58 protein-coding genes and 2 riboswitches are annotated in these 55,562 nt (G+C 61.7%); of the genes, 32 read left to right on the forward strand and 26 right to left on the reverse strand.

Going from position 1 to position 55,562, the window contains the following annotated elements; translation table 11 throughout:
* From HJB89_RS28360 to sugE, 4 genes are all read left to right on the forward strand, one after another.
* On the forward strand, window positions 1–594 hold a 594-nt coding region (locus HJB89_RS28360; RefSeq protein ID WP_221150836.1), incomplete at its 5' end, for a zinc-binding dehydrogenase.
* Window positions 594–1,079, forward strand: a complete 486-nt coding sequence (locus HJB89_RS28365) for a GNAT family N-acetyltransferase (protein WP_207580577.1) — start codon at window positions 594–596, stop codon at window positions 1,077–1,079. The genes HJB89_RS28360 and HJB89_RS28365, both read left to right, overlap by 1 nt.
* Window positions 1,076–1,543, forward strand: coding sequence for a YaiI/YqxD family protein (locus HJB89_RS28370; RefSeq protein WP_207580578.1), 468 nt, complete (start codon window positions 1,076–1,078; stop codon window positions 1,541–1,543). Before HJB89_RS28365 ends, HJB89_RS28370 begins: the two co-directional genes overlap by 4 nt.
* Before the next feature lie 158 nt (window positions 1,544–1,701).
* Window positions 1,702–2,016: a quaternary ammonium compound efflux SMR transporter SugE gene (sugE, locus tag HJB89_RS28375; protein ID WP_007629198.1), complete on the forward strand. Its 315-nt coding sequence runs from the start codon at window positions 1,702–1,704 to the stop codon at window positions 2,014–2,016.
* Window positions 2,017–2,064: 48 nt separating this feature from the next.
* Here the strand turns inward: sugE and HJB89_RS28380 are convergent, their stop codons facing one another.
* The 7 genes from HJB89_RS28380 to crcB all read right to left on the reverse strand — a co-directional run bounded on the left by HJB89_RS28380 (window position 2,065) and on the right by crcB (window position 7,584).
* Entirely contained in the window at window positions 2,065–2,457 is a 393-nt protein-coding gene (locus HJB89_RS28380) for a DoxX family protein (protein WP_207580579.1), read from the reverse strand.
* A 139-nt stretch (window positions 2,458–2,596) separates the two neighbouring features.
* A complete protein-coding gene (locus tag HJB89_RS28385; protein WP_207580580.1) occupies window positions 2,597–4,129 on the reverse strand; it encodes an acyl-CoA carboxylase subunit beta in 1,533 nt (510 codons plus the stop codon).
* Between the two features lie 22 nt (window positions 4,130–4,151).
* Window positions 4,152–4,610: a hypothetical protein gene (locus HJB89_RS28390; RefSeq protein WP_207580581.1), complete on the reverse strand. Its 459-nt coding sequence runs from the start codon at window positions 4,608–4,610 to the stop codon at window positions 4,152–4,154.
* 67 nt (window positions 4,611–4,677) lie between these two features.
* Window positions 4,678–5,463: an ATP12 family chaperone protein gene (locus tag HJB89_RS28395; protein WP_207580582.1), complete on the reverse strand. Its 786-nt coding sequence runs from the start codon at window positions 5,461–5,463 to the stop codon at window positions 4,678–4,680.
* A 9-nt stretch (window positions 5,464–5,472) separates the two neighbouring features.
* Complete coding sequence (locus HJB89_RS28400) at window positions 5,473–6,126, reverse strand: HAD-IA family hydrolase (RefSeq protein WP_207580583.1); 654 nt, start codon at window positions 6,124–6,126, stop codon at window positions 5,473–5,475.
* On the reverse strand, window positions 6,123–7,112 hold the full coding sequence (locus HJB89_RS28405; RefSeq protein WP_207580584.1) for an RluA family pseudouridine synthase: 990 nt from the start codon (window positions 7,110–7,112) through the stop codon (window positions 6,123–6,125). Before HJB89_RS28405 ends, HJB89_RS28400 begins: the two co-directional genes overlap by 4 nt.
* Window positions 7,113–7,206: 94 nt before the next feature.
* The gene (gene crcB / locus HJB89_RS28410; protein WP_207580585.1) at window positions 7,207–7,584 is read right to left on the reverse strand and encodes a fluoride efflux transporter CrcB; all 378 of its coding nucleotides are present in this window, start codon (window positions 7,582–7,584) and stop codon (window positions 7,207–7,209) included.
* Between the two features lie 121 nt (window positions 7,585–7,705).
* Here crcB and HJB89_RS28415 point away from each other — a divergent pair, with 121 nt between their 5' ends.
* Window positions 7,706–7,972 (forward strand): hypothetical protein, encoded by a 267-nt coding sequence (locus HJB89_RS28415; protein ID WP_207580586.1) that lies wholly within the window; start codon window positions 7,706–7,708, stop codon window positions 7,970–7,972.
* A 72-nt stretch (window positions 7,973–8,044) separates the two neighbouring features.
* Here the strand turns inward: HJB89_RS28415 and HJB89_RS28420 are convergent, their stop codons facing one another.
* A complete protein-coding gene (locus tag HJB89_RS28420) occupies window positions 8,045–9,046 on the reverse strand; it encodes a copper chaperone PCu(A)C (protein ID WP_207580587.1) in 1,002 nt (333 codons plus the stop codon).
* A gap of 73 nt (window positions 9,047–9,119) precedes the next feature.
* The gene (locus HJB89_RS28425; RefSeq protein WP_207580588.1) at window positions 9,120–9,500 is read right to left on the reverse strand and encodes a hypothetical protein; all 381 of its coding nucleotides are present in this window, start codon (window positions 9,498–9,500) and stop codon (window positions 9,120–9,122) included.
* 158 nt (window positions 9,501–9,658) lie between these two features.
* Window positions 9,659–9,747, forward strand: a riboswitch (glycine riboswitch).
* 3 nt (window positions 9,748–9,750) lie between these two features.
* A riboswitch (glycine riboswitch) is annotated at window positions 9,751–9,831 on the forward strand.
* Window positions 9,832–9,907: 76 nt separating this feature from the next.
* On the opposite strand from HJB89_RS28425, the gene gcvT reads away from it, so the two are divergent.
* The 4 genes from gcvT to HJB89_RS28445 all read left to right on the forward strand — a co-directional run bounded on the left by gcvT (window position 9,908) and on the right by HJB89_RS28445 (window position 15,547).
* Window positions 9,908–11,044 (forward strand): glycine cleavage system aminomethyltransferase GcvT, encoded by a 1,137-nt coding sequence (gene gcvT, locus HJB89_RS28430; protein ID WP_207580589.1) that lies wholly within the window; start codon window positions 9,908–9,910, stop codon window positions 11,042–11,044.
* 23 nt (window positions 11,045–11,067) lie between these two features.
* Entirely contained in the window at window positions 11,068–11,430 is a 363-nt protein-coding gene (gene gcvH / locus HJB89_RS28435) for a glycine cleavage system protein GcvH (RefSeq protein WP_221117110.1), read from the forward strand.
* The gene (gcvP, locus tag HJB89_RS28440) at window positions 11,430–14,294 is read left to right on the forward strand and encodes an aminomethyl-transferring glycine dehydrogenase (protein ID WP_221117109.1); all 2,865 of its coding nucleotides are present in this window, start codon (window positions 11,430–11,432) and stop codon (window positions 14,292–14,294) included. The genes gcvH and gcvP overlap by 1 nt, the downstream gene beginning before the upstream one ends.
* 215 nt (window positions 14,295–14,509) lie before the next feature.
* Window positions 14,510–15,547, forward strand: coding sequence for a GH25 family lysozyme (locus HJB89_RS28445; RefSeq protein ID WP_207580592.1), 1,038 nt, complete (start codon window positions 14,510–14,512; stop codon window positions 15,545–15,547).
* Window positions 15,548–15,678: 131 nt separating this feature from the next.
* Here HJB89_RS28445 and HJB89_RS28450 read toward each other — a convergent pair whose 3' ends face one another.
* Window positions 15,679–17,964, reverse strand: coding sequence for an FdhF/YdeP family oxidoreductase (locus tag HJB89_RS28450; protein ID WP_221150837.1), 2,286 nt, complete (start codon window positions 17,962–17,964; stop codon window positions 15,679–15,681).
* 270 nt (window positions 17,965–18,234) lie between these two features.
* On the opposite strand from HJB89_RS28450, the gene HJB89_RS28455 reads away from it, so the two are divergent.
* Together HJB89_RS28455 and HJB89_RS28460 are read left to right on the forward strand one after the other, a co-directional pair.
* A complete protein-coding gene (locus tag HJB89_RS28455; protein ID WP_221117107.1) occupies window positions 18,235–18,540 on the forward strand; it encodes a flagellar basal body rod C-terminal domain-containing protein in 306 nt (101 codons plus the stop codon).
* Between the two features lie 85 nt (window positions 18,541–18,625).
* Entirely contained in the window at window positions 18,626–19,252 is a 627-nt protein-coding gene (locus tag HJB89_RS28460) for an alpha/beta hydrolase (protein ID WP_221150838.1), read from the forward strand.
* Window positions 19,253–19,264: 12 nt separating this feature from the next.
* Here the strand turns inward: HJB89_RS28460 and sufA are convergent, their stop codons facing one another.
* The 8 genes from sufA to HJB89_RS28500 all read right to left on the reverse strand — a co-directional run bounded on the left by sufA (window position 19,265) and on the right by HJB89_RS28500 (window position 26,546).
* Window positions 19,265–19,657 carry a Fe-S cluster assembly scaffold SufA gene (sufA, locus tag HJB89_RS28465; RefSeq protein ID WP_221150839.1) on the reverse strand — a complete coding sequence of 131 codons (393 nt, stop codon included), beginning with the start codon at window positions 19,655–19,657 and terminating at the stop codon, window positions 19,265–19,267.
* Window positions 19,658–19,749: 92 nt separating this feature from the next.
* On the reverse strand, window positions 19,750–20,130 hold the full coding sequence (locus HJB89_RS28470) for an SUF system Fe-S cluster assembly protein (RefSeq protein WP_003559708.1): 381 nt from the start codon (window positions 20,128–20,130) through the stop codon (window positions 19,750–19,752).
* A 12-nt stretch (window positions 20,131–20,142) separates the two neighbouring features.
* The gene (locus HJB89_RS28475) at window positions 20,143–21,384 is read right to left on the reverse strand and encodes a cysteine desulfurase (protein WP_221141977.1); all 1,242 of its coding nucleotides are present in this window, start codon (window positions 21,382–21,384) and stop codon (window positions 20,143–20,145) included.
* 12 nt (window positions 21,385–21,396) lie between these two features.
* On the reverse strand, window positions 21,397–22,671 hold the full coding sequence (gene sufD, locus HJB89_RS28480; protein ID WP_221117105.1) for a Fe-S cluster assembly protein SufD: 1,275 nt from the start codon (window positions 22,669–22,671) through the stop codon (window positions 21,397–21,399).
* A 24-nt stretch (window positions 22,672–22,695) separates the two neighbouring features.
* Window positions 22,696–23,451 carry a Fe-S cluster assembly ATPase SufC gene (gene sufC, locus HJB89_RS28485; RefSeq protein ID WP_207580599.1) on the reverse strand — a complete coding sequence of 252 codons (756 nt, stop codon included), beginning with the start codon at window positions 23,449–23,451 and terminating at the stop codon, window positions 22,696–22,698.
* A gap of 80 nt (window positions 23,452–23,531) precedes the next feature.
* On the reverse strand, window positions 23,532–23,765 hold the full coding sequence (locus HJB89_RS28490; RefSeq protein WP_221117103.1) for a hypothetical protein: 234 nt from the start codon (window positions 23,763–23,765) through the stop codon (window positions 23,532–23,534).
* 1 nt (window position 23,766) lies between these two features.
* A complete protein-coding gene (gene sufB / locus HJB89_RS28495; protein ID WP_207580600.1) occupies window positions 23,767–25,236 on the reverse strand; it encodes a Fe-S cluster assembly protein SufB in 1,470 nt (489 codons plus the stop codon).
* A 143-nt stretch (window positions 25,237–25,379) separates the two neighbouring features.
* Window positions 25,380–26,546, reverse strand: coding sequence for a cysteine desulfurase family protein (locus tag HJB89_RS28500; protein ID WP_207580601.1), 1,167 nt, complete (start codon window positions 26,544–26,546; stop codon window positions 25,380–25,382).
* A 218-nt stretch (window positions 26,547–26,764) separates the two neighbouring features.
* On the opposite strand from HJB89_RS28500, the gene HJB89_RS28505 reads away from it, so the two are divergent.
* Both HJB89_RS28505 and HJB89_RS28510 read left to right on the forward strand, forming a co-directional pair.
* Complete coding sequence (locus HJB89_RS28505; RefSeq protein WP_007629230.1) at window positions 26,765–27,442, forward strand: alpha/beta hydrolase; 678 nt, start codon at window positions 26,765–26,767, stop codon at window positions 27,440–27,442.
* Window positions 27,443–27,588: 146 nt separating this feature from the next.
* Window positions 27,589–28,764: an acyltransferase gene (locus HJB89_RS28510; RefSeq protein WP_221150840.1), complete on the forward strand. Its 1,176-nt coding sequence runs from the start codon at window positions 27,589–27,591 to the stop codon at window positions 28,762–28,764.
* A gap of 86 nt (window positions 28,765–28,850) precedes the next feature.
* Here the strand turns inward: HJB89_RS28510 and HJB89_RS28515 are convergent, their stop codons facing one another.
* Entirely contained in the window at window positions 28,851–29,969 is a 1,119-nt protein-coding gene (locus tag HJB89_RS28515) for an anhydro-N-acetylmuramic acid kinase (RefSeq protein ID WP_207580603.1), read from the reverse strand.
* Between the two features lie 131 nt (window positions 29,970–30,100).
* Between HJB89_RS28515 and tyrS the strand changes: the two genes are divergently transcribed.
* On the forward strand, window positions 30,101–31,357 hold the full coding sequence (gene tyrS / locus HJB89_RS28520) for a tyrosine--tRNA ligase (RefSeq protein WP_207580604.1): 1,257 nt from the start codon (window positions 30,101–30,103) through the stop codon (window positions 31,355–31,357).
* An 81-nt stretch (window positions 31,358–31,438) separates the two neighbouring features.
* On the opposite strand, the gene HJB89_RS28525 is transcribed toward tyrS, so the two are convergent.
* On the reverse strand, window positions 31,439–31,723 hold the full coding sequence (locus tag HJB89_RS28525) for a hypothetical protein (protein WP_207580605.1): 285 nt from the start codon (window positions 31,721–31,723) through the stop codon (window positions 31,439–31,441).
* A gap of 199 nt (window positions 31,724–31,922) precedes the next feature.
* On the opposite strand from HJB89_RS28525, the gene HJB89_RS28530 reads away from it, so the two are divergent.
* Window positions 31,923–33,584 carry an alpha-amylase family protein gene (locus HJB89_RS28530; RefSeq protein ID WP_207580606.1) on the forward strand — a complete coding sequence of 554 codons (1,662 nt, stop codon included), beginning with the start codon at window positions 31,923–31,925 and terminating at the stop codon, window positions 33,582–33,584.
* Window positions 33,585–33,698: 114 nt separating this feature from the next.
* Here HJB89_RS28530 and HJB89_RS28535 read toward each other — a convergent pair whose 3' ends face one another.
* Window positions 33,699–37,100, reverse strand: coding sequence for an AsmA-like C-terminal domain-containing protein (locus tag HJB89_RS28535; RefSeq protein WP_221150841.1), 3,402 nt, complete (start codon window positions 37,098–37,100; stop codon window positions 33,699–33,701).
* Window positions 37,101–37,225: 125 nt separating this feature from the next.
* Between HJB89_RS28535 and HJB89_RS28540 the strand changes: the two genes are divergently transcribed.
* From HJB89_RS28540 to HJB89_RS28560, 5 genes are all read left to right on the forward strand, one after another.
* Window positions 37,226–37,699, forward strand: a complete 474-nt coding sequence (locus HJB89_RS28540; RefSeq protein WP_207580608.1) for a peroxiredoxin — start codon at window positions 37,226–37,228, stop codon at window positions 37,697–37,699.
* A complete protein-coding gene (locus HJB89_RS28545; protein ID WP_207580609.1) occupies window positions 37,696–38,523 on the forward strand; it encodes a ferritin-like domain-containing protein in 828 nt (275 codons plus the stop codon). The genes HJB89_RS28540 and HJB89_RS28545 overlap by 4 nt, the downstream gene beginning before the upstream one ends.
* Window positions 38,524–38,629: 106 nt before the next feature.
* Window positions 38,630–39,949: a peptidoglycan DD-metalloendopeptidase family protein gene (locus HJB89_RS28550; protein ID WP_207580610.1), complete on the forward strand. Its 1,320-nt coding sequence runs from the start codon at window positions 38,630–38,632 to the stop codon at window positions 39,947–39,949.
* Between the two features lie 157 nt (window positions 39,950–40,106).
* A complete protein-coding gene (locus HJB89_RS28555) occupies window positions 40,107–41,624 on the forward strand; it encodes a DEAD/DEAH box helicase (RefSeq protein ID WP_207580611.1) in 1,518 nt (505 codons plus the stop codon).
* Window positions 41,625–41,631: 7 nt separating this feature from the next.
* Entirely contained in the window at window positions 41,632–42,081 is a 450-nt protein-coding gene (locus HJB89_RS28560; protein ID WP_207580612.1) for an NUDIX domain-containing protein, read from the forward strand.
* Here the strand turns inward: HJB89_RS28560 and HJB89_RS28565 are convergent.
* Complete coding sequence (locus HJB89_RS28565) at window positions 42,051–42,371, reverse strand: TfoX/Sxy family protein (protein ID WP_164014291.1); 321 nt, start codon at window positions 42,369–42,371, stop codon at window positions 42,051–42,053. The two genes, HJB89_RS28560 and HJB89_RS28565, sit on opposite strands and share 31 nt — an antisense overlap.
* A gap of 24 nt (window positions 42,372–42,395) precedes the next feature.
* Entirely contained in the window at window positions 42,396–42,890 is a 495-nt protein-coding gene (locus HJB89_RS28570; protein WP_221150842.1) for a flavin reductase, read from the reverse strand.
* A gap of 179 nt (window positions 42,891–43,069) precedes the next feature.
* Here HJB89_RS28570 and HJB89_RS28575 point away from each other — a divergent pair, with 179 nt between their 5' ends.
* The 5 genes from HJB89_RS28575 to purB all read left to right on the forward strand — a co-directional run bounded on the left by HJB89_RS28575 (window position 43,070) and on the right by purB (window position 47,550).
* Window positions 43,070–44,152 carry an ABC transporter substrate-binding protein gene (locus HJB89_RS28575; RefSeq protein WP_221150843.1) on the forward strand — a complete coding sequence of 361 codons (1,083 nt, stop codon included), beginning with the start codon at window positions 43,070–43,072 and terminating at the stop codon, window positions 44,150–44,152.
* 67 nt (window positions 44,153–44,219) lie between these two features.
* Window positions 44,220–44,897 carry a ribulose-phosphate 3-epimerase gene (gene rpe, locus HJB89_RS28580; protein WP_207580615.1) on the forward strand — a complete coding sequence of 226 codons (678 nt, stop codon included), beginning with the start codon at window positions 44,220–44,222 and terminating at the stop codon, window positions 44,895–44,897.
* Window positions 44,894–45,619, forward strand: a complete 726-nt coding sequence (locus tag HJB89_RS28585; protein ID WP_221117098.1) for a DUF2259 domain-containing protein — start codon at window positions 44,894–44,896, stop codon at window positions 45,617–45,619. Before rpe ends, HJB89_RS28585 begins: the two co-directional genes overlap by 4 nt.
* Window positions 45,620–45,683: 64 nt before the next feature.
* The gene (locus HJB89_RS28590) at window positions 45,684–46,169 is read left to right on the forward strand and encodes a hypothetical protein (RefSeq protein WP_221117097.1); all 486 of its coding nucleotides are present in this window, start codon (window positions 45,684–45,686) and stop codon (window positions 46,167–46,169) included.
* A gap of 73 nt (window positions 46,170–46,242) precedes the next feature.
* Window positions 46,243–47,550 (forward strand): adenylosuccinate lyase, encoded by a 1,308-nt coding sequence (gene purB, locus HJB89_RS28595; RefSeq protein ID WP_207580618.1) that lies wholly within the window; start codon window positions 46,243–46,245, stop codon window positions 47,548–47,550.
* 77 nt (window positions 47,551–47,627) lie between these two features.
* Here the strand turns inward: purB and HJB89_RS28600 are convergent, their stop codons facing one another.
* Both HJB89_RS28600 and HJB89_RS28605 read right to left on the reverse strand, forming a co-directional pair.
* Window positions 47,628–48,107 carry a low affinity iron permease family protein gene (locus tag HJB89_RS28600; protein ID WP_221150844.1) on the reverse strand — a complete coding sequence of 160 codons (480 nt, stop codon included), beginning with the start codon at window positions 48,105–48,107 and terminating at the stop codon, window positions 47,628–47,630.
* Window positions 48,108–48,234: 127 nt separating this feature from the next.
* Window positions 48,235–49,038: a DUF2189 domain-containing protein gene (locus HJB89_RS28605; RefSeq protein ID WP_207580620.1), complete on the reverse strand. Its 804-nt coding sequence runs from the start codon at window positions 49,036–49,038 to the stop codon at window positions 48,235–48,237.
* 177 nt (window positions 49,039–49,215) lie between these two features.
* Between HJB89_RS28605 and HJB89_RS28610 the strand changes: the two genes are divergently transcribed.
* From HJB89_RS28610 to HJB89_RS28640, 7 genes are all read left to right on the forward strand, one after another.
* Entirely contained in the window at window positions 49,216–49,770 is a 555-nt protein-coding gene (locus tag HJB89_RS28610; RefSeq protein ID WP_207580621.1) for an alpha/beta hydrolase, read from the forward strand.
* Window positions 49,771–49,866: 96 nt separating this feature from the next.
* The gene (locus HJB89_RS28615) at window positions 49,867–52,164 is read left to right on the forward strand and encodes a bifunctional diguanylate cyclase/phosphodiesterase (RefSeq protein WP_221150845.1); all 2,298 of its coding nucleotides are present in this window, start codon (window positions 49,867–49,869) and stop codon (window positions 52,162–52,164) included.
* Window positions 52,165–52,436: 272 nt separating this feature from the next.
* Window positions 52,437–53,201, forward strand: a complete 765-nt coding sequence (gene purC, locus HJB89_RS28620; protein ID WP_003540062.1) for a phosphoribosylaminoimidazolesuccinocarboxamide synthase — start codon at window positions 52,437–52,439, stop codon at window positions 53,199–53,201.
* Between the two features lie 15 nt (window positions 53,202–53,216).
* Window positions 53,217–53,459, forward strand: coding sequence for a phosphoribosylformylglycinamidine synthase subunit PurS (purS, locus tag HJB89_RS28625; RefSeq protein ID WP_207580623.1), 243 nt, complete (start codon window positions 53,217–53,219; stop codon window positions 53,457–53,459).
* Between the two features lie 44 nt (window positions 53,460–53,503).
* Window positions 53,504–54,058, forward strand: coding sequence for an RNA 2'-phosphotransferase (locus HJB89_RS28630; protein WP_221117094.1), 555 nt, complete (start codon window positions 53,504–53,506; stop codon window positions 54,056–54,058).
* Window positions 54,055–54,726, forward strand: coding sequence for a phosphoribosylformylglycinamidine synthase subunit PurQ (gene purQ, locus HJB89_RS28635; RefSeq protein ID WP_207580625.1), 672 nt, complete (start codon window positions 54,055–54,057; stop codon window positions 54,724–54,726). The genes HJB89_RS28630 and purQ overlap by 4 nt, the downstream gene beginning before the upstream one ends.
* Window positions 54,727–54,816: 90 nt before the next feature.
* A complete protein-coding gene (locus tag HJB89_RS28640; RefSeq protein ID WP_207580626.1) occupies window positions 54,817–55,215 on the forward strand; it encodes a hypothetical protein in 399 nt (132 codons plus the stop codon).
* A 26-nt stretch (window positions 55,216–55,241) separates the two neighbouring features.
* Here the strand turns inward: HJB89_RS28640 and HJB89_RS28645 are convergent, their stop codons facing one another.
* Entirely contained in the window at window positions 55,242–55,499 is a 258-nt protein-coding gene (locus tag HJB89_RS28645) for a DUF1127 domain-containing protein (protein WP_207580627.1), read from the reverse strand.
* Window positions 55,500–55,562 lie beyond the last annotated feature (63 nt).

Consider the following 55,562-nt stretch of genomic DNA (forward strand, 5'->3'; position numbering starts at 1 on the left):
ATCAACACCGCCAAGGTCGAGATCGGCGCCACCGCCATCGTCTTCGGTCTCGGCGGCATCGGCCTCAACGTGCTGCAGGGCCTGCGGCTTGCCGGTGCCGACATGATCATCGGCGTCGACATCAACAGCGACCGCAAGGAATGGGGCGACAAGTTCGGCATGACGCATTTCGTCAATCCGAAAGAGGTCGGCGACGACATCGTGCCCTATCTGGTCAACCTGACGAAGCGCAATGGCGACCTGATCGGCGGCGCCGACTATACGTTCGACTGCACCGGCAACACCAAGGTGATGCGCCAGGCGCTCGAAGCCAGCCATCGCGGCTGGGGCAAATCGATCATCATCGGCGTTGCCGGCGCCGGCCAGGAGATCTCTACCCGCCCGTTCCAGCTGGTCACCGGCCGCAACTGGATGGGCACCGCCTTCGGCGGCGCGCGCGGGCGCACCGACGTGCCGAAGATCGTCGACTGGTACATGCAGGGCAAGATCCAGATCGACCCGATGATCACCCACACGATGCCGCTCGACGACATCAACAAAGGCTTCGAGCTGATGCATTCCGGCAAGAGCATCCGCGGCGTGGTGGTTTACTGATGGCTTCGACGACCTGCATGGCCGACATCAAGACCTTCGATGAGCTCCTCGCGCGGGAGCTCTACGACCTCTTGAAAATGCGCGTCGATGTCTTCGTCGTCGAGCAGAACTGTGCCTATCCGGAACTCGACGGCAAGGATATCGATGCCTTGCATCTAAGGCTGATGGAGAGCGGCGAACTCCTGGCTTCGGCGCGGATTCTGACACCGCACGAGCCGCATGATCCGTCAAAAATCGGCCGCGTCGTCGTCTCGCCCACCCATCGCGGCAAGCGCCTCGGCGATGCATTGATGCGCGAAGCGATCTCCGCTTGCGAGCGGCTTTATCCGGCACACCACATTGCCTTGTCGGCGCAGGCCCATTTGCGCCGCTTCTACGAATCCTTCGGCTTCATCGTGGCATCGGAGGAATATCTGGAAGACGGCATTCCCCATATCGATATGGTCCGCCAGCTGGCCATCCAGCCGGCAAGGATATTGTCATGATTTATGTCGATGCCGATGCCTGCCCGGTGAAGCCGGAAGTGCTGAAGGTCGCCGAACGCCACGGCCTCGAAGTCACCTTCGTCGCCAATTCCGGCCTACGCCCATCGCGCGATCCGATGATCCACAACGTCATCGTCTCCAACGCCTTCGACGCTGCCGACAACTGGATTGCCGAGCGCGCCGGCCCCGGTGATGTCGTCGTCACCGCCGATGTACCGCTCGCCGTGCGCTGTGTCGCCACCGGCGCCTTCGTCAGCGGCCCGACCGGGCGCGTCTTCGACGAGACCAATATCGGCATGGCGAGCGCCATGCGCGATCTCGGCGCGCATCTGCGTGAAACCGGTGAAAGCAAGGGCTACAACGCCGCCTTCAGCCCGAAGGACCGCTCGCGCTTCCTCGAAACCTTCGACCGCCTCTGCCGCCGCGCCAAGAGTTTTTCCGCGGAGGCTGGTGGGCAGCCCTGATCCCGACCGGCATGAAACGGGTGGCATAGCGGCCATGCGGATTCCTACCTTGAACGGAGCCGTTCCCTTACGCATATAGGGGTTATCGCAGACGACTGCGGCATCCTGAGGATGCAACCGTCGCGGGGACGGCCTCGCTCTTGAACAAGGAGAGTCGTATGGCCTGGTTTCTGCTTTTTCTCGCCGGTCTTTTCGAATGTGGCTGGGCGATCGGCCTTAAATATACCGATGGTTTCACACGGCCGCTGCCGACGGCGCTGACCGTCATATCCATGGTGGTCAGCATCGTGCTGCTCGGCCTGGCGGTGAAGCACCTGCCGATCGGCACCGCTTATGCGGTCTGGACCGGCATCGGCACGGTCGGCACCGTGCTCCTCGGCATCTGGCTGCTTGGCGATGAGGCAAGTGTCTCCCGTCTTGCCTGCATCGTGCTGATCGTCGGCGGCATCGCCGGTCTCAAGCTCACCGCTTGATCACCAAAACGCTGCGGGGCATCGTAACGCCCCGCAATCTATGTCGGCTCAGGCTGCCTTGCGGTTATCGACGGAAAATGCGCCGGGACCGGAGAAGAACATGTAGAGGAAGACGAAGCAGAACAGGATCGCGGCGTCGCCCTGATTGACGGCTGGGAAGAAGCTGTTCGGAGCATGCGCCATGAAATAGGCGACCGCCATTTCGCCGGCGAGCAGTAAGGCGACGGGACGCGTCAGCAGGCCGACGAGAATGAGGATGCCGCCGACAAGCTCAAGAAAGGCGGCGAAAAGCATCAGCGGCGGCAGCGAGCCCGACATCTGCGAGGCCGGGAAGCCGAAAAGCTTCATCGTGCCATGTTCGATGAACAGCAGTGCGGTGATGATCCTGAGAGCGGCCAGCCCATAGGGGCGGTAGGCAGAAAGACGCTCGAAAGTTGACATAAAATCTCTCCATTAAAAGAATACCGCCGAGCGTTAGCCTGTCGTCGGCAAGGATTGAACACACGGATCGCTGACAACCGTTCACATTTTCGACAGCAGCTAAACACCTGACCGGACGAATATATTCATCGGCCAAATCTCAAAGCGGGATGTTGTCGTGTTTCTTCCAGGGATTGGTGAGATCCTTGTTGCGCAGCATCTTCAGGCCGCGCGCCAGCCGCCGCCGGGTCGAATGCGGCATGATTACCTCGTCGACATAGCCGCGCTCGGCGGCGACGAAGGGTGAAAGGAACCGGTCCTCGTACATTTTCGTGTGGGCGGCGATCTTCTCGGGATCGGCGATATCCTTCCGGAAGATGATCTCGACCGCGCCCTTGGCACCCATCACCGCGATCTGCGCTGTTGGCCAGGCGTAGTTGAGATCTCCGCGCAGATGCTTCGACGCCATCACGTCATAGGCGCCGCCGAAGGCTTTGCGGGTGATGACCGTCAGCTTCGGCACCGTCGCCTCCGCATAGGCGAATAGCAGCTTGGCGCCGTGCTTGATGAGGCCGCCATACTCCTGCGCCGTCCCCGGCAGGAAACCCGGCACGTCGACGAAGGTGACGATCGGAATGTTGAAGCAGTCGCAGAAGCGAACGAAGCGCGCCGCCTTGCGCGACGCGTCGCTGTCGAGCACGCCGGCCAGCACCATCGGCTGGTTGGCGACAAAACCGACGGTGGAGCCTTCGACGCGGCCGAAGCCACAGACGATATTACCGGCGAATTTCGCCTGGATCTCGAAGAAATCCCCCTCGTCCGCCACCTTCCGGATCAGTTCCTTGATGTCATAGGGCTTGTTGGCGCTGGCCGGCACCAGCGTATCGAGCGACATATCGACCTCTGTCACCGACTGGTAACATTCGATTTCAGGCAGTGGCGCGGTGTTCGAAAGCGGCAGGAAATCGATCAGCCGGCGCACCTGCAGCAGCGTTTCGACATCATTCTCATAGGCGCCATCGGCAATCGAAGAGCGCACAGTGTGGACCACGGCGCCGCCGAGTTGTTCCGCCGTCACCGTCTCGTTGGTGACGGTTTTCACCACATCGGGGCCGGTGACGAACATGTAGGAGGTATCACGCACCATGAAGATGAAATCGGTCATCGCCGGCGAATAGACGTCGCCACCGGCACAGGGCCCCATGATGACGGAGATCTGCGGGATGACGCCGGAAGCGAGCACATTGCGCTGGAACACTTCGGCGTAACCGCCAAGTGCGGCCACGCCCTCCTGGATGCGGGCGCCGCCGGCATCATAGATGCCGACGATCGGCGCGCGGTTCTTCAGCGCCATGTCCTGCACCTTCATGATCTTCTCGGCATGCGCTTCCGAAAGCGAGCCGCCGAAGACGGTGAAGTCCTTGGCGAAGACGAACACCGTGCGGCCATTGACCGTGCCCCAGCCGGTGACGACCCCGTCGCCGGCAACACGGCTCTTGTCCATGCCGAAATCGGTGGAGCGATGTTCGACGAACATGTCGAATTCCTCGAAGGAGCCTTCATCGAGGAAGAGGTCGATACGCTCGCGCGCCGTCAACTTGCCACGCTTGTGCTGGGCGAGGATGCGCGTCTCACCGCCGCCGAGGCGGGCGACGCCGCGGCGCCGTTCCAGTTCTTCGAGAATTTCCTTCATGCGATCTCCCTCGCCGCTTGTGCTAGTGGCTTCGCCCGCTGAGTGAGAAAACCGAGCGTATCCTGGCTGCGACGTCCTCGGCCAAGATCTCGTCGGCAAGCTTGGGGTCGGCGGCGATGCTGGTCACGTCGAAGGCGCTGACCGCGATGACCGAGCCGTCCTCGACGGAAGCTGCGTCGATGCTGATCTTGGCGACGTTGCGGTCCTTCTGGAAGCCGAGGCCCTTCTCGATCGACACGACGCGGATCGTCAGCACCACCCGCGGCAGCACGGTGTCACGCACCGTGGCGTTGATCGCGGCATTGACGCGGTCGTTGATGCCGCCAAGCAGCTCGGCCGGCATGTTCGGCCCGGAGACAACGACGGCGCTGCGCACATCATAGACCGGTGCCTCCGGCTTTTTCGCCGAGAGGCTGCCGCAGGCTGCAAGCGCGACACAGACGAGTGCGGCCCGGCAAAAACACGACCTCAGCCAATTCATCGCAAAATCCCGCACGACCCCGTTGGAGTCGCAGATTTCGTCATAATGGCGGGGAAGGCAATATGTTTCAGGCGCTTAGGGCGAAAAAAACATCCGTCGCCGCCTTGAAGTCGGCAAAGCGCTTGGCCCGCCGCTCCTCGGCTTCTTCGTCGCTGCCCCAATGCTCGATCGTCCAGTCCTCGTCGAGATGGGCAAGCGACCAGGCTTCCTCCATCGTCACCCGGCCACAGGCGAAGGCGAGAGCCAGGATCGCCGAACCGGTGAGCGTGGTGACTGTGTGCAGTGCTGCGAGCGCGATCGGGTTGTCATATCTGGCGAGCGTGACGGCGAAGGCGGCGGTCGCCTCGCGCGGCTGCTCACGCGGCATCACGCCTTCGACGAGGATGAAACGGGCGCCGAGATCGTTTGCCGCCCAGTCGACCATCGGGTCCCAGCGCTCGGCCTGGCGTTCGACCAGCAGTTCCGGCCCATCGGCGCGATAGCAGATAAGGTCGCTCGAGGAAAAGCGCAGGATATCTTCAAGGATCGCCTGCGTGTTGCCGGTAATGCCGTCGAGCGCGGTGTTGACGAGCCGCGTCATGGGCATCGTCATGGGATCGATCTCTTCGCCCTGCGCCTGCCATTCGGCGGCGACAAGCTGCGCCAGCGCCTCGGTCGGAACCGCAAGAACCAGCCGTGCCGGCGTGCGCACCATCTTGCCGTCGAGCGTGATCGCAAAACCGCCCTCGTATTCGGCAACCGAGACGTCGGTATAGAAACGCTTCGGCAGCGGCTTCTTCATCTGGATCTGCGCCCGGCGGATCGGATCGGGATGGCTCAGGCCTTCGGAAAGATCGTTCAGCAGATCGCGCATAGGCTTACCTCAGGAAAAATGGCTTAGTATCTCGTTTGGATGATAGGCGATCGCATCGGCGCCGTTGGCGATCAGCTCATCCACGCTGGCATAGCCCCAGGCAACGCCGATCGCCTTGGCGCCGGCAGCCTTTGCCATCTGCATATCGAAAATGGCATCGCCGATGACAATGGCATCAGCGGCATTCATGCCGGTTTCGTCACAGCATTCCGTCACCATGGCCGGATGCGGCTTGGAAGGGCAATCGTCGGCGGTGCGCGCAACGGTGAAATATCGGTCGAAGCCGTGCGTCTCCATCACCAGGTTCAGCCCGCGCCTGGATTTCCCTGTCACTGCGCCGATCAGCAGATCCTCGCGCCCGGTGATCGCGTCGATCATCTCGCGGATGCCGGGAAACAGCGGCTCCCTGTAGTCGAGATCCTGGCGCACCACCGAAAACAGCGATTTGTAATGCGCCGTCATCTCGATATCGTCCTGCTCGACATGCGGCCTGCCCTGCATGCGGGCAATCGCGATATCCAGCGACAGGCCGATAATCGCCTTGGTGTCCTCAAATCGCGGTTCCGGCTTGCCGAATTTCTCGAAGGTCCGACGCATGGTTTCATGGATCAGGCCGGCGCTGTCGACCAGCGTGCCGTCGCAATCGAAAAGGGCGAGTTTCATTCGCTGTCCCTTTCAGCACCGGCAAGGTCGAGACCGAGCAGGTTCCATGTCTGCACCATATGCGACGGCAGTGGCGCGCTGACGCGCAGGCGGCCGCCGGAGGGGTGCGGGATGTCGATGCGGCGCGCATGCAGATGCAGCTTCTTCTGCACGCCGCCCGGAAAATCCCAATTCGGATCATCGTCGAAATATTTCGGATCGCCGATGATCGGATGGCCGATATGCAGGGCATGAACGCGCAATTGGTGGGTTCGGCCGGTATAGGGCTCCATCTCCAGCCATGCGAGGTTCTGCGCCGCCGTCTCCAGCACGCGGTAGAAGGAAATCGCATGGTCGGCACCGTCCTCGCCGTGTCTGGCGATGCGCATCCGGTCGCCATCGGCGGTCGGCTCCTTGACGAGCCAGGTCGAGATCTTGTCTTCGTGCTTGCGCGGAACGCCCTTGACCAGCGCCCAATAGGTCTTCTTGGTATCACGCTCGCGGAAGGCGGCCGTCAGCTTCTGTGCGGCGCCGCGGGTGCGGGCGATGACGAGAACCCCTGACGTATCGCGGTCGAGGCGGTGGACGAGCCGCGGCTTCTCGCCCTTCGGGCTGGTCCAGGCTTCGAGCATCTGGTCGATATGCCGGGCTACACCGGAGCCGCCCTGCACCGCAATACCGGGCGGCTTGTTGAGCACGATCACCTTATCGTCCTCATGCAGCACCATGCGCGACAGGAGTTCGAAATCGGACGAATGCTTGAGATCCTTGCCGGCGATCGGTCCGGACTTCTTCGCATCGACATCGAGCGGCGGCACCCGCACCGTCTGCCCGGGCTGCACGCGCGCATCCGATTTGACACGGCCGCCGTCGACACGCACCTGGCCGGAGCGCAAAAGCTTCTGCAGCGGACCGAAACCGAGCCCGGGAAAATGCACCTTGAACCAGCGATCGAGCCGCATGCCTGCTTCGTCGGGTTCAACCTTGATATGTTCTATGCCAGCCATAAAAAATCTTTCGGAAATTGCAGCGCGGGCCAAGCCGGCGTTCTTGCCGCAGCCTTTAGAGCATTTTCAAGCAAAACGGAAACCGGAAAAGAAATCAGGCCAAAGCGCGCATGACGGCAAGGCCTGCCATGACGGCGGCCATCGAAAGCCCGACGCTCGCCATGATGTAGATACCGCCCGCCGCCGCCTCGCCACGCTCGAACAGCGAGATCGCATCCAGCGAAAAGGCCGAGAAGGTGGTGAAGCCGCCGAGGAAGCCGGTGATCAGCAAAAGCCGCAGTTCCACCGAGGCGTTGAACCTCCGCGCGATCAGCTCGGCGAAGACGCCGATGACGAAGCAGCCGACGACATTGACCGCAAGCGTGCCCCAGGGAAAGGCCGGGCCCATGAGCCTCAGCGTCCACTGGCCGATATAATATCTGAGGAGGGAACCGATAGCGCCGCCGACGGCGACGAGAAGAGCCTGGATCATCCGCCGGATTTATCGCAACTCCGCAGAGATTCCAATCGTGACGGAATGAATTCTTACCATCCGGTAAAATGCCGATGATTTTGTTATGATGGCGCCAATATCATGCCGATACCGTGACGGCATGACCCAGCTCCTGTCCGTATCGGCCAACACCGCTGCCATTGCCTTCGAATCGCTGAGGATTCCCCAGCGTGTCGCGACCAGCACCGCCGCGCGCGATGCACGCCGCATCGCCGACCGGCAATTGAAGGCCGACAGCCCCGATCAGGCCGAGGAGCCCTCCAGCATCATCCAGTCGACGGAAGTGGCGCTCGACCTGATGGCCAAGGGCAACCGCCAGCCGCAGGCCGGCCTCAAGCAGGCTCTGCAATCCTACGAAGAGGTCTGAGGCAACCGCCTTTTGAAGGAAAGCCTGCGACTGGATCACAGTCGCAGGCTTTGCTGTTTCATCGGATCGCGCTTACTTGCCCTGCACCGACAGCACCTGCAGCACCAGGTCGATCTTTCCGGCCTTTTCGAAGGTCAGCGTCACCGGCACGCTATCGCCCTGCTTGAACGGCGTCTTCACCTTCTGGAACATCAGATGCAGGTTGCCGGGCTCGAGCTTGACCGTCTGGCCAGCGGCGATGGCGATGCCGTCCTTCAGCTGGCGCATCCGCATGACGTTGTCCTTGGTCACCATCTCGTGGATCTGAACCTCGCCTGCCGCAGGCGATGTCACGGATAGCAGCCGGTCGTCCGTCTGGCCGTTGTTCTTCACGGTGAAAAAGCCGCCGCCGACCGGCTGGCCGGGCAGCATCGCCTTGGCGAACCCGCCAGAGACTTCGAGATCGCCGGCCTTGACCGTTTCTCCAGCCGGTGCCGCAGCACCCATACCGGTCATACCGGACATGTCCATGCCGGCCATGTCGTCATGGTCATGGCCATGGTCTTCGCCGGCGACGACCTTCAGAAGCGGTGCCGGGCTTTTCATCCCATGCGCGTCGCCGCCATCCTTTGCCACCTGATCCCAGGCCTCGACCGTGTCACCGCACATCTGCGTCACCGGAAAGGCGAGCGAGGTGCCGGCATCGACGCCCGAAACCTTACCCTGGATGACGAAGGTGTCGTAGAAATCGTCGGAGAGATTGCCGTTCTTCCAGCGGATCTCGACCGCGCCTGTCTTCACCTTGTCGCCGTGATTGTCGTAGATCTTCTGGTAGTCGCCCTTGATCACCTCGAGCTCCCAGCCGGCCTTCGGCTGCGGCTTGGCGAAGACGAAGCCTTCCGGCAGCTTGACCCGCACTTCCGTGGTGGCCTTGCCGTCGCAGCCGTGCGGCAGCTGCAGCGTCGCGAGAATGGTGGTCTCCTCAGTCGCTTCCCTGTCGAGGAAGGTCACATGCGCTTCTGCGCCGGCGATGGCGGTCGCGGAAAGAAGGGCGGCAAGCGCGAATGTCTTGCCAAATGTCTTGCTAATCTTCATCGGATATCTCCTCGCCGGCCGCGAATTTCTCTCAGGCGGACCGGCATGCTGCATCATTAAGTGCGAAGGCAGATCAGCCGAGGATGGGAGGCGCGCGGGAATTTGCCCGGCTGACGGCGCGTGCACCGGTAACGGCGGCGGTTTCGATCGGCGAATTGACGAGCGAGGCGAGCTTGCGTTCGAGCCAGGAGCCGGCATCCGGTGCCGGTAGGATCACGGTGGCCGACAGCCGGCAGGCTTCGCAATTCGGCTTGAAGGAGGCGGTCTTGCCGTCTGCGTCCTTCACCGTGACGCAGAGCGAAGCGAAGCTGCCGTCGGGCAGCATATAGGCCGCCGCATGATAGCCTTCGGAGGCGACAGCCTGCGGCGGCTGATGGGCAAGACCGAGCAACGCGAAGCTCAATGCGCAAAGCATGCGCAAAAACAGCGTCGCTTTCAGTCCGGTCGGCCGCATGAGATCCCCTTCAACAGCAAGTCGCGATAGCCGGTTTACAGCCGAAATGCAAAAGCAGATTTGCTGCAGTTTAAGGCCGGATCGGTATAAGACGACAAAAATTTGCTCGGTGACGACATTTGCCGCTTGCCAAGAGCCACAACCGCCGGATAATTGCGCCAACCTTGTTGGGAGAATCCGGTGCTTTCGCCACCGGTGCCGAAGGAGCAACCGCCCCGGAAACTCTCAGGCAAAAGGACCAGCAAGGGGCAGACGGAACTCTGGAGAGAAGCGTTCTCGAAACGCTCGCCGAAGGGATAACAATCTCAGGCAAAGGGACAGAGGGGGCTCAGGAGAGAAGTGCGCAGCCGCGCCTTCAGATTTGAGCCCGTGCCTTCGCGAGAAGGCGCAAACCCCGGAGGCGTCTTTTGGACGATACTGCTGCCCTGAAGAAAACCCCGCTGCATGCCCTGCATCTCTCGCGCGGCGCCCGCATGGTGCCGTTCGCGGGTTACGACATGCCGGTGCAATATCCCGCCGGCGTCATGAAGGAGCACCTTCATACCCGCACCGAGGTCGGCCTCTTCGATGTCTCCCACATGGGCCAAGTCATCGTGAAGGCGAAATCCGGCAGCTACGAGGATGCCGCGCTGGCGCTCGAAAGCCTGGTTCCGGTCGATATCCTCGGTCTTGCCGAAGGCCGCCAGCGTTATGGCTTTTTCACCGACAACAGCGGCTGCATTCTCGACGACCTGATGATCGCCCATCTCGACGACCATCTTTTCGTCGTCGTCAACGCGTCCTGCAAGGAGGCCGATCTGGCCCATCTGCAGGCCCATATCGGCGACCGATGCGATATCACGCTGCTGAACCGCGCTTTGATCGCGCTGCAGGGACCGCGTGCGGTCGAGGTTCTCGCCGAACTCTGGGCCGACGTCGCAGCGATGAAATTCATGGATGTGCGCCACTGCCGCCTGCACGATGTTTCCTGTCTTGTCTCGCGCTCCGGCTATAGCGGCGAGGACGGTTTCGAAATCTCGATCCCGGCTGATAAGGCCGAGGATGTCACCATGCGGCTGCTCGAGCATCCCGATGTCCAGGCGATCGGCCTCGGCGCCCGTGACTCTCTGCGCCTTGAAGCCGGTCTCTGCCTCTATGGCAACGATATCGACACCACCACCTCGCCGGTCGAAGCAGCGCTGGAATGGGCGATGCAGAAGGCGCGGCGCACGGGCGGCGCACGCGCCGGCGGCTTCCCGGGCTCCGGCCGAATCCTTTCCGAACTCGAAAACGGCGCTGCCCGCCGCCGCGTCGGCCTGAAGCCGGAAGGCAAGGCGCCGGTGCGCGGCCATGCCAAGCTCTATGCCGATGCCGAGGGCAAGGTCGAAATCGGCGAAGTCACCTCGGGCGGCTTCGGCCCCAGCGTCGAAGGTCCCGTCGCCATGGGCTATGTTCCGGTCTCCCATGCAGCGGCCGGCACGCTCGTCTACGCCGAGGTGCGCGGCAAATATCTGCCGATCACCGTCAGCGCCCTGCCCTTCGTCACACCGACCTACAAACGCTAAAGCTTTTCCAGAGAGGACGAACAATGCTGAAATTTACCGAAGAACACGAATGGCTGCAGATCGAAGGCGGCGTTGCGACGGTTGGTATCACCAATTATGCCGTCGATCAGCTCGGCGACCTGGTTTTCGTCGAACTGCCGGAAGTCGGCGCGACCTTCTCCAAGAACGGCAATGCCGCGACAGTTGAATCCGTCAAGGCTGCCTCCGACGTCTATTGTCCGCTCGACGGAGAGATCACCGAGGTCAATCCGGCCATCGTTGCCGATCCGTCGCTGGTCAATTCCGATCCTAAGGGCGCCGGCTGGTTCTTCAAGCTGAAGCTTGCAAATGCCGCGGATGCCGACGGCTTGCTCGACGAGGCCGCCTATAAGGAGCTCACCGCGTAATGACGACGCCGACCGAATTCCAGTTCACCGATTATCAGCCCTACGATTTTGCCAATCGCCGTCACATCGGCCCCTCGCCGGCCGAGATGACCGACATGCTGAAGGTGATCGGCTATAACAGCCTCGACGGCTTGATCGACGCGACGTTGCCGCCCTCGATCCGCCAGAAGGCGCCACTCGTCTGGGGCGCGCCGATGACCGAGCGCGAGGCGCTCGACAAGCTGCGCGAGACCGCCAACAAGAACAAGGTGCTGGTGTCGCTGATCGGCCAGGGATACTACGGCACGATCACGCCGCCGGTCATCCAGCGCAACATCCTGGAAAATCCCGCCTGGTATACGGCCTATACGCCCTACCAGCCGGAGATCAGCCAGGGCCGCCTGGAAGCGCTTCTCAACTACCAGACGATGGTCTGCGACCTCACCGGCCTCGACGTCGCCAATGCCTCGCTGCTCGACGAGGCGACCGCCGCCGCCGAAGGCATGGCGATTGCCGAACGCGTCGCCAAGTCGAAGGCGAAGGCCTTCTTCGTCGATGCCGATTGCCATCCGCAAACCATCGCCCTGATCCGCACCCGCGCCGAGCCGCTCGGCTGGCAGGTGATTGTCGGCAATCCCTTCACCGATCTCGATCCGGTCGATGTCTTCGGCGCAATCTTCCAATATCCGGGCACGCATGGTCACGTCCATGATTTCACCGGCCTGATTGCCCGCCTGCACCAGGCCGGCGCCATATCGATCGTCGCCGCCGACATCCTGGCGCTGACGCTCTTGAAATCGCCCGGCGAAATGGGTGCCGATATCGCCGTCGGCTCCTCGCAGCGCTTCGGCGTCCCGGTCGGCTACGGCGGCCCGCATGCGGCCTATATGTCGGTCAAGGATGCCATCAAGCGCTCCATGCCCGGCCGTCTCGTCGGCGTTTCCGTCGATGCCCGCGGCAACCGCGCCTATCGCCTGTCGCTGCAGACCCGCGAGCAGCATATCCGCCGCGAGAAGGCGACGTCGAACATCTGCACCGCCCAGGTGCTGCTGGCCGTCATGGCCTCGATGTATGCGGTCTTCCATGGTCCCGAGGGTATCAAGGCGATCGCCCAGCAGGTTCACCAGAAGGCCGTGCTGATGGCCAAGGGCCTGGAAAAGCTCGGCTATAAGGTCGAGCCGGAAAGCTTCTTCGACACTATCACCGTCGATGTCGGCCACATGCAGGGGCTCATCCTGCGCGCCGCCGTTGCCGAAGGCGTCAATCTGCGCAAGGTCGGCGAAACTGGGATCGGCATGAGCCTCGACGAGCGCACGCGGCCGGCAACGCTCGAAGCCGTCTGGCGCGCCTTCGGTGGCAATTTCACCATCGCCGATTTCGAGCCTTCCTACCGGCTGCCGAGAGGCCTGCTCAGAACCAGCAATTACCTCACCCATCCGATCTTCCACATGAACCGCGCCGAAAGCGAGATGACGCGTTACATCCGCCGGCTCTCCGACCGGGATCTGGCCCTCGACCGCTCGATGATCCCGCTTGGTTCGTGCACGATGAAGCTCAATGCGACGGCGGAAATGCTGCCGATCACCTGGCCGGAATTTTCCGACATCCATCCCTTCGTGCCGGCCGATCAGGCGCTCGGCTACCGCGAGATGATCGACGACCTGATCGAAAAGCTCTGCGCCATCACCGGCTACGACGCCTTCTCCATGCAGCCGAATTCCGGCGCGCAAGGTGAATATGCCGGTCTGCTGACGATCCGCAACTTTCATATCGCCAACGGCGAGGGCCATCGCGACGTCTGCCTGATCCCGACCTCGGCGCACGGCACCAACCCGGCCTCGGCCCAGATGGTCGGTATGAAGGTGGTGGTCATCAAAGTGCGCGAGAATGGCGACATCGATCTCGACGACTTCCGCGCCAAGGCTGAGGAGCATGCGGCAAACCTCTCCTGCTGCATGATCACCTACCCTTCGACGCACGGCGTCTTCGAAGAGACCGTCAAGGAAATCTGCGATCTCGTGCATACCAATGGCGGCCAGGTCTATCTCGACGGCGCCAACATGAACGCCATGGTCGGCCTGTCCCGTCCCGGCGACATCGGCTCGGACGTTTCCCACCTCAACCTGCACAAGACCTTCTGCATCCCGCATGGCGGCGGCGGCCCCGGTATGGGTCCGATCGGCGTCAAAGCGCACCTGGCGCCGTACCTGCCAGGGCACCCGGAAACCGACGGCCGTTCCGGCGCGGTTTCGGCCGCCGCCTTCGGCTCGGCCTCGATCCTGCCGATCTCCTGGAGCTACTGCCTGATGATGGGCGGCGAAGGGCTGACGCAGGCGACCAAGGTGGCGATCCTCAACGCCAACTACATCGCCGCCCGCCTGAAGGGCGCCTATGACGTGCTTTACAAATCGGCCGCCGGCCGCGTCGCGCACGAATGCATCATCGACACCCGCCCTCTGGTCGACAGCGCAGGTGTCACCGTCGACGACGTCGCCAAGCGGCTGATCGACTGCGGCTTCCATGCGCCGACGATGAGCTGGCCGGTATCAGGCACGCTGATGATCGAGCCGACGGAAAGCGAGACCAAGGCCGAACTCGACCGCTTCTGCGAGGCGATGCTGGCGATCCGCGAGGAGGCTCGCGCGATTGAGGAAGGCCGCATGGACAAGGTCAACAACCCGCTGAAGAACGCTCCGCACACGGTGGAAGACCTCGTCGGCGAATGGGAGCGCCCCTATTCGCGCGAACAGGCCTGCTTCCCGCCCGGCGCCTTCCGCGTCGACAAATACTGGTCGCCGGTCAACCGCGTCGACAATGTCTATGGCGACCGCAACCTGCTCTGCACCTGCCCGCCGGTCGAAACTTATGCCGAGGCGGCGGAGTAGCAGCAATTCGGCCAGCCCCTCTCACAGGTTGGGAGGGGCTGCCTTCAAGATCAGCTTTCGATACGTGATACGGCGCCGAACCCGGCGATGCCCGTTTCGAGGCATTGGGTTCAAATTTAACCTTTCTTAGCAAGTCTCTGTTAGCAATTGAAAATGGGCGGTTTCCCTCCAGCAGGAATGTTGCCGTCGACCTTTTGTTTTGCGTGCAGGTTCTCATGCGTTCATCGGCTTTGCCAGCAATCCTCCTTGCCGCCCTGATCCTGTCGGGATGCGCCGCCAGTTCCGGCGCCGAAGATGTGCTGGGCAACGTGCCATCGCCGGAAACGACGAATGCGATCACCAAACCGAACGGCCCGATACCGGCTGCCACCGTCGGCGACACTACACAGGCAAACGCGCCGCAGGAAGCGTTGAGCTGGACCGGACCGGTTCCGGAGCCACAGGCGCTCGTGCCCCAGGACAGGCCGGTCGGCATGCCGATGCCGACGGAAAAGCCCGTCGCGATGCTCATGCCCACCAATCCGGGAATCGATCCCGATGTCGGCAGGAGATCGCCGGCACGCGGACAGATCTACGGCCACCGCTTCCGCGATGCCAAGCCGATCAACTTCGGCTCCACCTCGCCGAGAAAGCTTGCCGTGCATGGCGTCGACGTCTCGCGCTGGCAGGGCGAGATCGATTGGGAGACGTTGCGCGGGCAAGGCGCGAACTTCGTCTACATCAAGGCGACGGACGGCGGCGATCACCTCGATCCGATGTTCAAGAAAAACTGGCGCCGGGCCAAGGAAGCCGGCCTGAAACACGGCGCCTATCACTTCTTCTACTGGTGCCGGACGGCAGGCGAACAGGCCGACTGGTTCATCCGCAACGTGCCGAGGGAAGCAAACGCGCTTCCGCCGGTCATCGACGTCGAATGGAATGGCGAATCGAGCTGCAAGCGCCGCATATCCCCCGCCCGCGTCCGGGAAAAGATGCAGGTGTTCATGGACAAGCTGGAGCGTTATTACGGTCAGCGCCCGATCATCTACACGGCGCCGGATTTCTACCGCGACAATCTGAAGGGCCAGATGCTCGACTATCCCTTCTGGCTGCGCTCGGTTGCCGCTCACCCCTCCAAGGTCTACCCCGGCCGCAAGTGGCTCTTCTGGCAATACTCCGGCTCCGGCCTCTCCGAAGGCGTCGAAGGCAAGATCGACCTCAACGTGTTCAACGGCAACGAAAGCGATTGGCACGACTGGGTGGCGTCACGATAATGCATGTCGCCGGGAAGTGTGCAGCGGTTCCCGGATAACGACATGCATAAAAACAAAGAGCTAAAGCGCGTCAAGTGAATCAAGTTACATGCGAAGCGCTTTAGCTTGAGGCGGGCAAGCGCCTGCCCCGCTTACGCCGACTTCTGCACCTTCACAGGCACACCCTTATAGGCGGGGGTTCCCGATTTTCGGTCGTAATCGGCAAGCGCGATGACCCGGTTCATCTCGGGATAATATCCAGCCACGGAGCCGAGCGGGATGTCGTAAGCCACCGCGGTGAAGCCTTTGACCGACTTGCTGCCTGTTTCGCCAACCGATTCGATATCGACCCTGTCGCCATCGGCCAGGCCGCGAGCGGAGAGATCCTTGCTGTTCATGAAAATAATGTCACGGCGGCCGAAGACGCCCCGATAGCGGTCGTCGAGGCTGTAGATCGTCGTATTGTACTGGTCGTGACTGCGCAGTGTCGTCAGAACCAGCGTGTCCGCGTCGACAAGCCGGGGATCTTCTTCCAGTCCCGGCGCAGTGAGGAAATGCGCCTTGCCTGAAGGAGTGTGCCATTGCCGGTCAGCGGCGGCGACCGTCAGCCGGAAGCCGCCGGGTTTCCTGACCCTGGTGTTGAAGTCATGAAAATCGGGAAAGACTACCGCGATCTTTTCCCGAATTCGGCTGTAATCACCGACCATCCCGTCCCAATCGATATCGTATTTGCTGCCGAGCGTTGCCTTGGCGATACCGGCGATGATCGCAGGCTCGGAGCGAAGCTGGTCGCCGGGCGGTTTCAGGAAACCGCGCGAGGCATGCACCATCGACATGGAATCCTCGACGGTCACCGATTGCGGTCCGGTCCTCTGGATGTCCTGGTCGGTGCGGCCGAGAACGGGAAAAATGATCGAGGTCCGGGCGATCAACAGGTGCGAGCGATTGAGTTTCGTCGCGATGTGAACGGCAAGGTCGAGTTTGCGCATGCCTGTGAACGTCGCGTCCGGATCGGATATCGCCACGGCCAGATTGCCGCCGAGGCAGACCAGCGCCTTCGACCGGCCCTCGATGATCGCCTCGATTGCTTCGACGGCGTTGTGGCCCTTCTCCTCCGGAGGGCGGAAACCGAAGGCCTTTTCCATGCCGTCGAGAAGCGCCCTATTGGGGATTTCAGTGATACCGACCGTGCGGTCGCCCTGAACGTTCGAATGTCCCCGAAGCGGGCAGATGCCGGCGCCCTGGCGGCCGATATTCCCCCGCAGCATCAGGAAATTGGCCAGCTGCTGGACGTTGGCGGTGCCGTGGCTGTGCTGGGTGATGCCCATGCCGTAGCAGAGGATAACGTTGCGGGCATTGAGATAGACCTCGACAGCACTATCCAGCGCTTCGAACGTCAGGCCCGATTTCCTGAGGATCGACGCCCACTCCGTCTGTGCGACATCGGCCTTGAGAGCCTCCAGCCCGATCGTGTGTGCCTTGATGAACTCGCGATCGAGAAAGCCCTTGCCGCCTGCGGTGATATCGGCGTCGTCGCGTTCGAATATCCGCTTCATCATCCCCTTGAGGGCCGCAAGATCCCCGCCGGTGCGGACCTGGTGATAGGCCGATGCGATCGGCGTCGACGACATCATCGCCATTTCTACCGGGTTCTGCGGTGCTGCGAATTTTTCAAGCGCCCTTTCTTTCAAGGGATTGAAGACCACGATCGGAACGCCGCGCCTCGCGGCATCGTGCAGGGTGGTCATCATCCGAGGATGGTTGGTGCCCGGATTGTGACCGAAGCTGAAGATGGCATCGGCATGATCGAAATCCTCGAGCGTCACCGTGCCCTTGCCGACCCCGATCGAGTCGGGCAGGCCGACGCTGGTCGCCTCATGGCACATGTTCGAGCAGTCGGGAAAATTGTTGGTGCCGTAGGCCCTAACAAAAAGCTGGAACAGAAATGCCGCCTCGTTTGAGGCGCGTCCGGACGTATAGAATTCGGCCATGTCAGGGTCGGGCAGTTTGCGCAGTTCGTCGCCGATCAGCGCAAGGGCCTCGTCCCAGCCGATCGGCAGGTAATGGTCGCTGACATGGTCATAGATCAACGGGTGCGTCAGGCGGCCCTGGTCTTCCAGCTGGTGGTCGTTCCATTGCCAGAGTTCGGCAACGCCGTGCGTCGCGAAAAAGTCGGGTCCGGCGCGCTTTGCCGTCGATTCCCAGGTGATCGCCTTGGCACCGTTTTCGCAGAATTCGAATGAGCTCGTATGTTTGGGATCGGGCCATGCGCAGCCGGGGCAATCGAAACCCTCGGGCTGATTGGCTTTCAGCAGCGTCGCAGCACCCTGGGCGATGACCTGCTGGCGTGCAAGGGTTTCGGCAACGGCTTTGAGTGCACCCCAGCCGCCGGCCGGGGCCGTGTACGTCTCGATGCCTTTCGGCCGCTTCTTGGTCATCACCTGCTCCACAAATCACGCGAAGGCCAGAGCCTATCAGCCGGCAATGTAGGGGAATGCCATCCGTCGGGATAGGTGGGGGACTTGCCGATGTCGATTGGCACGTGCTGCCGGCTCTATCGCCACCGACCCCTGGCTATCATCCCGTTCCAATCCGGAACAGATACGGCCGCACGCGCCCGACCTGTAGGTCTTCGCTAACGCAATGCCTTCAGCATTCCCTAAACCCTTGCAGGTAAAAGACGATTATCCAGTTCTGGGGAAACGCTGATGAACATATCGGGCATTACGAACACTGCTCTTTCGGGAATGCGGGCGCAGACGACCCGGATCAGCGCGATCGCCAACAACGTCGCAAACAGCAGTACACCGGATTATACCAGGCTGAACACCAGCCTCACATCCGTTGTTTCAGGCGGTGTCCAGGCCGCCGTCAGGCCGACGACGTCGGATGTCGATCCGGCCACCGAACTGACCGACCTGATCGAAGCCGAGCAGAGCTACAAGGCAAACGCCGTGGTCTTCGAGACCGGCGCCGACATGTGGGAAATGCTGATGGGCATCAAGCGCGACTGAGCACGGCCCGTAAGTCGCGATGCTGTTATAATCCCATCTTGAATCAGACCTATGCCGATCCGCGCCAATGATGGGGATCGATGCCATGCCGGAATATCAGGATTTCATTTCGATCTCAGGAAGAACCGCACTCGATCCAGCACCCCTGGTGCTGCTGCATGGAAGCGGCATGCATGAACGCAATCTGATCGCGCTTGCCGACAAGGTTGGGGCGGATCGGCCCTATCTGTCGCTGAGGGGCGCGGTTAAATGGGATGAAGGCTTTGCTTTCTTTCGCCGAAACCCCGACCGGACGCTTGATGACGCCGACCTCTTCAACGAGACCCATCATCTCGCCGATTTTCTGGCGAAGGCCTCGACAACCGGGCTCCTGAAACGGCCGCCTGTGCTGGTCGGCTTTTCGAACGGCGCGATCATCGCCGCCTCGATCCTGCTGCATCGCCCGGAAACCATAGCCGGGGCCGTCCTGCTGCGGCCGCTATCACCCGCACCCGCCGCCGATTTTCCCGACCTCAGAAACCATCGCATCCTCATTCTGGCAGGCGAACGCGACGAGCGGCGCGCGCCTGAGGACGTTGTGCTCATCAGGGATCAGATTGAAAAAAGCGGTGCCGGCGCCACGACGAGACTGGTCCCGACCGGCCATGATCTCGGCGACGACGAGCCGGATTTCATCAGGGCTTGGCTGGCGGAGAATTTCCCACCAGCCTGAAGGGCACAGGTGTCAGGTGTGCACCGGCTCGTTTTGGCGCTGTGCGGCTAGGGCCGCGAGATCGGCGGGTTTCAGCTCGACGGATTCGCCGCAGCCGCAGGCCGATGTCTGGTTCGGATTGGTGAAGGTGAAGCCGGAGCGCAGCGTCGTCGCCTCGAAACCCATTTCGGTGCCGAGCAGGTAAAGAGCCGCCGATGGCTCGACCCAGACTTTGGCACCGTCGCGCTCGATCAGGTCGTCCTTGGCATTGGGTTCGGTCACCATGTCGATGGTATATTCCATCCCGGCGCAGCCGCCCTTCTTGATGCCGACGCGTACACCCTTGGCCTCCGGCCCCGAGTTCTCGACGATCGCTTTGACGCGGGCCGCAGCCCCGTCCGTCATGCTCATAATTGCAAAGCCCATGGGCCTCATCTCCTTCCGCAACCGGGGTCAAGATCCGGCGCTTCGTGATTCAAATGTAGTCGTCGCAAGTAAACGGATCAATACCGGCCTGCTTAATACCAACCGACCGCGACCTGCGCCTCTTCGGACATACGATCCGGCGTCCACGGCGGATCGAAGGTCATCGCCACTTCGACACCCGATACACCTTCGACGGCGCCGACGGCATTTTCGACCCAGCCCGGCATCTCGCCGGCAACCGGGCAGCCGGGGGCGGTCAGTGTCATCATGATTTTCACCATCCGGTCGTCCTCGATGTCGATCTTGTAGATCAGACCGAGTTCGAAGATGTCGGCCGGAATTTCCGGATCGTAGACGGTCTTCAGCGCGCTGATGACGTCGTCGCTGAGCCGCGCCAGCTCATCGGCCGGAATGCTGGAATGCACGATGCCTTCGCGCACATCGATCTTCTGTTCGCTTTCGTCCAGGCTCATCACGGACACTCCTCAAGCAAAGAACTTGCGCGCATATTCAAGCGCATCGGCCAGGGCATCGACCTCGGCGCGGGTATTGTACATGCCGAAAGATGCACGGCATGTGGAGGTGACGCCGAAGCGTTTCAAGAGCGGCATGGCGCAATGGGTGCCGGCCCGCACCGCAACGCCCTGCCGGTCGATCACCATCGAGACGTCATGGGCATGGATGCCGGCAAGCTCGAAGGAAAAGATACTGCCCTTGTCGGGCGCCGTTCCGAACACCCGCAGCGAATTGACCGATTTCAGCCGCTCGACGGCGTAAGCCGCAAGATCGGCCTCATGGCGGGCGATCGCCTCGCGGCCGACCTTCTCCATGTAGTCGAGCGCATAACCGAGCCCGATCGCCTGCACGATCGGTGGCGTGCCGGCCTCGAAGCGATGCGGCGGATCATTATAGGTGACAGCATCCTCGGCAACTTCGAAAATCATCTCGCCGCCGCCCTGGAACGGGCGCATCTGCGAAAGCCGCTCCTTCTTGCCGTAGAGCACGCCGATGCCGGATGGGCCGTAGAGCTTGTGGCCGGTCATCACGTACCAGTCGCAATCGATATCCTGCACATCCACGGGCAGATGCACCGCACCCTGGCTGCCGTCGATCAGCACCGGAATACCGCGCTCGTGCGCGATGCGGCAGACTTCCTTGACGGGAACGATGGTGCCGAGCGCATTCGACATATGGGTGATGGCGACGAGCTTGGTGCGCTCCGTCAGGCTCTTTTCGAAATCTTCGATATGGAAGGCGCCCTCGTCATCGACGGGAACCCAGACCAGCTTGGCGCCCTGCCGCTCACGGATGAAGTGCCAGGGCACGATGTTGGAATGATGCTCCATGATCGTCAGGACGATCTCGTCGCCTTCGCCGATCTCAGGCATGCCCCAGCCATAGGCGACGGTGTTGATTGCTTCCGTCGAATTCTTGGTGAAGACGATGTCGTTGACCGAAGGGGCATTGAGGAAGCGGCGCACCTTCTCGCGCGATGCCTCATAGGCATCCGTGGCGGCATTGGAGAGATAGTGCAGGCCGCGATGCACATTGGCATATTCGTGGCTATAGGCATGCGAGATGGCATCGATCACCACCTGCGGCTTCTGCGCCGAGGCGCCGTTGTCGAGATAGACCAGCGGCTTGCCGTGCACCTTCTCCGCCAGGATCGGAAAATCCCGGCGGATGGCTTCGACGTCGTATGGCGCGGCCGGTACGATCTTGTCCATTGCTATATCCGATCAGGCGTGCTTTTCGAGCCAGGCCGAAATCACGCCTTCCAGCGCCTCGACCAGAGCCTCGTCTTCCAGTTCCTCGATGATCTCGGCGACGAAGGCGTTGACCAGCATCGCCCGCGCCTTGTTCTCCGGAATGCCGCGCGCCATCATGTAATAGAGATGATTGGCGTCGATATCGGTCACCGTCGCCCCGTGGCCGCACTGGACATCGTCGGCAAAGATCTCGAGCTCTGGCTTGACCGAGAATTCGGCATCGTCGGACATCAGCAGCGTGTTGCAGGCCATCTTGGCGTCGGTCTTCTGCGCATCGGGCGCCACCCGGATCATGCCCTGGAAGACCCCCTTGGCGCGGTCGAAGACGACGTTGCGGATCACTTCGGTCGAGCCGGTGTGCGGCACGTCGTGGCCAAGCATCATCGTCACGTCGGTATGGCTCTCACCGCCGAGCAGGTTGATGCCGCGCACCGTCAGGTCGGCGCCCTCGCCCGTCACCTTGATATGCAGTTCCTGGCGCACCAGCCTGCCACCGGCATTGATGACGAACAGGCGAAGCCTGGCGTCCGTGCCGAGATCGATGCGGATCTGGCCGAGATGCGTATCGTCTGCCCCATGCTGCTGCAGGATGATCCAGGTTAGCTCGGCGCCCTCGCCGACAGTGATGTCACTGACATGGGACACGAGTGCCGCATCGCTGGTCACTGCAAGGTGACGTTCGATGACGGTTGCCTTGACACCGGCGCCGAAGGCAACGGGAAGGCGTGTATGTGCCTGCCCGCCGGCATGGACAAACTGGATTTCGAGCGGATCTTCAAGCTCGGTATCGGCAGGCACGTCGACGACATAGCCGTCGCGCACGAAGCTGCCGTTGATGCGGCCGACCGCGTCGTCGCTGCCAAGCGCATCGAGCCCGTCTGCGGCGGAACCGTCGAGCAGATGTTCGCTATAGGCTGAAACGCCAAGACCGTCGGCCGCAGCCTTCTGGTTGGCGTGGCCCTGGATCACCGCCAGCACCGTCGAGCCGGCAACCAGAGGCTCAAGCGCATCGGAGCCGGCATCACCGACCTGCGGCGGCAAGGCGCGCAGCAGGTTTTTCAGATCGGTATAGTGCCAGGCCTCGATGCGGCGCGTCGGCAGGCCGGCCTTCTTCAGGTCGTCGAGAAGCCGGTCGCGTAGCGCCGTCACCGCGCCGTTGCCCGGCAGATCGCCGATCTGATGGTTGAATGCCTCGATCAACGCCGTTTCGGCCACGGTCAGGCGGCTCGTCGTCTGCATATTCATGGACGTCGTCCTTTCCACCCGAACTCAGGCCGCCGCGCCGATGATGTCGGCATAGCCGTTGGCTTCCAGCTCATGCGCCAGCGTCTTGTCGCCCGACTTGATCACCTGGCCTTTGTAGAGCACGTGGACGGTATCCGGCACGATGTAGTCGAGCAGGCGCTGGTAATGGGTGATGACCACGACGGCGCGGTCCGGCGAACGCAGCGCGTTGACGCCGTCGGCGACGATCTTCAGCGCGTCTATGTCGAGGCCGGAATCGGTTTCGTCAAGCACGCAGAGCTTCGGCTCCAGCAGCGCCATCTGCAGGATCTCGGCCCGCTTCTTCTCACCGCCGGAGAAGCCGACGTTCAGCGGCCGCTTCAGCATCTCGGTATTGATCTGCAGTTTGCCGGCGGCATCCTTGACGCGACGCATGAAATCCGGCGTCGTCAGCTCGTCTTCGCCGCGCGCCTTGCGCTGCTCGTTCAACGCCACCTTCAGGAATTGCATGGTGGCGACACCCGGGATTTCGACCGGATACTGGAAGGCAAGAAAGATGCCCTTGGTGGCGCGTTCTGCCGGATCGAGCTCGAGAATGCTCTCGCCGTTATAGAGAATGTCGCCCTCGGTGACTTCGTAATCGCTGCGGCCGGACAGCACATAGGAGAGCGTCGACTTGCCGGAGCCGTTCGGCCCCATGATCGCGGCAACTTCGCCGGCCTTCACCGTCAGGTTCAGGCCACGAATGATCTCAGTGCCGTCTTCGGCGATGCGGGCATGAAGGTTTCTGATTTCAAGCATCTTTGGTTCCTGCGTTTTCTCTGCGTAGCTCATTAGAGCCTCGCGTAATTTCTAAGGGCGTCGACGTGTTATGCTCGGCGCTATCGCGCCAAAAAACGAATGACACGGAAAACCGTGAGCGTTACGAGCCAAAGCCATTCGAGAATCTGAATAAACTTTCCTGGTTTTTCCATACGCTGCTGGAGAAACACGTAAGGCTGCTCTGGCGGCTTTTCTGTCTCGTATCTGCTTTCGCGGGGGCGAATTTTCGCCAATATTTCCCCTCGCATATTTTCCAGACGTTCAAGAATGCGCTTCTTGTCCGTCTCGTTCATGTCAGCCTACAGAGCCTTCCAGCGAAATGCTGATCAGCTTCTGCGCCTCGATGGCAAACTCCATCGGCAGTTCCTGCAGCACTTCTTTGACGAAGCCGTTGACGATCAGGGCGATCGCCGCTTCTGTGGGGATGCCGCGCTGCAGGCAGTAGAACAGCTGGTCCTCGGAGATCTTCGAGGTCGTCGCTTCATGCTCGAACTGCGCCGTCGAATTCTTCGCCTCGATGTAAGGCACCGTATGGGCGCCGCACTTGTCGCCGATCAGCAGCGAATCGCACTGGGTGAAATTGCGCGCATTCGAAGCCTTGCGGTGGGCCGAGACCTGGCCGCGATAGGTGTTGTTGGAGACGCCTGCGGCGATGCCCTTGGAGACGATGCGGCTCGACGTGTTCTTGCCGAGATGGATCATCTTGGTGCCGCTGTCGATCTGCTGATGGCCATTGGAGACGGCGATCGAATAGAACTCGCCGCGACTGTCATCGCCGCGCAGGATGCAGGACGGATATTTCCAGGTGATCGCCGATCCGGTTTCGACCTGCGTCCAGGAGATCTTCGAGCGGTCGCCGCGGCAATCGCCACGCTTGGTGACGAAGTTGTAGATGCCGCCTTTGCCGTTCTTGTCGCCGGGATACCAGTTCTGCACCGTCGAATATTTGATCTCGGCATCGTCGAGCGCCACGAGCTCGACCACCGCGGCATGCAGCTGGTTTTCGTCGCGCTGCGGCGCCGTGCAGCCTTCGAGATAGGAGACGTAGGCGCCCTCTTCCGCGATGATCAGCGTGCGCTCGAACTGGCCGGTGCCCTTCTCGTTGATGCGGAAATAGGTGGAAAGCTCCATCGGGCAGCGAACGCCCTTCGGTACGAAGACGAACGAACCGTCGGTGAAGACCGCCGAATTCAGCGTCGCGTAATAATTGTCCGTCGTCGGCACGACCGAGCCGAGATATTTCCGGACGAGATCGGGATATTCGCGGATCGCTTCCGAGATCGACATGAAGATCACGCCGGCCTTCTTCAGCTCTGCCTTGAAGGTGGTGACGACCGAGACGCTGTCGAAAACCGCGTCGACGGCGATCTTCGGCTTCTCGACGCCAGCCAGGATCTCCTGCTCACGCAGCGGGATGCCGAGCTTCTCATAAACCTTCAGCAGCTCCGGATCGACCTCGTCCAGCGACTTCGGACCCGGCGTGCTTTTCGGCGCCGCGTAATAATAAATGTCGTTGAAATCGATCTTCGGATAATCGACGCGCGCCCAGGTCGGCTCTTCCAGCGTCAGCCAGCGGCGATAGGCCTCGAGACGCCATTCCAGCATCCACTCCGGCTCCTGCTTCTTGGCCGAAATGAAGCGGATGATATCCTCGGACAGGCCTTTCGGCGCCTTATCCATTTCGATGACGGTTTCGAAACCGTATTTGTACTGGTCGACATCGATCAGGCGGACCTGGTCGATCGTTTCCTGGACGGCAGCCATTTCGTTCTCCAATCTCGCCGGATACAAGGTCCGGCAGCTTGTAGCGCATGGGCAATTCTCTTGCCCTGATGTAGGTGGCCAAAAGGGACTTTTCAGCCCGATTGGCAAGCGAAAATTTGCGTTTCCGCAAGTTTATGACGCGGTCAAGCCGCCTCGCCGGCCGACCTTCGCCGGCAGGCGATCTTCGCAAAAGCCGCAATCGCCCGGTCGATATCCTCTTCCGTCGTCGCAAAACCGAGCGAGATGCGCAGCGCTCCGAGCTTGGCGTCACGGCCCATCGCCGTCAGCACATGGCTTTCGCCGAGCCGACCGGATGAGCAGGCCGAGCCTGCCGAAAGCGCCACACCTTCGAGATCGAAGGCGATCTGTCCGGTCTCGGCCTTCAGCCCCGGCAGGGTGAAGAAGATCGTATTGACGACACGCTCGCCACCCTCGCCGTGGATCATCACATCGGCAGCCGCCTCACGCATGCCGGCTTCCAGCCGCTCGCGCAGCGCGCCGATTTCCACATTACGCGCCTCGAGTTCGTCGGCCGCGGCTTCTGCCGCCGCACCGAAGCCGATCAGCGCCAGTGAGTTCTGTGTGCCGGAGCGGTGACCCCGCTCCTGTCCGCCGCCCTGGATCAGCGGCCGCGGCATCAGCGCCTCGCCGCGGGCAATTAGCGCGCCGGCGCCCTTCGGCCCGCCGATCTTGTGCGAGGAAATGATCATGAAATCGGCACCGATCTTGCCGATATCGAGCCCGATGCGGCCAGCCGCCTGAACGGCGTCGACGACAAAGAGCCCGCCATGGGCGTGGACGATCTTTGCCGCCGCCTCGACCGGCTGGACGATGCCGGTCTCGTTGTTGACGAGCATGATGGCGACCATCGGCAGGCCGGCGGCCTTGTCATGTGCAGCAAGCAGCAGGCCCAGCGCATCGAGATCGACGATGCCGGCCTCCGTCACCGGGACCTCGGTCATCTTCTCCCTGGCAAAGCGGCCGCCTTCGCGCACAGCCGGATGCTCGATTGCCGAAAAGTAGAGGCGGCCGAGCTGAAGCGGCGTGCGGCCCATGCGGAAATCCGGGGTCAGCACCAGATTGGCGGCCTCGGTGGCGCCGCTGGTAAAGACCACATTGCCGGCGTCGGTGCCGACCAGTGCCGCCACTTTGCGCCGCGCGCCTTCGATTGCAGCGCGGGCGGCACGGCCTTCGCCGTGAACGGAATTTGGATTGCCGAAAATGTCGATGGCGCGCATGATCGCCGCGCGTGCCGCGGGGTGCAGCGGCGCTGTGGCATTCCAGTCGAGATAAAGGCGTGGCGGCGCCATGATCTTCAGTCCTGCGCTTAACGAGCTTGCTTCAGCACCCGCGGTTCATTTTTCTTGAAATTTCCGCCGGGCTTGCCTTATGACACATTCCACGATGCGTGGATCGCCATGCAAGTTTCGAATTGTTCTAAACTGCGTTTTAGAAAACCTGACAACACTAGTCAAGTCATGTTGTCGTCCAAACGCAGCGCGAACGCGAAATAAAACCCGGAGTACCAATGCCCGAAGTCATTTTCAACGGCCCAGCCGGCCGTCTTGAAGGCCGCTATCAGCCCTCCAAGGAAAAAAGTGCGCCCATCGCCCTGATTCTGCATCCGCATCCGCAATTCGGCGGCACGATGAACAATCAGATCGTTTACCAGCTCTTCTATATGTTCCAGAAGCGTGGGTTCACGACGCTGCGCTTCAATTTCCGGGGCATCGGCCGCAGCCAGGGCGAATTCGACCACGGCGCCGGCGAACTTTCGGATGCCGCCTCGGCGCTCGACTGGGTGCAAAGCCTTCATCCCGATTCGAAGACCTGTTGGGTCGCCGGTTATTCCTTCGGCTCCTGGATCGGCATGCAGCTGCTGATGCGTCGGCCGGAGATCGAAGGCTTCATGTCGATTTCCCCACAGCCGAATACCTACGACTTCTCCTTCCTGGCGCCCTGCCCCTCCTCCGGCCTGATCATCAACGGCGAGGCCGACAAGGTGGCGCCGGAAAAGGACGTCAACGGCCTTGTCGAGAAGCTGAAAACCCAGAAGGGCATTCTCATTACCCATCGCACCGTTTCCAACGCCAACCATTTCTTCAACGGCCAGGTGGAAACGCTGATGGGCGAATGCGAGGACTATCTCGACCGCCGCCTCAACGGCGAACTGGTGCCGGAGCCGGCGGCCAAGCGGATCCGCTAACGCCATAGCCAGAGCCGGTCATCCCCAAGCGGAGCCGGTCCGGGACGCCACCGGCCCCTTTGTGCCGGAACAGATCACCTACCGTGTTGCAATCTATATTGCAGTGCGGTAGGTTCCTCGCGATCCTAACTAAAGCGAGGTCCGCAATGACCAAGTCGTTCGGGGAAGTCCTGGATAAGTATAGGGGTATCGGTCCGGGGTTCGATTTTCTTCGAATTGGGCTCGCCTTTTCTATCGTATTGACCCATTCCTTTTTGCTGACAAGGAATGATGCCTTCATCAGGGGGTCGGTATTCTGGTTTGCTGAATACGCTCTTGTTCCGATGTTTTTCGCGTTGAGCGGATTTCTGATCGCCGGCAGCGCCCAGCGACTGAGCCTCCGGAACTTCCTGATCAATCGTGGCTTGCGCATCGTCCCGGCACTTGCCGTCGATATCGTCGTTTGTTCGCTGATCATCGGGCCGATCATAACAATCGTCTATCACTCCGAATATTTTACCGATCCGCGATTTTTCAAATACTTCCTGAATATCGTCGGCTGGATCCATTACGAGTTGCCTGGCGTTTTCCAGGATAATCCGAGCCAACGTGTCAACGGCGCGCTCTGGACGGTTCCCTGGGAGATATTCTGCTACATCATCATGTCGTTCCTGATGGTCACCGCCATCGTGAAGACCCGCTACAAGCTGCTTGCCGTGACGGCCGCCTATATCGTCATCGGCCTCATCGTGCAGAAGATGCCCTATCTGTTCCCGGGCTCGATCAAGCCGATCGCGCGCTTCCTGTTCATGAGCCGGGGCTCCCAGCTGATTACGGCGTTCATGATGGGCATCGCCGTCTTTCAGTTTAAAGCGGTCATTCCGTATTCCCGATGGCTATTCGCCGCCGCCTGCCTGGTTTGCATCGTCGCCATTCTCACCCTCGACAGCCGGGCTGTGGAGTCAGTGATCAACCGGCCGATCGTCATCACCTCGCTGGTTTACATCACCGTCTTCATCGGCCTGTCGGAGGTGCCCATTCCGGCCTTTTTCAGGAAAGGCGACTATTCCTACGGCGTCTACCTCTACCATGACCCGTTCTTGCAGATCTGGATCAGCTCGTTCCCCACGGTCTTTCTCTACCCGAAATACGGTGCGCTGGCGCTCTATCTCGTCGGCTTGCCCTCGGCTCTCGCCGTCGCGGTGCTGTCCTGGCATTTCATCGAGAAACCGATCCTCGGCCTTCGCAAGAAGTTTTCGTTCATCGCCCAGGTCAGGGGCGTCGAGGATGGCAATCAGGCGGGGCGCAAATCCAATGTCCGGCCGATTGCCGTAAAGAGTTAGATCTTTGCCGGCCGCGTGTCAGCGGTGAGTTAGAAAGCCGTGCATGACGACACTGAGCCGCGGCGTCGTGAGGATGATCCTCACGCTCATGGCCTTGCCAGCACCCCGCCGCTGACGGGAGCGGCGACCCCCGTCGTGCCTGGAAATGTCAATGGCAGCCCATCCAGCGAGCGCACGGCGAGATAGGCCCAGGCCTCGGCCTCCATCGCGTCGCCGTCGAAGCCGGCCTCTTCGGCGGTCAATACCTTCGACCCCAGCGCTTCGGCCATGGCCGAAAGTTCCGCCATCAAGGTGCCGTTCAGCCGCCCGCCGCCGCAGACGATATAGGTCGACGGGGTCTCCGGCAGGAAACCGGCGGATTTGACAATCGACGCGGCGGCGACGTGCGCCAGCGTCCGGGCGCCGTCCTCAAGGCTCGCCTCCCCAACCCGAAGCGGTGCGAAATCGCCGCGATCGAGCGAACGCCGGATATTGCCGCGAAAAAACGGGCTTTCCAGATATCGCTCCGCGAGAGCGGCCACCACCTTGCCGCGTCCGCCGATCTCGCCGCCGGGATCAAAGGTTTTGCCGGTCTGCATCTCCACCCACTGGTCGATCAGCGTATTGCCCGGGCCGCTATCGAAGGCCGATATCCGCCCGTCCGTGCCGATGAAGGTCAGATTGGAGATCCCGCCGATATTGACGAAACAGACAGCCTGCCCGGCCTGCTGGAATTTTCCCGCGAGCGCTGCGTGATAGGCAGGCACCAGCGGTGCGCCCTGGCCGCCGTGAACCATATCGTTGGCCCGCATGTCATAGACCAACGATATGCCGGTTCGGCGCGCCAGTTCCTGGCCGTCGCCGATCTGGATCGTCAGCCCCTCGTCGGGTCGATGAAGCACCGTCTGCCCATGGAAGCCGAGAACATCGATATCACCGGCAGCGAACCCGAAACGCGCCAGGAATGCCGTCACGGCAATTGCATGCCGTTGGGTCAACTCGCGCTCGATGTCGCCAAGCTCAGTGGGCCGCTCGTTCCTGTCGGTCAGCGGCCGCGCCAGTTCCAGCGCCCGTTTCAGCCGCTCGCGAAAATCGGCGTCATAGGGTACCCCCATGAACGGGCCACGCTCGATGAAGCCGCGGCCGTCGGTCCTGAGCAGCGCCACATCGATTCCATCCATCGACGTGCCGCTCATCAGGCCGATCGCGGTTCTGATGACATCCATGCGGCTTGCCTCCCATGCGATTCCCGGATGCACTTTTATAAAAACAGTGCTAAACGCGCCGCGATAGATCAACAACAACGAACTTGCGTGAAGCCATATGGGTCAAACGCAGACACCAAGAGACGAAAGCCATGTCCGAGTTCAAGTCCGATTTCCTCCGCACGCTGAAAGAGCGCGGCTTCATTCATCAGGTCTCCGATGAACGCGGCCTCGACGACCTGTTCGCCAAGGAAACCGTGACGGCTTATATTGGCTTCGATCCGACGGCGCCCAGCCTGCACGCCGGCTCGCTGATCCAGATCATGATGCTGCATTGGATGCAGAAGACCGGTCATCGGGCCATTTCGCTAATGGGCGGCGGCACCGGTATGGTCGGCGACCCCTCCTTCAAGGAAGAGGCGCGCCAGCTCATGACCGTGGATACGATCGAAGGCAACATCGCCTCGATCAAGCGCGCCTTCTCCAATTATCTGAATTACGGCGACGGTCCGAAGGACGCGCTGATGATCAACAATGCCGAATGGCTGCGCTCGCTGAACTACCTCGAATTCCTGCGCGATGTCGGCAAGCACTTCTCCGTCAATCGCATGCTGTCCTTCGACAGCGTGAAGACGCGCCTTGACCGCGAACAGTCGCTGTCCTTCCTGGAATTCAACTACATGATCCTCCAGGCCTACGACTTCGTCGAGATCGCCAAGCGCTATGGCTGCCGTCTGCAGATGGGCGGTTCGGATCAGTGGGGTAATATCGTCAACGGTATCGATCTCGGTCACCGCATGGGGACACCGCAGCTTTATGCACTGACATCGCCGCTGCTGACGACGTCGTCGGGCGCCAAGATGGGCAAGTCGGCGACGGGCGCTATCTGGCTGAACGCCGACATGCTCTCGGCCTACGATTTCTGGCAGTACTGGCGCAACACCGAGGACGCCGACGTCTCGCGCTTCCTGAAGCTCTACACGACGCTGCCGATGGATGAAATCGCCCGTCTCTCGGCGCTCGGCGGTTCGGAGATCAACGAGGTCAAGAAGATCCTCGCGACTGAGGTAACGGCGATCCTGCACGGCCGAGAATTCGCCGATCAGGCCGCCGAAACGGCGCGCAAGACCTTCGAGGAAGGCCGCGTCGCCGAAAACCTGCCTTCGGTCGACATCCCTGGCACCGAACTCGACGGCGGCATCGGCCTGCTGTCGCTGATGGTCCGCGCTGGTCTTGCCGGCTCGAATGGCGAGGCTCGCCGTCACATCCAGGGCGGCGCGGTGCGCATCAACGACGAGGCCGTCAGCGACGAGCGCCGGCTGATCGGCAGCAACGAAATCACCGCCGACGGCGTCATCAAGCTCTCGCTCGGCAAAAAGAAGCACATCCTGATCCGCCGCGCGGCGTAAGCGGCTTCAATTGCGAACAAATCAAAGCCGGCGCTCGCGCCGGCTTTTTCTTTGCCCAACTCATGCGTTGGCGCGCACCCCTCACTCAACTCCGGGCCGAGATGCCGCGTCCGTTCGTTCGGCCTCCCGGAAGACATAGGGTGGTGGATTGACGTCTGGCGCGTGCGTCACGCGGGACCACCAGCTGATCGAGAAGATCGGCGGTGTCACCGTCGCATCGAGAGGAACCGCCAGTACATGGGCGGAACGGATGAGCTCCGGCGGTTTCAGCCGCTCGCTCTTCTCTGCAGAGTATGACGCATGGTGGCCGGCTGCAGCAGCGGCCACCGCGACCGATAGGAACGAGACTGTCCGAGCGCACTGCATGGCATCCTCCGACATTGCGCCGACCGTTTTGCGGGCCGGGATTCACATTACATCAGAGTTACCTAAAATAGGCAAAGCATCAATGTCGGACTTGTCAGTATAAGTCGGAATTAGCGAACAAGCCGCACGACAATCAGCGCTTTATCGGAACCTTTTCCGCCCGCCGGGATTTGCGACCAGATTGGATTGGAGCGCCGGCATGATCAACGACCTCTGGTATAAAAACGCCGTCATCTACTGCCTGTCGGTCGAGACCTTCATGGATGCAAACGGTGACGGCGTCGGCGATTTTCAGGGGCTGATGCGGCGCCTCGACTATCTCTCCGGCCTCGGCGTGACGGCAATCTGGCTGATGCCCTTCCAGGCTTCACCCGGTCGCGACGACGGTTACGACGTCTCGGATTATTACAATGTCGACCCACGCTACGGCACGCTCGGCGACTTCGTCGAATTCACCCACGGCGCCAAGCAGCGCGGTATCCGCGTGTTGATCGATCTGGTGATCAATCACACATCCAAGGATCATCCCTGGTTCCAGGAGGCCAGGAGCGATCCGCAGTCACGCTATCGCGATTGGTACGTCTGGTCTGAGAAAAAGCCGGCGAATGCCGATCAGGGCATGGTCTTCCCCGGCGTCCAGAAGACCACATGGACCCATGACGAGAAGGCCAAGGCCTATTATTTCCACCGTTTCTACGATCATCAGCCCGATCTCAACACGTCCAATCCCGAGGTGCAGGCCGAAATCCTCAAGATCATGGGCTTCTGGATCCAGCTCGGCGTCTCCGGCTTTCGGATGGATGCCGCCCCCTTCATCATCGCTAGGAAAGGCGCCGATGTCAGCAAGCCGGTCGAGCAGTTCGACATGTTGAGAAAATTTCGCGAATTCCTGCAGTGGCGGCTCGGCGATTCCATCATCCTCGCCGAAGCCAACATCCTGCCGAAGGACAATTTCGAATATTTCGGCGACGATGGCGACCGCATGCAGATGATGTTCAATTTCCAGGTCAATCAGGCGCTGTTTTATGCTCTTGCCAGCGCCGATACTCGACCGCTAAAGAAGGCGATGGAGACGACGAAACCGCGCCCGGCAACCGCGCAATGGGGCCTGTTTCTCCGCAACCACGACGAACTGGATCTCGGCCGGCTGTCGGAAAAGCAGCGCGACGCCGTCTTTGCCGCCTTCGGGCCTGAAAAGGACATGCAGCTCTATAACAGGGGCATTCGCCGTCGCCTGGCGCCGATGCTCGGCGGCGACCGCCACAGGATCGAGATGGCCTACAGCCTGCTGTTTTCGCTGCCCGGAACGCCGGTCATCCGTTACGGCGACGAGATCGGCATGGGCGACGATCTCGCTCTGCCAGAACGCAATTGCGCCCGCACGCCGATGCAGTGGTCGACCGAACCGGAAGGCGGTTTCACCAAAAGTCGAAAGCCTGTCTCGCCTGTCATCAAGGACGGCCCCTACGGCTTCCAGCATGTCAACGTCGCCGAGCAGCGGCGCGATGCCAATTCATTGCTGAACTGGACCGAACGAATGATCCGGATGCGCAAGGAAGCTCCTGAGATCGGCTGGGGCGATTTCGCTGTGGTCGACACCGGAAACGACGGCGTGCTAGCGCTTCGTTACGACTGGCGCGGCAATTCCGTGTTGATCCTGCACAATCTGCATGCGCAGCCGGCAGAAGTCACCTTCGATCCGGACAGAGGCAAAGACGGGCGACAGTTGATCGATATCGCCGACGGCGCGAGCAGCGAAGCGGACGAGAAAGGCTGCCACACCGTCGTGCTCGACGCCTATGGCTATCGCTGGTACCGCGTCGGTGGCCTCGACTATCTCCTCAGGCGCAAGGAAATTTAATGCATGTCGACCGGAAGTGTGCAGCGGTTCCGGGAAAACGACATGCATAAAAACAAAGAACTAAAGCGCGCCGCATGATTCAAATTTGATGCGACGCGCTTTAGGTTCCGCGCCCTACTGGAATTCGAAGATCTGCCGGAAGACACCCGGTGCGATGATCGACAGCGGGTTGATCTGCAGGTTTGGCTGGTCGAACTTGCCGGTGAGCTTGAAGGTGATGCCGATCAGGCCGCGGTCGCTGCCGTTGCCGAGGATGACGCCGATCAGCGGCAGTTCGGCAAACAGCCGGTTTAGGCCGTAGGCCGGCATGAAGGTGCCGGTCATGTCCATATTGCCCTTGCGGTCGCGCACCACGCCCTGGAAGGTCGCGCCGATCTGGTCGCCGCGCAGCACGCCATTCTCGATGCCGACCATGCCATCGCGCGAGACGACGCGGGCAAAGCCGCGCTGAAAGCGTTGCGACGAGGTATCGATCTCGCGCTTGACGGCTTCGTTGAGGCTGCGCTGCTCGTTGCCGACAGGCGTCGAGACGATCGAGCGCAGCCGTTGTTCGTTGACGATCGAGAACCGGCGCACGTCGAGCGAACCGTCCCAGCCGCCCTGTGCCGAAAGCCTGATTGCCAGATTGAGCAGGCCGCCCTGCATGTGCTTGTAGAGATCGGCAAAACGCGAGACCGCGCCGGCATCGCCGCTGGTGATGTTGATGACGCCACCGTCCTTCATCTGGCTGACCACGGCTTCACCGCTGTCGGTAACGGCGGAAAAGTTCAGCGCTTGCAGCTTGTCGCCGCGAAGTGACACCTGCGCCTGGAAATTGCCGATCTTCTCATCGTTGAAGCCGATGACGTTTTTCAGCCTGGCGCGCACCGATACGCCGGTGTCGCCGGCATCCCCGTCACCATCGCCATCGCCCGAGCCCGATTTCAGCCGCGCGATAACTGGCCGCGCATCGGCGCTGTCGCCGGAGACCGAGACGTCGAAATTGCCCTTGCTGCGCTTCACCGACAGGGCGAAATCGTCCAGCGAGGAGAGTTTGACGCTGTCGAAATCGGCTGAGATCAGCCCATTTTTGCCGACGTTCATCGATCCGTTGGCGCCGAAACCGTCGCCCTTCAGCCGGAAGTTCTTGATCTGGGTATTGTCGGCCGGGCCGGAGGTTTCGAATTCGGCCGAAGCTGCAATGCCGCTGCCCTTCGACCAGCCGATCCACGGCAGGTCGAGTTGCGACCGGGTAAGCTCGAGCTGAACGTCCTGCCGGTCGTCGTCGATCCGCGTCAGCACCATCTTCACGCTGCCGCCGACGATTCCGGAAAGGCCGGGGATCAGCTTGTTGCGCTGCTCCTCGGAAAGCGTCGCGGTGATCACCCGCTGCCGCTTCGCACTGTCGGATGCCTCGACCGGTTCGGTAAGATCGATATCGGCGGGGACGCCATCGATCTGGGCCTTGGCGTCGAGCGTGATCTGTTTCGGATTGCCGTTCAGCGTACCGTTGAGATTGCTGATCGTGCGGCCGGAAAACGGCTTGCCAAGATCGACATCGGTGAGCTTCATGGCCGCCGTCCATTCGGCCGGAGGCGGGTTCTGCGAGGCGAGCAGGCCGAAATGCGCCTTCACGTTCGCCTCGATCCGCCCCTTGAAATCGTCGGGCGTAAAGCCGGCGCGCTGCAGCACCCGGATCGGTCTGTAGGTCAGAAGCTCGCCGACGGCATCCGCTGCCCCGGAGACCGTAAGATCGATATCCGCCATCAGCGGCTTGTCGTAGGTGGCGGGCATGATGAAGGTTCCCTGCCCGAGACCGACGGATCGGCCGGAGGGGAAAAACGACGTGCCGCTTTTGATCGCGATCGTCGCAACCGGGCCGGCCAGGTCGAAATGGGCCGAGGTGTCACGGATCGGCGGAATGTCGCCGGCAACGTTCATCCGCGCTCCCGTGATGTCGAAGCCGATGCGGATCTGGTTGGCGTCGAGCTTCAACCCCTTGCCGCCGGCTGCCTCGTCCAGCCTGCCGAAGGGAATGAACACGGAGATCGCAGCGTTGGTGACGGTGCCGCCGAAGAGGTTGCCCTGTACCCAGGTGCGCACCTTGGGCGCCATCCAGAATGGCCACATTTGCTTGATCGCCGTCGTCTGCAGTTGTGCCGACTGGCCGGCAAAGCTGATCTCCGGCGATTTGCCCCCGAGCTTGACGTGCAGTGCCCCGTAAAGCGCGCCGAGCGAGCTGGAGACGGCCATATTGGGAAACTGGAATTCCCGCCCGGCGACAAGGTAGCGCCCGGTCGCCTGGATATCGAAAGAGAGCGGCTGCTCGCCGGAGCCGCTGGGGGCTGCCATGCCGCCGCTGACCAGCAGATCGATGCCGAAGCCCTTGCCGGCCTGCGGGTCGAGCTTGTCGAGATCGATCAGCGCGCCGTTGATCGGAAGCGTGGTCGCGCCGAACCGGGCATTCGACCGGGCGATCTCGAGCGTCTGCTTGGCGAAATCATAGACGAGGTTGATCTGCCCGCCCGATAGCTCCTGCGGATCGCCATCCGCATAGATCAGGCCGGGATCGATGTCGATCGTCGCCGCAAGCGCCGGCTCCACGCCATCGCGCCCCCTGGTGGCCGACACCGTCAGGTCGGCAAACGCGCTGAGCCCCTGCCGGATCACGCCTTGATCGTTGCGTTTGAGCGAAAAGGGCGTGAGGTCGGCATGCCTGAGCGTCGCCACCACCTTCGATACGTGGCCGTCTTCCTTCTCGGCCAGTACGTCGAGCGTCGCCACCTCGCCGTTCAGCGCCACCTCGCCGCTCAATTGCAGCGAGGATGGGCCGGCATGGGCAAAGACGAGGTTGTCGACGACCAGCGACAGCGGGCCGTTGGCGGTATCGGCAAGCTTGATAGTTATGCCGGAGATCCGTACCGAATTGGTTGAGCCCCGGGTCACGACGCTGTCGAACATGTCGAATTGCGAGAAGATCTTCTCCGTCGCCGCCGGCATGGCGTCGATGCGCAGATCGTCGAGCGTCAGAGGATTGCCGGAGGGCAAAAGCGCGGTATCGAGCGCGATATCCTCCGCTTCGATGTCGGTGACGGCGATGCGGCCGCGGAAAAGCTGCAGCGGATCGAGCCCCAGGCGCACCGAACCCGTCGTCGACAGGTGCTGGCCGCTCTGCTCATCGATCATGTTGACGTTGCGCGCTTCCAGCGCCAGCCGGAAATCCGAGGTGAAACGGATGACGGTGGAGCCGACCTCGGCGTGGTAACGCGGTCCGGCCACGCCGTTCAACGCCGCCTGCGCCTGCTGCGACAGCGGCTTGTCGAACATGCCGTTCTCGACGGTAAAGACGATCGCCGCGAGAACAAGGAGGATCAGGCCCAGAAATCCCGCGGTCAGCTTCGCTGTCCGGCGCATCGGCGAACGCGGCGGCGGGCAATGGACGATGATCGGATCCTCGGCCTGAGCGGACGGCAAGCGGTCCAGCGCAACGATATCCTTCTTGCGAAACGTGACCTTTTCGCCGCGGATGGCTGACATGCGCCTTCGGGCTCTCCCTTTAAATGAAGAATTGAACCCGGCCATGCTGGACGGGTTTCCGTCCACTATATAATTCGGGGAGAGAAAGTGTCATCCACAAACCCGGCAAAAGAAAGGTTTTCCCAATGGCGGTTCCAGGCATCGGCGCCACGGCTCCTGATTTCAACCTTCCCCGCGACGGCGGCGGCCGCGTCTCGCTGGCCGAATTCCAGGGCAGGCCACTCGTCCTGTTCTTCTATCCCAAGGACGATACGACAGGCTGCACCGCCGAATCACTGGCCTTCACCGCGCTGGCAGGCGAGTTCGAGGCAGCGGGTGTGGCCGTCATCGGCATGTCGCCCGATTCGGCCGCCTGCCATGACAAATTCGTCAGGAAACACCGTCTTTCGGTGGCGCTTGCCTCGGACGAGGAAAAGACCACGTTGCAGGCCTATGGCGTCTGGAAGGAAAAGAGCATGTACGGCCGCAATTTCATGGGCGTCGAGCGCACCACTTTCCTCATCCGCCAGGACGGCACGATCGCCACCATCTGGCAGAAGGTGAAGGTGCAGGGCCATGCCGAAACCGTGCTCGAGGCGGTGCGGAATCTGGCCGCGTGACCGGAGATCTTGCGATAACGTCGCTGCGCGGCGGGGCAATCGATGCCATCTGCTCCGCCGATCTCGACCGCAAGACGGCGCTGGCGCAGGAAAGCGCCACCCGCTGGTTTGCCCGCCGGGTGTCGTTGCGCTCGCCGCTCGATGCCGCTTTGCCGGACAGGCCCGGCCGTCCTGACAGACCGCTGCTGACGCCGCCGACCCAGGTGGAAAAGCGCTCGCTGCATACGTTGAAAGGCCGGATCGCCCTGCTGCATGCCATCGCCCACATCGAGCTCAATGCCGTCGATCTGGCGCTCGATATCGTCGCGCGATTCGCAACCGAGCAGGTGCCGAACTCCTTTTTCGACGGCTGGATGCAGGTTGCCTTCGAGGAGGCGAAGCATTTCCGCATGGTGCGCGCCCGCCTCAACGATCTCGGCGCCGATTATGGCGATCTGCCCGCCCATGACGGGCTCTGGCAGGCCGCCCATTCGACGCGCAACGATCTGACGGCAAGGCTCGCCGTCGTGCCGCTGATTCTCGAAGCCCGCGGCCTCGACGTCACGCCGTCGCTGCAGGCAAAGATGCGCCAGACCGGCGATCTCGAAAGTGCCGCGGTCCTCGACGTCATCTACAACGACGAGAAAGGCCACGTCGCCGTCGGCGCCAAATGGTTCCGCTTCCTATGCGCCCGGGAGAAGCGCGACCCGGCAAAAGCCTTCCAGGAACTGGTGCGCGCCAATTTCCGCGGACCGTTGAAGCCGCCCTTCAACGATCTTGCCCGCGCCGAGGCCGGCCTGACGCCATCCTTCTACCGCGCGCTCGCATCGATCAGCCACGCCTGAAATAGCTGGTATTTCTGGCGCGGGCGGCGACAAAGAAAGCATTCGTTAACCATAAGAGTGTCTAATTTTCCGAAAGAGGCGTAGCGCATCAATCGGGAGAGCCTGCGTGGACAGCGGACATCAGCACCGGGTATTCGGCAGGCGGGCGCAGGAGCATATCCTGATCCTCGCAAGCGGCGATAAGGTCCGCCACATGACGGTCCGGCCGTGGATGGCAGCCCTTGCTGTCTGCCTCGTCGGCGCCTTTTCGATCGGCTATCTCCTCGCCACCTCCTATCTCGTGCTGCGCGACGATCTGATCGGCGCCACCATGGCGCGGCAAGCCCGCATGCAGCACGATTATGAAGACCGCATCGCCGCCCTTCGCGCGCAAGTCGACCGCATCACCTCCCGGCAGCTCCTCGACCAGCAGGTGGTCGAGGACAAGGTCGACAAGCTGATGGAGCAGCAGATGGCGCTGACCTCGCGCCATGGCAAGCTCGACAATCTGCTCGACCGGGCGGAAAGCTCCGGCCTGACGGAAAAGGACGGCGCTCTCGCTGCCCCCTCTTCGCCCGTTCAGTCCTATGCCCCTGATATCAAGGACAAGCGCGCTTCGCTGACCGGTGGCGGCATCCAGGCGATCGAGAAACAGCTGGCGAGCGGCGCCCCCGCCGATGCGACACCCGACAATTCCACGCTTGCCTATGTGCCGGCCGCCGAGACGGTCGGCGACCGTGCCGACCGCATCTTCTCCAACGTGACGCTGTCGCTGAAGGGTGTCGAACAGGACCAGCGCAACCGCGTCGAGCAGCTGACGAGCGACGCCGGCAATGCCGCCAATGTCATCGGCACCGTGCTGACCCGCTTCAAGATTCCGGTGCCGGAGGAGACTGCGGCGAGGCAAGACGACGATGCCGTCGGCGGCCCCTATGTCGAGCCTGAAAGCAACGACGACTTCAACAATTCGCTGGCAGCGCTCGACGGCGCGCTGACCCGGCTGGAGTCCGTGCGCAGCACCGCCGAATCCCTGCCCTTCCGCAATCCCGCGCTCGGCAAGGACGTGACCAGCCCGTTCGGCAATCGCCGCGACCCTTTCCTCGGCCGGCTCGCGCTGCATTCCGGCATCGATTTCCGCTTCACGCCGGGCGAGAAGATCCGCCCGTCGGCGCCTGGCAAGGTCATCGCCGCCGGCTGGACCGGCGGTTACGGCAACATGGTCGAAGTCGATCACGGCAACGGCATATCGACGCGATACGGCCATATGTCGCAAGTGCTGGTCAAGGTCGGCGACACGGTCGACCGCAATGACGTCATCGGCCTTGCCGGCAGCACCGGCCGCTCGACGGGAACGCATCTGCACTATGAGGTGCGCCAGGACGGCCACGCGGTCGATCCAGTATATTTCATGAATGCCGGCCTTAAACTCGCCACCTATATCAAGTAACAGCCGTGAGGTAACCATCGCTTCACTCTGTACCGGGTGCGGCCTCTCTAATTCTTGACTTGCCGGCCATTCGGGGCTATGTCGCGCTGCATTGCGGCACGCAATCCCGCCGACTCGTTCAGAGCTCGGCCGAACCGAAACGGAAACAGTTTTCCCTTTGACGACATTCGCTGACCTTGGCTTGAGCCAAAAAGTGCTATCCGCTGTTACCGACGCGGGCTACACGATCCCCACGCCTATTCAGGCGGGAGCCATTCCCTTTGCGCTCGAGCGCCGCGATATTTGCGGCATCGCGCAGACGGGCACTGGCAAGACGGCATCCTTCGTTCTGCCGATGCTGTCGCTTCTGGAAAAGGGGCGCGCCCGCGCCCGCATGCCCCGTACGCTGATTCTCGAGCCGACGCGCGAACTCGCCGCCCAGGTCGCCGAGAATTTTGAAAAATACGGCAAGAACCACCGTCTCAACGTCGCCCTGCTGATCGGCGGCGTTTCCTTCGAGGACCAGGATCGCAAGCTCGAGCGCGGCGCCGACGTGCTGATTTGCACGCCAGGCCGCCTGCTCGACCATTTCGAGCGCGGCAAGCTTTTGATGAGCGGCGTCGAGATCCTCGTCATCGACGAGGCCGACCGCATGCTCGACATGGGCTTCATCCCCGATATCGAGCGCATCGCCAAGATGATCCCATTCACCCGCCAGACGCTGTTTTTCTCGGCAACCATGCCGTCGGAGATCCAGAAGCTTGCCGATCGCTTCCTGCAAAATCCCGAGCGCATCGAAGTGGCAAAGCCGGCGTCGGCCGCAGAGACCGTGACGCAGCGCTTCGTCGCCTCGCACGGTAAGGACTACGAGAAGCGCGCGGTTCTGCGCGAACTCGTCCGCGCCCAGACCGAACTCAAGAACGCCATCGTCTTCTGCAACCGCAAGAAGGATGTTGCCGATCTCTTCCGGTCGCTGGAGCGCCACGGCTTCTCCGTCGGTGCCCTGCATGGGGATATGGATCAGCGCTCCCGCACGATGACGCTGCAGAGCTTCCGTGACGGCAATCTCCAGCTGCTGGTTGCCTCCGACGTCGCCGCCCGCGGCCTCGACATTCCCGATGTCAGCCACGTCTTCAATTTCGACGTGCCGATCCACTCCGAGGATTACGTCCACCGCATCGGCCGCACCGGCCGTGCCGGCCGCTCGGGTGCCTCCTTCACGCTCGTCACCAAGCGCGACACCAAATTCGTCGATGCGATCGAAAAGCTGATCGGCCAAAAGGTCGAGTGGCTGAGCGGCGATGTGAATTCCTTGCCGCCGGCAGAAGAAAGCGCCGAAAGCGAGCGCCCGCGGCGCAACAGCCGCGAGCGTGGCGCAAAGAGTGAACGGGGTGAGAGGGATCGTGGGCGCGGACGCGGCAATCGCAGCGCCTCGGTTCATAAATCTGATAACGACATCCAGGATAATGGCGTAGACGTGATCCAAGCAGCACCAGTAAAGGCCGACATCGTGAAGAACGAGCGCAAAGCAGAGCAGAAGCCGCAAAACAATGCGCGCAACAGCCGGCCTTATCCGGCAAACGATGACAGCCGCGACCGCCGCCGCCATCGCGACCACGACGACGGCCCGACCCCGGTCGGCTTCGGCGACGATATCCCGGCCTTCATGCTGATCGCCGGCAGCGCCAAGATCTGAACGTCCAATGGGTAAGCCCGGTCTCGATTTTCCGGGCTTCGGCGTCGGCCTGGTGATTCTGCGCGACGCCAAGGTACTCCTGTATAAACGCCTGCGTCCACCGGAAGCCGGCTATTGGAATATCGTCGGCGGCAAGGTCGACCACATGGAGCCGGCCGAGCAGGCTGCGCGCCGCGAGGCCGAGGAAGAAACCGGCCTCAAGATCGGTCGGATCGAGAAAATCGGCATGACCGAACAGATCATCGATACCGACCGCCAGCACTGGATTTCGCTTCTCTATCTCGCCTGCGACGTCGAAGGCGAGCCGCAACTGACGGAACCGGACAAGCTTTCGGATTTCGGCTGGTTTCCCCTGACTGATTTACCCTCGCCGTTGTCGGCCTTCACCAAGGCTGCGATCGCAGCGCTGCCCTCAGCCGAACGCGGTCAGCTATCGGCGCGCAGCGACGCCTCATAGGCAAGCCGCACCCATTTCGCCATCAGATCGGGATCGTCGTAAGCCTCGTCGGGGATCGACCAGTAGGGCATCTTCACCGGCTTGCCCTTCTTGCCCTCGTAGCTCCACTGCGTGGCGCCGGCGGCGGCAAATTCAGGGGCGCTCGTCTCGTCGGCCTTCAGCAGCATCTCGTCCCGCACTTCGAGCGCGATGATCCGCCCGAGATGATAGATGCCCTTGCCGCCGAACATGCGCTTGACCGTGACGGGACCGAGCCCCTGAAACATTTCCTCGATGCCGGCAGTGTCCATTCTAATCCCTCGAGATCCTGAAAATCACAGCGCGTGATAATCCCGGTTCATATAGACGAGCGCCGCGTGCTTTTCGCTGAAGCGCACGGCCGCGACCTCGCCGAAGATGACATTGTGCGTCGGCATTTCCTTGATGTCGGTCACCCGGCAATCGAAGGCTGCGAGCGCATCGGCGAGCACAGGCGCGCCGGTGACCAGCGTCTCAAAACGAGCGCTGGCGAAACGCTCGCCATCGGCAAGCGACGTCCGTCCGGAAAAGGCGTCGGCAACGCCCTGATGATGAGCGCCGAGCGTGTTCAGCACGAAGACGCCGCTACGGAAAAAGATCTCGTTCTTCGGATTGGTGTTGTTGAGGCAGATCAGCACCGAGGCTGGATTGTCCGAGACCGAGCAGGCAGCGGTGATGGTGACGCCGCGGCGCAACTCGCCCATCGCCGTCGTCACGAGTTGCACATGGCCGGCATAACGGCTCATGGCGTCTCGATAAAGACCGGGGTCGATATGCTGCCTGTTCAACACCTGCTTCTCCCGTGCTTTTCTGCATGGATCGACTTGTTATCGCGCCAATATGGCGAGCATCAGTTACCTTTTCTACAATAGGACCGGTGAAAAGCACTGCTTCACGCTTGTTTTTCTTTGACGATCGCGGCCTTGCGGATAAAAGGGCATGGACGATGGCTTAGGGATCTCCGCCTTTCATGATCAACCTGCGTGGCATAGCAGCCTTTCTGGCGCTGCTGGGAGCGGCGGCGCAAGGCCATGCGGCCGGCGTGACGATCGGCGTCGTCGCCCCTCAAAACGGCCCGCTCGCTTTGCTCGGCGCCCAGATTGCCGCCGGCGCCGGTTTCGAGATCCAGCAGTCCGGCAATACCCTCGTCGCCATCAACGAGACCTGCGAGGACAATAGTGGCGCTGCGGTTGCCGATGCGCTGGTTGCAGCCAAGGTGCAGGTCGCGGTCGGCTTTCTCTGCAGCGAGACGCTGGAAGGCGCGCTGCCGAAGCTGAAGGACGCCAACATTCCTGCGATGACCGTCTCGGCGCGCTCCCGCATTCTCATGGAGGATGCGCTGAAAAACGGCTGGCAGCTGTTTCGCCTGGCGCCCGCCGATGGCGCCGAAGCCGCAAAGATCAACGAAGTGATCCTGAAGGACTGGGCCGCCGATCCGATCGCGCTGATCGAGGACGGCACCATCCATGGCCGCGAACTGACGGAAGCGGTGCGCAATGCGCTGGAGCAGAACGGCCTGAAGCCGGTCTTTACCGATACCTACCGGCCAGGACAGGAGCAGCAGATCGCTCTCGTGCGCCGCCTGAAACGGGCCGGTGCGAGCAGGGTTTTCATCGGCGGCGATCGCAACGATGTCGCCATCATCGCCCGCGACGCCAAGGCGGAAAACATCCCGCTGTCCATTCTCGGCGGCGATGCCACGCGCGCCGCCGACCAGCCGCTGCCGCTTAATGCCGGCGTACGCGCCGTCGCCCTGCCCGAATACGCCGCTCTGCCGGAAGGCACGGCTGCAGCCGACGCGCTGCGTACCAAAGGCATCGAGCCGGAAGGCTATGTCCTGCCGTCGCTGGCAGCGGCACTGATTGCCGGCCAGGCCGCGGAAGCCGCCGCTGCGGCCGGCAAGCCTTTCCAGGAGGCACTGATGGGCACGACATTCCAGACGCCGGTCGGCGCCATCGTCTTCACCGCCGCGCATGAACTTTCGCAAAACCCGTACCGCCTGCTCGAATGGCGGGGCAACGGCTTTTTTCCACCGGCCGCGCCGCCGCAATGAGCAGCGGCGCACCAGCCTTGAATTCGGGCGCCACGGTCAAATGGCGGCCCATACGGAGTGAGATCTGATGACGCTGCCCATTCGCATTGCCCCCTCGATCCTCGCGGCGGATTTCGCCAGGCTCGGCGAGGAGGTGCGCAACGTCACGGCCGCCGGCGCCGACTGGATCCATCTCGACGTGATGGACGGGCATTTCGTGCCGAACATCTCCTTCGGCGCCGATGTCATCAAGTCGCTACGCTCTTATACCTCAGCCACCTTCGACTGCCATCTGATGATCTCGCCGGTCGACGACTATCTCGAAGCCTTCGCCAAGGCCGGCTGCGACCGGATTACCGTCCATGCCGAAGCCGGGCCGCATCTGCACCGCTCGCTGCAGACCATCCGCAATCTCGGCAAGAAGGTCGGGGTGACGATCAATCCGGCAACCCCGCTCAGCGCCATCGAAAACGTGCTCGACGATGTCGACCTCATCCTGATCATGTCGGTCAATCCCGGCTTTGGCGGGCAGAAGTTCATTCCGGCAATGGCTGCCAAGATCGCGGCGGCGAAGTCACTGATCGGTGATCGGCCGATCGAACTCGAGGTCGATGGCGGCGTCACGATGGAAACGGCGCCGGCGATCGCCCGCGCCGGCGGCAACGTCCTCGTCGCCGGCTCGGCAATTTTCAAGGGCGGTACGGTCGAGAACTATCGCCGGACCGTCGCCGATCTGCGTCAGGCAGCCGAAGGGGCACGAACATGACAAAGAGTCTGATCATCGGTGGCCTGTTTGCCGCCGCATTGGCCGGCCTGCCCGGCCTGTCCCTTGCCGGCGACATCGCCAATATCCAGCCGATCGGCTTTTCCGCCGACGGCAAGGTCTTCGGATTTCAGGAATTCGGCATCGAGGAGAGTGGCGGCGTCCCCTACTCCAACACCTATTTCGTCGATACCGACAGCGGCCAGTATCTCGAGGGCACGCCCTTCCACACCGAGATGACCGACAAGGACGCCAATCTTTCCAAGGCGCGGCGGCAGAACCTGACGGCGGCGCGCAGCCAGATGGACAAATACGATCTGCTCACCAATCCCGGCCTGATCGCCGCCTTCAATCCGCCGACCGAACTCGGTTCTCCCTCGAAGACCATCCGCTACACGACGCTTGCGACCGACGGCCCGCCGAAATCGCCCTATACGCTTTCGCTCGGTGAGATGCCGGTGCCGACGCCGAAGGATTGCGCGGCTGTCGACAAGCGGGTCCTCGGCTTCAGCCTGCAGATGATCGAGAAGCAAGGCGCTCCGAACCGCCAGGCGGCGCGGCAGGCGACCGCGGTTCCGGCCGATCGCGCCTGTTCGGTCGAATACCGGATCGGCGGCGCGATGGTCTATCAGCCGGAGGCCGGAAACCAGGTTCACATCGCCCTTATCCTGGCCTTCGACGCCGACAGGAACGGACGCTGGATCGCCGTTCCGGTTCATCCCTGAGCCCGGAGATCGCCCAAGGATGGATGGCTCGAGCCCGGATCGCCCCAGGACAGATCGCCCGAGGATGGATCGTCTAAGAGCTGCACGGCCGCCCTACCCCGATCTGATAGCCGGCGCATTGTTTTGGGGCACGCAGATGCTCGCCTCCGCCATGCTTGGCCTTTACCTGCGCAACGGCCTGCAGACGAGCCGGCTTGCCGAGGTCGCCGCGCTCTATTTCGCCGGCGGCCTGTTCGCCTGGCCCTTCGCCCTGCCGGTCGCCCGCTTCTTCGCCTATGGCAAGCAGCCGGAAGCGCGTTTTGCCGCCTTCTTCGTGACGCTGACGGCAGCGACGATCGCAATGACCGCCTTCCTCTTCGCCATGGAATACCGGCTCTTCTATTCGCGCTGGCACGCGCCCTTCGGCAGTTTCGTCTGGGCTTTTCAGTTCGTCTTCACCAGCGTCAGCGCCGTCTACCAGTTCCTGGTGATCGGTCTTCGCCTTTTCCTGCCGCTCGGCCTCGTCTGCCTTGTCGCCAGCAGCTATCATCTTGCCAAACGCATGCGTTGAGATTGCCGCCCGTCTTTGCTACACGAGCGCTAACCTCGATGAAGCAAACCTCTTGAAGTGAAGGCAGCCGCCCATGATCCCGCGTTATTCCCGCCCCGAAATGGTCGCCATCTGGTCTCCCGAAACCAAGTTCCGCATCTGGTTCGAGATCGAAGCGCATGCCTGCGACGCGCTGGCCGAACTCGGCGTCATCCCCCAATCGGCGGCAAAAACGATCTGGGAAAAAGGCGGTGCGGCAACCTTCGATGTCGACCGCATCGACGAGATCGAGGCCGTCACCAAGCATGACGTTATCGCCTTCCTGACCCATCTTGCCGAGATCGTCGGCCCGGATGCACGCTTCGTCCACCAGGGCATGACCTCATCCGACGTGCTCGACACCTGCTTCAACGTCCAGTTGGTGCGCGCCACCGATATCCTCATCGCCGACATCGACCGGCTGCTCGAGGCGCTCAAAACCCGCGCCTTCGAACACAAGGACACCGTCACCATCGGCCGGTCGCACGGCATTCACGCCGAGCCCACCACCTTCGGCGTCAAGCTGGCGCTCGCCTATGCCGAATTCGAGCGCTGCCGCCAGCGCCTCGTCGCCGCCCGCGAGGAAGTCGCGACCTGCGCCATCTCGGGCGCCGTCGGCACCTTCGCCAATATCGATCCGCGCGTCGAGGAACATGTCGCCGAGGCGCTTGGCCTGAAGGCGGAGCCGGTCTCGACCCAGGTCATCCCTCGCGACCGCCACGCCATGTATTTCGCCACCCTCGGCGTCGTTGCCTCCTCGATCGAGCGCCTGGCGACCGAAATCCGCCACCTGCAGCGCACCGAAGTGCTGGAAGTGGAAGAATATTTCTCGCCCGGCCAGAAGGGCTCCTCGGCCATGCCGCACAAGCGCAATCCGGTGCTGACCGAAAACCTCACCGGCCTCGCCCGCATGGTCCGCTCCTACGCCATGCCGGCCATGGAAAACGTCGCCCTCTGGCACGAGCGCGATATATCCCACTCCTCGGTCGAACGCATGATCGGCCCGGATGCGACCGTCACTCTCGACTTCGCCCTCTCGCGTCTCGCCGGCGTCATCGAAAAGCTGCTGGTCTACCCCGAGAACATGGAGAAGAACCTCAACAAATTCCGCGGCCTCGTCCACTCCCAACGCGTCCTCCTGGCTCTGACCCAAGCCGGCGCCTCCCGCGAGGACGCCTACCGCCTGGTGCAGCGCAACGCCATGAAGGTCTGGGAACAGGGCAAGGATTTTTTGGAGGAGCTGCTTGCCGATGGTGAGGTGCGCGCTGCTCTCTCAGAAGAAGATATCCGGGAGAAGTTCGATCTCGGCTACCATACCAAACATGTGGACACGATCTTTCGCCGTGTGTTTGGGAACGCATGAGCGACTAACCGCAATGATACGGCGGCGCCCTTGCAGGCGCCGTCCTAGGGCGTCTGAAACACGTGCGATTGTGGTGATTAATTTTTCTCAAGCGGCCGTTGTTTCTGCTTCGCCGGCTTGGCTGAAGCCCGTCGCTTGCGTAGCTCCTCCTTTTTCGGCGCCACCGCGTTGGCAGCCTCCGATATCCGGCAAGCCTCCGTCTCGCCCCTGCCCTTGGCCGCCTTGGCGACCAGCTCGTCGAGACGCTTCAGCTCCTCCTCGTCGAGATTTTCGATGCCGATGAAGCGATTTTCCGCATGGCTGGTCAGGATGATTTCGTTGAGTTTGGCCTGGATCGCCCTTGTGTCGCGCGTCTGGGCGTTCTGCAACACGAAAACCATCAGGAAGGTGATGATCGTCGTGCCGGTGTTGATGACCAGCTGCCAGGTTTCCGAATAATCGAAGAAGGGGCCGAGTGCCGCCCAGATCACGACGGCGATGAGCGCCAGGATGAAGATGACGGGTTTGCCCGCCCATTCCGATATCTTGGTTGCGAAGCGGGCGAACAAATGCTGCATCGTCACCTCCGAAATCCTCCCACAAGCCGGTCACACACAACGCGGCGAGAGGTCTCGAGGTTCCGGGAACGGGCGAAGCTTTGAATTCCGGGGATCACGATAATTCGAGATCCCCGGAAACCTTCGATTACACGCCTTCGCGCGCAATCAGCTTGCGATAAAGATGCCAGGTCGCATGGCCAAGGATCGGAATAACCAGCGCCAGTCCGGCAAAGACCGGGATCGTGCCGATCACGAGCAGTGCCGCAACGATCAGGCCCCAGAGCAGCACCGGCACCGGATTGGCAATCGTCGCCCGGATCGAGGCGAGGACGGCGGCCACCGCTCCGACATCGCGGTCGAGCAACAGCGGAAAGGTAATCACGGATATCGACAGCACGACGAGCGCAAAGACGAAGCCGATCAGATTGCCCCAGATGATCAGCTGCATGCCCTCGGCCGTGCCGAAGACCTGGCGGAAGAAATCCGCCATGCTGCGCGGAAACACTTCACCGAGCAGGTTGCTGTAGAGCGTCTGCGCCGTCACCAGCCAGACGACGAAAAGCGCACAAAGCATCAGCCCGACTGCGACGATCGACGGCAGCGCTGGCGAATGGCGTACGTCGAGCGCATGCGTCCATGACGTGTCGAGGCCGGCCTCGCGCCGGCGGCTGATCTCGTAAAGGCCGATCGCTGCGATCGGGCCGATCAGCACGAAACCTGCCATCAGCGGAAAGACCATCGGCAAAAGATTGGCGCCCGATGACCAGAGCGTCAGGAAGACGCCGGCAATCGGGTACATCAGGCACAGGAACACATAATGCGACGGTTTCTCCATGAAATCGTCGTACCCGCGCTTCAGCGCGTCGAAGACGTCGGCGATACTGATGCGATTGACAACGGGCCGCGCTAAGCTTTCGCCTGCACCCGTCATGACATGAAATGCCGCCATGGCTTTCTCCTCCTCAGCCGAGACCTGGTCGGCGGCGGACACGCAATCGGCGGGCAAGCCGACACGAAATCCGCAACCGGCACTGGAGCAATATAGCAAACCAAAACGCCCGTGTCGCTCTCTCCCTTCACGTCCCCTCTTGACATCTTGGCCGAGCTTTCTCACATCGGCGGCACTATGAAAGCCTCAGACGCAGATATCCTCATCATTCCCGGCTACACCAACTCAGGGCCGAGCCACTGGCAGAGCCGCTGGGAGGCAAAGCTCAGCACGGCGCGGCGCGTCGAACAGGCCGAATGGACAAAGCCCGTCCGCGAGGACTGGATCGCCCGTATCGCCGAGGAAGTGAACGCCTCGACCCGTCCGGTCATCCTCGTTGCCCATTCGCTCGGCGTGGCCTCGGCGATCCACGCCATCCCGCATTTCCGCAAGCCGGTGGCGGGCGCCTTCCTCGTCGCCCCACCCGATGTCGCCAATCCCGACATCCGCCCGAAGCACCTGATGACCTTCGGCCCCTACCCGCGTGATCCGCTGCCCTTCCCGTCGATCACGGTGGCGAGCCGCAACGATCCGTTCGGCAGCTACGAACATGCCGACGATATCGCCGGCAGCTGGGGCTCCTTCATCGTCGATGCCGGCGAGGCAGGCCATATCAATGCCGATTCCGGTCACGGCCCCTGGCCCGAGGGCACGATGGTCTTCGCCCAGTTCCTAAGCAAGCTCTCCGCCTGATTGAGAAAAACAGGCTGCCCCGCTAGTTGCGCAAGTGCTTTCTAAGTCTTTCTTAATGGAATGACAGCAGACTGCACCGAGGTGAATTAAGCGAGAATGCCTGTGAAGAAAGCCCATCCAGAGGCCGATGATCCGCATAACGAGGCCTTAGCGGCCGAGGCAGGCGTCGGCAACGGGGCAGACGATGATTCCGACCTAGCGGAGCGGGAGAGCCGGTGGAACCATGCGCTCGTCGGCTCCGGCCTTGGCGTATGGGATCACAACTACCGTCTTGATCGCAAATATTACTCGCAGACGTGGAAGACCATGCGCGGCATGGCGCCCGACGAGGAAGCCGCTGGCGATTACGACACCTGGCTGCAGCTCGTCCATCCCGATGACCGCGATTTCGTCATCCACGCCATCGACCGGCAAAACGCCGGCGACCCGGATTACCAGATCTTCGAATATCGCGAGCGCCACAGGGACGGTCACTGGATGTGGATCGACTGCCGCGGCGCCTGCGTCGAATGGAACGAGAGCGGCGTACCGTCGCGGATCGTCGGCACCGATACCGATATCACCGCCCGCAAGGAGGCCGAGGAGACGCTGTCGCGTTTGTCGCGCCGGCTCGATCTGGCGCTGGAGATTTCCCGCATCGGCGTCTTCGAGGCGGATATCGAGAATGAGACCGTCGAATGGGATGAGCGTCTCATCGCCATATACGGGCTGCAGGGCGCCCCACGCCAAATCGCCAGCGACGCCTGGGCGAAAAGCCTGCATCCCGACGACCGCGAGCGCGTGCTGGGCTTGTCCGACCGCAGCGTCGAAAGCGGAAGTGACTTCCAGCAGGAATACCGCATCATTCGCGGCGACGGCGCCGAACGCGTTATCCGCGCCCGCTCGGCCTTCTTCGTCGACGGCAACGGCCACCGCAAGCTGATCGGCGCCAATTGGGACGTCACCGGGGAGGTCGCGCTCCGAAACGAGCTGCAGCGCGCCAAGGATCTGGCCGAGGCCCGCAACCGCGAACTCGAAGCCGCCAAGGAGAGCATCGAGCACCTGGCGCTGCACGATTATCTCACCAGCCTGCCGAACCGCCGTTATCTCGACAAGATGCTGGACGAACGCTCCGCCGAATGCCGGGCCAAGGGCCTGGCGCTGGCGATCCTGCATATCGATCTCGACCGCTTCAAGCAGATCAACGACACGCTCGGCCACCGGGCCGGCGACGCCATGCTGCGGCATGCCGCAACCGTACTCAGAAATTCCGTCCGTGCCGCCGATTTCGTCGCCCGCATCGGCGGCGACGAATTCGTCATCCTCTGCATCGTCGATCCCGCATCGAAGAAGATCGGCGGCCTTGCCGAACGTGTCATCCGCGAATTGCGCAAACCCGTCCGATATGAGGGGCACGACTGCCGCTTCGGCGCCAGCATCGGCATCGCCAGCGACAGCGGACCGACACTCGACGCCAAGCAGATGCTGCTCGATGCCGATATCGCGCTCTATCGTGCCAAGGGCCTGGGCCGCAATCGCTTCGAATTTTTCTCGGCTGCTGCCCGCCGCGACATCATCTCCGCCAAGCACCTCGCCGACGAGATCCTGATCGGCCTCGAGCGCAATGAATTCGTGCCCTTCTATCAGCTGCAGTTCGATGCCCGCACGCTGGATGTCGCAGGCGTCGAAACACTTGCCCGCTGGCAGCATCCGGTGCATGGGCTGCTGACGCCCGACCGCTTCCTCGATATCGCCGAAGACCTCGACGTCGTCTCGACCATCGACGCCCTGATCCTGGAGCGCGCCATGGCCGATCGCCGCGTCTGGATCAAGGACGGGCTGTCGGTTCCGAAAATATCGGTCAACGTTTCGGCCAGACGGCTCGCCGATCCCGATCTAGGCAAGAAACTCCGCGCCCTGAAAATCCAGCCCGGCACGTTCGCCTTCGAATTGCTGGAATCGATCTCGCTCGACGATTGCGACGAGGCGGTGGCCGCCAACCTGAAAAAGCTGCGCAAGCTCGGCATCGACATCCAGATCGATGATTTCGGCACCGGCCATGCCTCGATCGTCAGCCTGCTGCGCTTGAGCCCGAAGACGTTGAAGATCGACCGCGAGCTGATCCGCATGCTGCCGCAATCGGCCGAGCAGCGCAAACTCGTCGGCTCGATCATCGACATCGGTCGCTCGCTGAACATCCTCGTCATCGCCGAGGGTGTCGAGACGGCCGATCATATCCGCATTCTCGAAGAACTCGACTGCGACACGCTGCAGGGTTATGCGCTTGCCCGGCCAATGCCGGCCATGCAGATCCCTTCCTTCATCCGTGCCGGAAGCTGGCGTCACGGGCAAATCGCCGCGCGCGCCCTGCAGACGCAGCTTCGTCACGCGCTGCCAAGCAGAGCCGCCAAATAAAGACCTGCATAAACCTCCCGCCATTTCGCCGTCATTTCACCGTATGGGAAAAGGCGGTAGACTCGTCTTGCGAATTCATTCGATTCTCTTGGCGGTATTTCGTAAAATCCGGAAGCCGGAACCACGAAATCCGGAAACCGGGGCCAGAAATCCCGAAACCGGCGAAGGAGGGACAGGCGGATTGTGAAACACACTCTTTTCCTTTAAGGGGACGCCACGAGATCGATCCACTCGCGCTATCCCAAGAGCGCCAACAATAGAGAATGACCACGATGAACCGTCGCCGCCGTATCTACGAGGGCAAGGCAAAGATCTTGTATGAGGGCCCGGAACCGGGCACTTTGATCCAGTTCTTCAAGGACGATGCCACCGCCTTCAACAAGAAGAAACACGAAGTCATCGATGGCAAGGGCGTCCTCAATAACCGCATCTGCGAATATATCTTCAGCCATCTGAACAAGATCGGCATCCCTACTCATTTCATCCGCCGGCTCAACATGCGCGAGCAGCTGATCAAGGAAGTAGAGATGATCCCGCTGGAGATCGTCGTGCGCAACGTCGCCGCCGGTTCGCTCGCCAAGCGCCTCGGGATCGATGAAGGCGTGGTACTGCCGCGCTCGATCATCGAATTCTATTACAAATCAGACGCGCTTGACGATCCGATGGTCTCCGAAGAGCACATCACCGCCTTCGGCTGGGCCAATCCGGCCGAGCTCGACGACATCATGGCGTTGGCCATCCGCGTCAACGACTTCATGACCGGCCTCTTCCTCGGCGTCGGCATCCAGCTCGTCGACTTCAAGATCGAATGCGGCCGCCTCTTCGAAGGCGATATGATGCGCATCATCCTTGCCGACGAAATCTCGCCGGACAGCTGCCGGCTCTGGGATATCGAGACCCACGAGAAGATGGACAAGGATCGTTTCCGCCGCGATCTCGGCGGGCTGCTCGAAGCCTATTCCGAAGTTGCCCGCCGTCTCGGCATCATCAATGAAAATGAGCCTGTGCGCGGCACCGGCCCGGTTCTGGTCAAGTAAAGCAGGGAAGACAAAGTGATCAAGGCTCGTGTCACCGTCACGCTGAAAAACGGCGTTCTCGATCCGCAGGGCAAGGCTATCGAAGGCGCGCTTGGTGCCCTCGGCTTCTCGGGCGTCGGCCATGTAAGACAGGGCAAGGTCTTCGACCTGGAGCTGGAAAGCGCCGACAAGGCCAAGGCAGAGGCCGACCTCAAGGCCATGTGCGAAAAACTGCTCGCCAACACGGTAATCGAGAACTACGCGATCGCGATCGACTGACGATCAGAGACCCGTGGTCCGGCGGACTTTGAGGATTTGGCGTCATGACGAAGACAAAGCTGGAGACGGAAGTCTCGAAATTTATGAGCTATGTTTTGCGCCATGCGCCTGATGCCGCGGGTTTGACGCTCGATGCCGAAGGCTGGGTATCGTTCGATGCGCTCGAAAAAGCGGTGGCATCGAAATACGATGTTTCCCGCGCCGATATTGTCGAGATCGTCGAAAACAATCCGAAGAAGCGCTTCACTCTCGCCGACAACAAAATTCGCGCCAATCAGGGTCATAGCGTCGAGGTCGATCTCGCCTTGAACCCGGTGGAACCGCCCGCAGCACTTTATCACGGCACGTCTCTGACGAACTGGCAGGCGATCGAGCGCGAAGGCTTGAAGAAGATGCAGCGGCACCACGTTCATCTGTCGGCGGATGTCGAAACCGCGAAAATCGTCGCAATGCGCCGCAAGGGTGAGTATGTCATCCTGCGTGTGGACGCGGCCCGCATGTTTTCAGAAGGCCATTCTTTCTTTGTCTCCGACAATGGGGTATGGCTCGCCGAAAGCGTTCCAGTTCAATATCTTTCGCCAGACGCGGGGACCCCATGAAATCAGCCGTCGTTCAACTTCCGGGCCTCAACCGCGACCGCGATATGATCGCCGCCTTGACCAAGATTTCCGGGAAGCCCCCGGTGACGATCTGGCAGACGGAGACTGAGATCCCCGATGTCGACCTGATCGTTATCCCCGGCGGCTTCTCCTATGGCGATTACCTGCGCTGCGGCGCTATCGCGGCCCGCATGCCGGTCATGCAGGCAATCATCGACAAGGCGGCAAAGGGCGTGAAGGTGCTCGGCGTCTGCAACGGCTTCCAGATCCTCGTCGAGGCCGGCCTGCTGCCTGGCGCGCTGATGCGCAATGCCTCGCTGAAATTCGTCTGCCGCGAGATCAAACTCGAAGTCGTCAATGCCGAGACGGATTTCACCCGTGCTTACGCGCAAGGCCAGGTCATCCGCTGCCCGGTCGCTCATCACGACGGTAATTACTTCGCCGACGAAGCAACGCTGGCTCAGATCGAAGGCAATGGTCAGGTGGTCTTCCGTTATGCCGAGGGCACCAATCCGAATGGCTCGATCAGCGACATCGCCGCGGTCATGAACGAAAAGGGCAACGTTCTCGGCATGATGCCGCATCCCGAGAACCTGATCGAAGCCGCCCATGGCGGTTCGGACGGCCGCGGCCTCTTCGCCTCGGCGCTCGACGTCATCGCCGCCTGATCTACAGCGCCGCGCCTCTTTTCAGATACGCGAACATCGCTGTGGCACTTTGAATTCAAAATCCTTTTATCCGGATCCGGAGCAAGATCGATGCGCCCTCGCCATTCTGTCGCTAACGCTGCCCTGCTCGCCACTCTCGCAGCCATGGTCGCAGCCTGCCAGACGCCGGCGCCGACGACGGGTCCGAACCGCGCCGCGCTGCCGACGATGGAACGCGTTGCGCTCGCCGCCAATGCCTGCTGGTTCAAGTCGGGCGATCCGGCTTTTGCTGCGTACAAGCTTGCGCCGGAACTTAATTCCTTCTCCGGCCGCCCGCGCATTCTGGTCGTCCACAAGGGCAGCCCGGAAAGCCGGCCGCTGCTCGTCGTTCAGGCCGAGGGAAGCCCGTCGCGCCTCCAGGCCTTCGGTCCGATGATGTCGGAGCCGGTCGCCGGCCGTATCGCCGCCGACGTCAATCGCTGGTCCGGTGGCAATAAGGCCTGCAGCTGACCGCTGCGATCAGCGCCCAGGCTCGATCAATCCCAGAAGAACGACTTGCCGACTTCGCGCGCGGCATCGGACTGCGACACGCCGATATCCTTGAGTTCGCTCGCCGTCAGATTTCTCAGTGCCCGGCGGCCTTCCCGCTTCTGATTCCAAAAAAGAATCGCCGCCCAGATCCGCCCCAAACGTGTCGTCGCCTCGGCAGGCGCGTCGGGCAGGACGATCTGTCTCCTATCGTCGTAAGAGACAATCGGTACAATCGGCATTTTGATCTCAAGCAAGGCAGACATTCCAGAAATCCTCTCGGTTGTCCGTTGGAATTGACTCTTAATCTTGACAGGGACAATGTGACA

This window comes from Rhizobium sp. NZLR8, assembly GCF_019685025.1.
Taxonomy (GTDB): domain Bacteria; phylum Pseudomonadota; class Alphaproteobacteria; order Rhizobiales; family Rhizobiaceae; genus Rhizobium.

Bases quoted from the DNA above. Each gene is read 5' to 3' on its own strand.
- HJB89_RS28365 (WP_207580577.1), top strand. From the start codon at position 594: ATGGCTTCGACGACCTGCATGGCCGACATCAAGACCTTCGATGAGCTC.
- HJB89_RS28370 (WP_207580578.1), top strand. From the start codon at position 1,076: ATGATTTATGTCGATGCCGATGCCTGCCCGGTGAAGCCGGAAGTGCTG.
- sugE (WP_007629198.1), top strand. From the start codon at position 1,702: ATGGCCTGGTTTCTGCTTTTTCTCGCCGGTCTTTTCGAATGTGGCTGG.
- HJB89_RS28380 (WP_207580579.1), bottom strand. From the start codon at position 2,457: ATGTCAACTTTCGAGCGTCTTTCTGCCTACCGCCCCTATGGGCTGGCC.
- HJB89_RS28385 (WP_207580580.1), bottom strand. From the start codon at position 4,129: ATGAAGGAAATTCTCGAAGAACTGGAACGGCGCCGCGGCGTCGCCCGC.
- HJB89_RS28390 (WP_207580581.1), bottom strand. From the start codon at position 4,610: ATGAATTGGCTGAGGTCGTGTTTTTGCCGGGCCGCACTCGTCTGTGTC.
- HJB89_RS28395 (WP_207580582.1), bottom strand. From the start codon at position 5,463: ATGCGCGATCTGCTGAACGATCTTTCCGAAGGCCTGAGCCATCCCGAT.
- HJB89_RS28400 (WP_207580583.1), bottom strand. From the start codon at position 6,126: ATGAAACTCGCCCTTTTCGATTGCGACGGCACGCTGGTCGACAGCGCC.
- HJB89_RS28405 (WP_207580584.1), bottom strand. From the start codon at position 7,112: ATGGCTGGCATAGAACATATCAAGGTTGAACCCGACGAAGCAGGCATG.
- crcB (WP_207580585.1), bottom strand. From the start codon at position 7,584: ATGATCCAGGCTCTTCTCGTCGCCGTCGGCGGCGCTATCGGTTCCCTC.
- HJB89_RS28415 (WP_207580586.1), top strand. From the start codon at position 7,706: ATGACCCAGCTCCTGTCCGTATCGGCCAACACCGCTGCCATTGCCTTC.
- HJB89_RS28420 (WP_207580587.1), bottom strand. From the start codon at position 9,046: ATGAAGATTAGCAAGACATTTGGCAAGACATTCGCGCTTGCCGCCCTT.
- HJB89_RS28425 (WP_207580588.1), bottom strand. From the start codon at position 9,500: ATGCGGCCGACCGGACTGAAAGCGACGCTGTTTTTGCGCATGCTTTGC.
- gcvH (WP_221117110.1), top strand. From the start codon at position 11,068: ATGCTGAAATTTACCGAAGAACACGAATGGCTGCAGATCGAAGGCGGC.
- gcvP (WP_221117109.1), top strand. From the start codon at position 11,430: ATGACGACGCCGACCGAATTCCAGTTCACCGATTATCAGCCCTACGAT.
- HJB89_RS28445 (WP_207580592.1), top strand. From the start codon at position 14,510: ATGCGTTCATCGGCTTTGCCAGCAATCCTCCTTGCCGCCCTGATCCTG.
- HJB89_RS28450 (WP_221150837.1), bottom strand. From the start codon at position 17,964: ATGACCAAGAAGCGGCCGAAAGGCATCGAGACGTACACGGCCCCGGCC.
- HJB89_RS28455 (WP_221117107.1), top strand. From the start codon at position 18,235: ATGAACATATCGGGCATTACGAACACTGCTCTTTCGGGAATGCGGGCG.
- HJB89_RS28460 (WP_221150838.1), top strand. From the start codon at position 18,626: ATGCCGGAATATCAGGATTTCATTTCGATCTCAGGAAGAACCGCACTC.
- sufA (WP_221150839.1), bottom strand. From the start codon at position 19,657: ATGGGCTTTGCAATTATGAGCATGACGGACGGGGCTGCGGCCCGCGTC.
- HJB89_RS28470 (WP_003559708.1), bottom strand. From the start codon at position 20,130: ATGAGCCTGGACGAAAGCGAACAGAAGATCGATGTGCGCGAAGGCATC.
- HJB89_RS28475 (WP_221141977.1), bottom strand. From the start codon at position 21,384: ATGGACAAGATCGTACCGGCCGCGCCATACGACGTCGAAGCCATCCGC.
- sufD (WP_221117105.1), bottom strand. From the start codon at position 22,671: ATGAATATGCAGACGACGAGCCGCCTGACCGTGGCCGAAACGGCGTTG.
- sufC (WP_207580599.1), bottom strand. From the start codon at position 23,451: ATGCTTGAAATCAGAAACCTTCATGCCCGCATCGCCGAAGACGGCACT.
- HJB89_RS28490 (WP_221117103.1), bottom strand. From the start codon at position 23,765: ATGAACGAGACGGACAAGAAGCGCATTCTTGAACGTCTGGAAAATATG.
- sufB (WP_207580600.1), bottom strand. From the start codon at position 25,236: ATGGCTGCCGTCCAGGAAACGATCGACCAGGTCCGCCTGATCGATGTC.
- HJB89_RS28500 (WP_207580601.1), bottom strand. From the start codon at position 26,546: ATGGCGCCGCCACGCCTTTATCTCGACTGGAATGCCACAGCGCCGCTG.
- HJB89_RS28505 (WP_007629230.1), top strand. From the start codon at position 26,765: ATGCCCGAAGTCATTTTCAACGGCCCAGCCGGCCGTCTTGAAGGCCGC.
- HJB89_RS28510 (WP_221150840.1), top strand. From the start codon at position 27,589: ATGACCAAGTCGTTCGGGGAAGTCCTGGATAAGTATAGGGGTATCGGT.
- HJB89_RS28515 (WP_207580603.1), bottom strand. From the start codon at position 29,969: ATGGATGTCATCAGAACCGCGATCGGCCTGATGAGCGGCACGTCGATG.
- tyrS (WP_207580604.1), top strand. From the start codon at position 30,101: ATGTCCGAGTTCAAGTCCGATTTCCTCCGCACGCTGAAAGAGCGCGGC.
- HJB89_RS28525 (WP_207580605.1), bottom strand. From the start codon at position 31,723: ATGCAGTGCGCTCGGACAGTCTCGTTCCTATCGGTCGCGGTGGCCGCT.
- HJB89_RS28530 (WP_207580606.1), top strand. From the start codon at position 31,923: ATGATCAACGACCTCTGGTATAAAAACGCCGTCATCTACTGCCTGTCG.
- HJB89_RS28535 (WP_221150841.1), bottom strand. From the start codon at position 37,100: ATGTCAGCCATCCGCGGCGAAAAGGTCACGTTTCGCAAGAAGGATATC.
- HJB89_RS28540 (WP_207580608.1), top strand. From the start codon at position 37,226: ATGGCGGTTCCAGGCATCGGCGCCACGGCTCCTGATTTCAACCTTCCC.
- HJB89_RS28560 (WP_207580612.1), top strand. From the start codon at position 41,632: ATGGGTAAGCCCGGTCTCGATTTTCCGGGCTTCGGCGTCGGCCTGGTG.
- HJB89_RS28565 (WP_164014291.1), bottom strand. From the start codon at position 42,371: ATGGACACTGCCGGCATCGAGGAAATGTTTCAGGGGCTCGGTCCCGTC.
- HJB89_RS28575 (WP_221150843.1), top strand. From the start codon at position 43,070: ATGATCAACCTGCGTGGCATAGCAGCCTTTCTGGCGCTGCTGGGAGCG.
- rpe (WP_207580615.1), top strand. From the start codon at position 44,220: ATGACGCTGCCCATTCGCATTGCCCCCTCGATCCTCGCGGCGGATTTC.
- HJB89_RS28585 (WP_221117098.1), top strand. From the start codon at position 44,894: ATGACAAAGAGTCTGATCATCGGTGGCCTGTTTGCCGCCGCATTGGCC.
- HJB89_RS28590 (WP_221117097.1), top strand. From the start codon at position 45,684: ATGGATCGTCTAAGAGCTGCACGGCCGCCCTACCCCGATCTGATAGCC.
- purB (WP_207580618.1), top strand. From the start codon at position 46,243: ATGATCCCGCGTTATTCCCGCCCCGAAATGGTCGCCATCTGGTCTCCC.
- HJB89_RS28600 (WP_221150844.1), bottom strand. From the start codon at position 48,107: ATGCAGCATTTGTTCGCCCGCTTCGCAACCAAGATATCGGAATGGGCG.
- HJB89_RS28605 (WP_207580620.1), bottom strand. From the start codon at position 49,038: ATGGCGGCATTTCATGTCATGACGGGTGCAGGCGAAAGCTTAGCGCGG.
- HJB89_RS28610 (WP_207580621.1), top strand. From the start codon at position 49,216: ATGAAAGCCTCAGACGCAGATATCCTCATCATTCCCGGCTACACCAAC.
- HJB89_RS28615 (WP_221150845.1), top strand. From the start codon at position 49,867: ATGCCTGTGAAGAAAGCCCATCCAGAGGCCGATGATCCGCATAACGAG.
- purC (WP_003540062.1), top strand. From the start codon at position 52,437: ATGAACCGTCGCCGCCGTATCTACGAGGGCAAGGCAAAGATCTTGTAT.
- HJB89_RS28630 (WP_221117094.1), top strand. From the start codon at position 53,504: ATGACGAAGACAAAGCTGGAGACGGAAGTCTCGAAATTTATGAGCTAT.
- purQ (WP_207580625.1), top strand. From the start codon at position 54,055: ATGAAATCAGCCGTCGTTCAACTTCCGGGCCTCAACCGCGACCGCGAT.
- HJB89_RS28640 (WP_207580626.1), top strand. From the start codon at position 54,817: ATGCGCCCTCGCCATTCTGTCGCTAACGCTGCCCTGCTCGCCACTCTC.
- HJB89_RS28645 (WP_207580627.1), bottom strand. From the start codon at position 55,499: ATGTCTGCCTTGCTTGAGATCAAAATGCCGATTGTACCGATTGTCTCT.